The sequence below is a fragment of the Arthrobacter sp. ISL-48 genome (assembly GCF_018613805.1).
In the GTDB taxonomy this organism is placed as follows: Bacteria; Actinomycetota; Actinomycetes; order Actinomycetales; family Micrococcaceae; genus Arthrobacter.
Genome location: NZ_JAGGPL010000013.1, coordinates 55,646 through 112,150 on the forward strand (window position 1 = coordinate 55,646; position 56,505 = coordinate 112,150).

Sequence of the window (56,505 nt, forward strand, 5' to 3'; positions counted from 1 at the left end):
CGGATGGTCCATTCGCGGAGTCGAAGGAGACGCTGGGCGGCTACTTCCTCATCGAGGCAGCCGACCTCGACGAGGCACTCGAGATCGCCAAGGAGGTTCCGGCCGGCGTCGGGGTGGAGGTCCGGCCCGTGCGATTGGTCAGCTGATGCCACCGGCCGCCAGCGCGGAGGTCGCTGCCGCCGTTGCGGAGGCGCATCGGCGGGAGTGGGCGTTCGTGCTGGCGGCCACGGTGCGAGTTACCGGTGATATCGACACAGCCGAAGAAGCCGTCCAGGACGCGTACGCCAGCGCATTGGCGACCTGGGGTCCGCGTGGCATTCCGAAGAACCCTGGCGCATGGCTCACCGTGACCGCGCGGCGACGGGCCCTGGATATGCACCGACGCGCCGCCACGGAGCAGCGGGCCCTCCCGAAGCTTCTCGACCGGGGCGAGTATTTACTCGATGACCCGGACCTAAGCGTTGAGCATGTGGCAGATGATCGGCTGCGGCTGATATTCACCTGCTGCCACCCCGCCCTCTCCCCTGACGCCCAGGTCGCCCTGACGCTACGGCTCCTCTGCGGGCTCTCCACGGCTGATGTGGCGCGGGCATTCCTCGTGCCGGAAGCGACAATAGCCGCGCGGATTACCCGGGCGAAAAAGAAGATCGCGGCCGCCCACATCCCTTACCGCGTTCCAGCAGCGTCGGAGCTTGCGGAGCGTCTCGACGGCGTCCTGTCCGTCGTTTACCTGGTGTATACGACCGGACACACCGCCCCATCGGGAGAAAATTTGATGCGCCGGGATCTTGCGGAACGGGGCCATGAGCTCGCGAGGATGCTGCGCGTCCTGCTGCCCGACAACGGTGACGTCGCCGGGCTTCTTGCACTCGTATTACTCACCCATGCGCGCAGCGGAGCCAGGTTGGACGAGCACCGTGAACTCGTGCTGATGGAAAACCAGGATCGATCGAAATGGGACCGATCGGCCATAACCGAAGGGGTGGCTCTCGTGCGCGAGGCCTTGAACCTCAGGCCACCGGGCCGCTTCGCCCTTATGGCGGCAATCGCGGCCGTCCATGATGAGAGCAAATCGTGGTCCGACACGGACTGGCTGGAGATCCTCGGCCTTTACGACCTGCTGCTGGAGAAGTGGCCTTCTCCCGTCGTCAGGCTCAACCGGGCAATCGCCCTCGGCTTCGCGGTGGGCCACGCGGAAGGTTTGGCTGAGCTGGATGCACTCGGGGCCGAACCCCAGCTGGCCCGCTACCCGTATCTTGCTGCCGCACGGGCCGACTTCTTGACCCGGTTGGGCCGTTTCAACGATGCCCGGGTCGCCTTCGAGGAGGCGCTAATCCTGACAGAAAACGACACCGAACGGCGCTACCTCCAGACCCGGCTGAGCGAATTGACGGGCTGAACACGGAGCGAACACGCCCGCCGCGCTCAGGCAGGCAGTCTTCGAATGCAGCTAATAGGACAGTCTTTCCATGCCCGCCTGCGCTGCCCGCGAGGGTGTAGCCGCACGCCCCCAAGAAAAGGATCTGCGCATCTAAGATAGGGCATGGACTTCGCGGATATGCTCTGGACGGTCTCGGGGGCCGGGCTGATTCTGCTGATGCTCTCCGACGTCTTTCGCACGCTCCTTTATCCGCATGGTTCGGGCCCTGTAAGCCGGGCGATCATGCGGGGACTCTGGCTGCTCACGAGAAGGCTAAGAGGCCGGGCCTCCACTATGGCCGCACCTTTGGCAATGGCTGCTGTCATCGGCGCCTGGGCAGGGCTGGCAGCCATCGGTTGGGCTCTGCTGTACCTGCCACACCGACGGATGGCTTCGTCTACGGCGACGGAGTACCACTGCACGCCGACTTCGCTGAAGCGCTCTACATCTCGATGGTCACTCTTTCCACCGCGGGGTACGGCGACATTGTGGCGGCGCATCCGGTGCTCCGACTGGTCGTGGCCTTCCAGGCTGTCACCGGTTTCGGTTTGCTCACCGCTACGGTCTCCTGGATCCTGCAAATGTACCCGGCTCTCAGCCGCCGACGCGCACTTGCCCACGAGCTAAACCTGTTCGGGGAAGCCGCAGGTCCAGAGGGTGTGGCCTCGCTGGATCCGCAGCACGCTGCCGGGCTGCTCGAATCGCTGGCCAGAAACGTGGCATCTGTCAGCATAGATCTGCTGTCGCTGCATGAGACCTATTACTTCCATGAAGTGGAACTGAGGGGTTCCCTGCCGGCCACAGTCGCCTACGCCCATCGGCTGGCTTCAGATGCTCAAGGCAGCGAAAACCCCGACCTCCGGTTTGCCGGGCGGATGCTCCAAGCCTCTTTGGATCATCTCGCTGAAGTCCTCCGCGGGAATTTCGGCCATCCGGGGTCGACGTCGTCGGCGGTGTTTGACAGCTACGCGCTGCACCACAAGCACAGACAGCAGCGGGAAACCGGACACGGAATAGGGTAACTACTCGCACCCGGGGATGCGGGTCCCGCCCGCCTCGCCGCTGTCCCCTCCGCTGGGCCGCTCGTTAGTACCGGATGTCCGCCTGTACCGCATAGTGGTCCGACGGGTACAGGCCGTGGACCGGGCTGGTGCCAAGGATGGCCGCCCTGAGAGGGTGCCCGGCCCCGCCACGGCGGGGTGCGGCTGTGAAGACGTAGTCGATCCGCCTCTCTGGCCACAAGAGCTGAGTGGCCCAGGCGTTTTCGTTGGACCAAGTGCAACCCCTGGTACCGTCTCCAGCTACTTCCCAAGCGTCGTAGAAGGAGAGCCCGGGGGCCGGAGCAGCCGCCCGGCCAGTCATCATTCGGATCTCGTCACTGTCCGGATCGGCGTTGAAGTCCCCGCACAGGACGAGCGGGATCCGATCGTCCTGGGCAGCGTGCACGTGAGCGAGCAGGCCTCGGACCGCCTCCTGGCGCGCCCGGCTCTCATCCAACCACCAGGCGTCCATCACCACGCCGTACATCTGGATAGGCCCGCGCGGGCCGTCTATCTCGGCGTACTGCACCCGAAGGGCGCCGAAGGTGCTGATGGAGGTGGTGCTGATCGGCCAGCGGGACATCACCCCGACGCCGGAGAGCGCAGACTCATCCTCCTGCGCCTTCACCCCGCTGAAGGCGTGGTGTGGCATCTTGAGCGGCCCCGCCAACCTTGCGCACTGCCCCTCCCCGGCTTTGGCCCAGGACTCGGCCAGCACGACGATATCAGGAGCGGCACCTGCCAAGGTGGTGGCGATAGCCGCTTCACGCTCCCGCCAGGGGCCGTACAGCCCCCAGACGTTCCACGTGACAATGCGTGCGGTGGTCTCAATCAGCGGACCATACGAGTGCGGCGGTATGTCCAGGTCGCGCGCCATGTACCCATGCTGACAGGGCCCACGGAGCCGCGCCAGTCTCACCTGAAGGCCGGAAGCAACCGGCCGGCGGCCACCGCCTACGTTCCGGCAGGGTTCGCTCCCCTGCACAGTTCATGGAACAGGCCCTTTGGACTAGCTGCAGGGCATTTTCGGGCTCGTAGACGAGCCCCGGTTTACGATATAGCCTTTGAAATTTGGAGTCGGCGGCAGTCGGAGGAAGAGATCGTGCCGGATCAGCGAACAAGGCAACGGGCGACCGGCGGCGTCACGCAGGGCTCCCGCACCGCCCTCATCCGCTACGTTCTGGCGGCGACGGCCGCCAGAACGGCCGACGCCGGAGCGCCAGTCGCCTTTGTTCTCCTGGCTATTTCGCCGGCCTCGGGGATGGGCAACCCTGGACTGGCAGCAGGGATATTGGCGGCCTGCCTCACGGCGCCCCACCTGCTCGGACCCCTGCTCGGCAGGCGCCTCGATTTGGCACGGGACGGCCGAAAAGTCATTGCCGTCGCCTGCCTGCTGTATGGCCTTGCCGTTGCCGCCTCGGCGGTGTTCACCGTGCGCCAGGCCCCCTTGTGGGTGGTCGGGGCGTTTTTGGTTCTGGCCGGCACCATGGGTCCTCTGCTCACTGGAGGACTCAGCAGCCGCCTTGCGGCCATAGTCCGGTCCGGCCAAAGAAGCCAACGACGCGCCCAAGGTTGGGACGCCAGCACGTACGGGCTCGCCGGAGCCGTCGGCCCCGCAGCAGTCGCAGCATTGTCAGCGGCGGCATCACCGCTTGTTTCGGCCCTGGCTCTTGCCGGTGCAGCGCTGCTGGCCTCGATCCTGACGATGACATTCCCGACGGCGCCATCATCAGTGGATGAACAGGAACCGGCAGTCCCAAGGATTGGCCAGATCCTTCGGATCATCGCGGCCACAGGGCCATTGCGCCGTACTGCCTACGTCAGCATGGCGGTCGCCATGCCGGGGGCCATGATCTCCATCAGCGCGCTGGGCCTGACCTCAGACCGGGGTGACTCGGCCGTTCTCATTGCCGCATTTGGACTGGGAAGCCTGGCCGGCTCCTTGGCCGTGGTCATCTTTCCGCTCAAGGGGCAGGCGGAGAATCTTGTCATTGGCCTCGCGGCCGCGGCCGGGGCCGGCTTCGTCGCATCGGCCCTGTTTCCGGCATCTGCGTACGGCGTTGCTGTCTTCGGCATCGCAGGGGTGCTGAACTCGCTGCTTTTGACAGCGACCCTTGCCTCGCGTACCGACTATGCGCCGAAGAACGCGGCGGCCCAAGTATTTATCTGGATGGCCGCCCTCAAAGTGGCCATCGCATCCCTGGGTACGGCGACAGCCGGATTCATGGTTAGCACCGATGCCAGGCTCCCACTGTTGGCAGGCGGTGCCCTCGCTATAGGTGCGGCATTGGTGGCCGCCGCGGAGCGCAGACATGGCCAAAGACGGCAGGACCCATCAGGAAAGACTTAATCGGACCGGCGTCGAGTCGTCTACTTCTTCGTTCGCCGTTCGAGAATACAATCCGGCAGTCTGCAACCTAATTGCTTGGAGGTGGCGCTAGCTCTCGCAGGCAATCCCGTCTGAATCCCGGTCCAACCCGGCGCGGTAGCCTGGCTGGCCGATCCGCAGCGGTGCGGCGCCGGCAGCCTTGGCCGCGGTGCAGTTGGCGTAGTAGACAGCAGCCGGTGCCGCCGGAGCGGGGGCCGGGGCAACCGGCGCGGGAGCCACCGGTGCGGGAGCCACCGGAGCGGGGGCTGCGGGAGCAGGGGCAGGTGCCGCAGGCGCAGGTGCCGGAGCCACCGGGGCCTGCTGGTTTGTTGGCGCCAGCTGGCCGGAGCAGTCAACCAAAATGGTGGCCATCGCGTCGTGCTCCGCCTGGGTAACCCAAAGGCTGTACGTTGCCTTCACCGAGATCTGCCGGGCGACGTATTCGCACCGGAAGCCCTTGTTCGGTGGCAACCACGTGGCTGCGTCGCCGTCGCCCTTCTTGATGTTTGTGGGACCGTCCGTCGACTGGAGGTTCAGGGGGTCGTTGGCGAACGCCGTACGCTGCTCCGTGGTCAGCTGCTGTACGCCCTTCTGCCAGGCGTCGCTGAGGGCAACAACGTGGTCGATCTGGACGGCGCTGCTGGTCGCCGTCCCGCGGACGAAGCTGATACTGGAGCCTGTGTAGGGGTCTGCCAGCGTTCCCGACTGCACCTTGCAGGGGACGCTGTTGGTGTAGGTGATACCCGTCAGGTCGCGCTTAAGGATGTCGTTGCGGGTGTCGCAGCCGTTGCGGTCGACGTCGGCCCACGCCTGCCCGAACAGCGCCCGGTCATACCCAGTTTTCGGTGCCCGGCCCTTGACGGGAAGGGTCGCCAGCAGCTCGACCGCCTTGGTGGCGAACGCAGGTTGCGCGTTGGGTGCTGTAATGCTGACGCTTTGTGCCAGAAGGTAAGGGGTCTCGGGATCCAACGGGGCGCCCGTCTCCTGGGCGGTTGGAGCGGACGACGGTGTCGCTGTGGCTGTGGTGCTGATGCTGGCCTCAGCGGAGGACGGCGAGGCATTTCTGTCCGAGGAGGCGGCCTGAAGATCCTCCGTGGCAGTCCGCGGCAGAACGGCGCCCGCAGCGATGAAGAGGGCAAACGAGGTCGCAAGCGCGACGGCGCCGGCCTTGCGTTTGGCGGGAAGCATCGCCCAGGACCGTCGCCCCGTGGCCAGTACATAGAGGCCGGTGAGGGCAGCCGGGATGGCTAGGAAAACCAGGGCGCCCCCAAGACCTGCGCTGAACGCCCCGACGATCATGAACAAGGCCGTAATGCCCCCAACAATTAGCGTGGAAGCGCTCGGCTTGCGTGGCGGCCTCGGCGCCGGGGCAGATGGTGCTGGGCCCAGGAGGGTCTCATAGTTCGACATTTTTCCCCATTAATAAAGGCCCGGCAATTAGTCGGGCCTTTTGTATCTTCAACAATTGTTCCGGCGATAAGCCTATTTGTTCCTTGGCGAACGACCGTGCTGCTGCGCGGATCCTCGCGCAACTTTGATCGGTTCTTGCGCCGATCTTGAGGCTGCATGCGCGGACTAAAGCTTCTGGACTTAACATTTGCAATTAATGGCTGGTGTCAGGAATTATGCGATTGTTCCTTTTGTCTACCTACGGAAGGTAGAGTGACCCGCATGCAAATGCGCCTTGAGGTTGTACAGGTCCCGGTTTCGGACGTCGACAGATCCAAATCGTTTTACTCGGAGAACCTTGGCTTCGTCCTTGACCACGACGTTGAGCACATCCCCGGGATGAGGGTGGTACAGCTGACCCCTCCAGGTTCTGCGGTATCGATCGTCATAGGCACGGGAATGACCAGCATGCCGCCCGGCAGCCTGGAGGGACTGCAACTGGTGGTTCCCGACATCAGAGCCCTGCGCAGCGAACTCCTGGACCGCGGTGCGGACATCAGCGAGGTCCAGGACATGGGCGGAGTGCTGTTCGCCTACTTCGCCGATCCCGACGGCAACCGCTGGGTCATCCAGGGCGAAACGGCCCCCGACGTCCGTGCGGCACACCAGGCCTGAACGAAAAGTCCCTGTTACCGCTTCCCCGGCGCCGCCGTCGAGGCCCGCACCACCAGTTCGGTACCCAGCTCGATCCGCTGAGGCAATTCCTCATCGCCATCCAGGTGCCGGAGCAGGGCGCGCATGGCTGTCTCGGCCATCTGCACCACAGGCTGGCGGATGGTGGTCAGGCCGGGCTCGATCCACTCGGCCGCCGGGATGTCATCGAAGCCCACAATCGACAGGTCCTCAGGAATGCGGAGCCCGGCCGAGCGCGCCGCCCGGTAGGCGCCCATGGCCTGGTCGTCATTACCGGTGAAAATCGCCGTCGGCCGGTCATCCAGCTCGAGCAACTTGCGCGTGGCGGCCTCACCGGACTCGATGGAGAAGTCGCCCGGAACCATCAAGGCCCGGTCCATTGCGATGCCCGCCCTGCGCAGCGCCGAGATGTAGCCATCCTCGCGCGCGCTGCTGCACTGCAGGTCCTCCCGTCCGCCGATCATGCCGATCCGCCGGTGCCCCAGCCCCAGCAGATGCTCTGTGGCCGAGTGCGCGCCGTCCCAGTTGGCCGCCCCCACGGTCATCAGGTCCGGGCCCGGCTGGCCCACAGGATCAATCAGCACCACCGGGATTCCCAGCGACTTGATGCGCTGGATCTGCTTGGCGTCCAGCTGGTAGACCGCCATCAGCAGCCCGTCCGACTTCCGCTCCGCCAGGTTCGCCAGCCACGGACGGATCCGCGAGCCGTCCATGCTCAGGCTGCTCACCACGGTGCCGTACCCGGCGTCCTGCGCCACGCGCTCCACGCCCTCGATGATCTCCAGCGCCCACTCCGAGCCCAGGCCAGGGAACACCAGGTCCACCAAGCCGGCCTTCTGCCGTCGCTTCGCGGGCCGGCGTGAGTACTCGCGGCGGGCGATGATCTCTTCGACCCGCGCCCTCGTCTCGGCCGCCACATGGGCGTGCCCGTTCAGCACCTTGGAAACCGTGGGGACCGAGACGCCGGCCTCCCTCGCAATCTCACTGATCGTGGCGCGCCCGCTGTCATGCTTGCTCACCACGGAGGCCGCCTTTCAGCCGGGTCATACGCCCGACGCTAGTTATCGGAAAGCTCCCACGTTTGAATCCGCCCGCACATGCCGTAGATCCTGCGGCTTTCCCGTTTTCCCATCGTAGTGCTCGCCTTCGACAGATAGAAAGTTTCTGCCGCGTCCAGAGACTGCAATTGCTGACGAGTGGTCTCTGCTTGCTTGGCTGCACCCGCAGCCAAGAGCTCTGCCCAGGTTCCCGTCTTGGATGCCACTAGCGTCGCCGCCCTCGCATGGAACTCCGCCAGTGCTCCCGGCCCGAACTTCAAGACTGCCTCCTTCAGCGCGAAGTAGCCCTCCAGCGCCAAATCACGACGACGGCGGGCCGCCTCCTCCCCCGCCGCCAGTCCGGCGTCGGCGTCCTTGTGCTCCAAAGCAGCAGCCCGACGGTACGTTTCCGCGTCTCTGAGATGTTCTTTCGGGAATGTCATCACGGCGTCGCCGTGTTCCGGCAGCCCGGCGTTCTGCATCACCACCAGGACCTTGAGATCACCGGAATCATTGATGGCGCGGTGCACCGTGCCGGGCGTGAACCACAGCACCACTCCCGGCACCAGGGGCGAGGAAGTGAAGCCGCGCGAGTCCAGCGTCTCCATTCGGCCCGAGCCCTCCAGCACCACATACGCCTCCGTGGAAGCAGTGTGCATATGCGGGGATCCGCCGGCCGCACCGTCCGCGCCGGGCCAGTCGTAGATGCCCACCTCGGAGAGCCCCGTGGCTCCCGGAAACGTGGAAGCCACCGTCACGCCCAGCTTTCCAGCGCCGCCTGGGCCGCAGCCGCCAGGGCCTGGGCACGGGCGGCGTCCACACCGCCGTCGGCAATCACCACGGCGTACCGGTAGGTCAGTGGCGAGCCCTCGCGCAGCGATACCTCCTTACTGAAGAAGGGGGCGGCGCCCAGGCACGCGAACATCGAGGACCTGGCGAACCATTGGTTGGGCGCACCGGGATTGGCATTGTCCTCCACGAACGCGACGGTGGAGGACCTGCAGGTGACGTCATGCTTGCCTGTGAAAGTGATCCACTGCGAGCGGGTGCCCATGAACTCGTCGGAGCCGGTCCCCTCGGCGTTGCGGAACTCGCCGCCGGTGAAGGACCGCGGGCCACGCCAGAACAGTCCGCCGTAGCCGGCGTTGTCGCGGCCTTCGGTGGTGGGGCTGCCGATGGCGATGACCTCGCTGGAGATGTTGCTCATCTCGGTTTCGAAGAGAATGGCGTAGGCGCCCTCGGTTCCGGCGCCTTCAGGGACCGCGCTTTCCGCTGCCTCCAGCAGTTGGATGCTGAACCGGCGGTTCTCCGCGATGACCGGTTCGCCGTCCTGCGAGATCCAAGTAAGGGATTCCGACGCCGTGATCCCGGCTCTGGTCTCGGCGATCGAGGCGAAGGACTGGTGGGTCATGGCGCCGTTGTTGTCCAGGTTGGCGTACGCGGTGGCACGGGTGTAGGTGGCGCCGCCCCAGAAGTTGTCCTTGCCCACGTTGGGCAGCGCCCAGGACAGGCCCTTGTGCCACACATGGTCCCAGGGACGGGAGATGGTTACCTCGTCGCCGCCCAGCGTCGTGAGCGGGTGGAAGAACGGGCGCGGGCTTTCGTACTGGTCATCGCCGGGCCGGTAGTTGTAGGTGGCAATAGCCCGGCCGTTCGCGCTGAAGGTGAGGGCGGCGCCGTCGTCCGAGTAGCCCAGCTGGCAGGTGGTGGTGGCTGCGGGAGTGGTCATTGGTAGTCTCCTTGGAAAGTTTGGGTTGGTCAGACGCGGCTGGCCAGGGCTGTTGCATCGAGCGCCCTGGTGCCCATGCCCTCGCCATCCATGCCGCCATAGAAGGGGTGCCCGGGGACGATCTCGCCCCGGCGGACCGCGGTGCCGGTGAATGCGGACGCGTAAATGGCGGCGGCGAGCTCCAGCGTCTGCCGCGCGGAGTCAGCACCGGCTGGTAGCGGGCGGCCGGCGTCGAGCGCGTCATACATGGCCAGGAACTGGGCCGAGTGCCCGCTGCCGCGCTCCAGCGCCTGGCCGGCCCACGCTCCGGTGACCTGTTCCTCGTGGCCTGGCGCGCCGGTGATGGTCCAGTTGTCCGTGCTGTAGCCGTACAGGTGGCTCAGTTCCACGGTGGCGAACTCGCAGTCAATCCGGATGTCCGAGGTTTCCCGGGGTGAAAGCAGCGAGTTGACGATGGTAGCCACAACGCCATTCCCGAACCGGACCAGCGCGGCGGACAGGTCCTCGGTGGAGGTGGCCCGGTCCTGCCGGCTGGCGATGGCAGTCGCTTCCTCCCATGGGCCTAGCAGGTGCAGGAGCAGATCGAACTGATGGATGCCGTGGCCCATGGTGGGTCCGCCGCCCTCGGCGGTCCAGGTGCCGCGCCAGGGGAGGTCCCAGTAGCTGTCCGGACGGTACCAGAGCGTGTCGCAGCGGGCCACCAGCGGACGGCCGAACTCGGCCCCGCCGATCAGGTGCTGGGCCGCGGCGGAGGCGTCACCGAACCGGTGCTGGAAGACGCAGGAGAACTGCGCCCCGCCCTTGGTCTGCGCCTCGCCCAGCCGGTCGAAGTCCGCCAGGCTCAGCGCTGGCGGCTTCTCCGACAGGACATGGACGCCGGCTTCGAGGCATTCGATGGCTTGTTCGATGTGCATCATGGGCGGGGTGCACAGGTGCACGATGTCCGGCTTAGCTTCTTTGAGAAGCTCGGTCAGGGTGAGGTGCTTGCCGGCGATGCCGTGCTGTTGGGCGAAGGCGTCCAGCCTGCCCTGGTCCACGTCGCACGCGGCCACGAGTTCCGCCCGCCCGCCTGTCCGGGCCAGGTTGTCCGCGTGCACCGCCGCGATCCCGCCGGTCCCCACGATGGCCACTCTGTACGTCCGCATGTTCTCTCCGTCGTTGCAGTGAAATGTTGTTGCGATGATGCCGAGGCGCTTTGGGCTCTTCTCGAAACTTTCCAAGGTGACTTTGAAGTTTCGGATGCCGCTGGCCGCATAATTCCCGACTTGACCTCCACGTTATGGAGGTTCCGATGCGCAAGTCAAGGTTTCTACCCTAGAAACTAAACACAATTTTCTGATACTTTCTTAGAATCACTTCACGATCTTAGGAGAAGCGCGTGACCAGCGGTGCCGCCGAGAAACAAGCCCTTCCTCAAGCCCACCCCATAGCCGTTGTCCTCGATAACGAGAAGCGCGAAGCCGTCGAACGCCTCATCCGGGAGATGACGCTGGAGGAGAAGCTGGCGCAGCTGGTCGGGGTATGGGTGAACGCGTCCACCGACGGCGACTCCGTGGCACCTCTGCAGAACGAGATGGCCGGCGATGGCCGCTCCTGGGATGACGTCATCTCCCACGGCCTGGGCCAGATCACCCGCATGTACGGCACCGTCCCGGTGGAACCGCTTGAGGGCGCGCGCCGGTTGGCTGCCGCACAGGAGCAAATCATGGCCGCCTCCCGCTTCGGCATTCCCGCCCAGGTGCACGAGGAATGCCTGGCCGGGCTCGCCGCATGGAAAGCCACTGCCTTCCCGGTGCCGCTGGCCTGGGGCGCCAGCTTCAACCCGGTCCTGGTGCGGCGGATGGCAGGGAGGATCGGGGGGCAGATGAGCGCGCTCGGTGTCCATCAGGGACTGGCGCCTGTACTGGATGTGGTGCGCGACCTGCGCTGGGGCCGGGTAGAGGAAACCATCGGCGAGGACCCGTATCTGGTGGGTACGGTCGCCAGCGCCTACGTCCAGGGGCTGGAGGAGGCCGGAATCGTGGCCACGCTGAAGCACTTTGTGGGCTACTCCGCCTCCCGCGCTGGCCGCAACCATGCGCCCGTGTCTATGGGCCCGCGGGAACTGGCGGACGTCATGCTGCCCCCGTTCGAGCTGGCCATCAGGCACGGCGGCGCGCGCTCTGTGATGCACGCCTACACCGATATCGACGGCGTTCCGGCCGCCGCGAACCGGGCGCTGCTTACGTCCCTGCTGCGGGATGAGTGGGGTTTTGCCGGCACGGTGGTGGCTGACTACTTCGGCGTTGCCTTCCTGAACGTCACCCACGGAATCGCGGCCGATTCCGGTGACGCCGCCGTCCTGGCCTTAACGGCCGGTGTGGACGTGGAGCTGCCCACGGTGAACTGTTATGGCAAACCGCTGCTGGAGCGGATCCTGTCGGGCGCGGTTCCCGAGGCGCTGGTGGACATTGCGCTGCGGCGCGTGCTTACGCAGAAGCAGGAGGCTGGGCTGCTCTCCCCGGACTACCGTCCCGCTCCCCCGGCACTTGCCGCCGGCTCCATTGACTTGGATCCCGCATTGAACCGTGCGTTGGCCCGGGAGATCGCGGGCCAGTCGCTGGTGCTGCTGACCAACAGGACGTACGACGGCGGCCCGGCACTGCCGCTTTTGCCCTCGGCTTTAGAGTCACTCGGCGTGGTGGGCCCGCTGGCGCACGATCCCTTCGCGATGCTCGGCTGCTACTCCTTTGACGCACATGTGGGTGCATCCCATCCTGAGGTTCCGATGGGCATTCGGGTGCCGACGGTGGCTGCGGCTGCCGCTGCCAGGTTTGGTTCGATCCCCAGTTCTGTCACCGGCACGTGCGAGGCCATCTCTGAGGAACAGATTCTTGAGGCGTGCGGCATTGCATCCACCGTGGACACCTGCGTGATCGTTGTGGGCGACAATGCCGGCCTCTTCGGCCGCGGCACCTCCGGCGAGGGCAACGACGCGCCCGACCTGAAATTGCCAGGGGACCAGCACCGCATGCTGGACCGCGTGCTGGCCGCGGCGGAGGCTGCAGGGACGCGTGGCATCGTGGTGGTTCTTAGCGGGCGCCCATATGCCCTGGGTGATTTCGTTGACCGGGCCGCTGCCATCGTCCAGGGCTTCTTCCCAGGCGAGGAAGGGGCAGACGCGCTTTGGGACGTACTGACCGGCGTGGTGAATCCTTCCGGTAAGCTGCCCGTGTCCGTCCCGCCGGCCCCCGGCGGGCAGCCCGGCACGTACCTGCGCAGCCGACTGGCCGGCCCCTCCGGTGTCAGTGCACTGGACCCGTCTGCTCTGTTCGGCTTCGGCCACGGGCTTTCCTACACCACCTTCGGGTTCTCGGACCATACGGCCACTGCGCCAACCATGTCGACGTCGGAGGCGGTCACCGTGGGCTGCACGGTCACCAACACCGGCGCTCTTGACGGCGCCGAGGTGGTGCAGCTTTATCTGGAAGATCCGGTGGGTGAGGTAGTCCGCCCGGTGCGCGAGCTGATCGGCTACGCGCGGGTGGAGCTTACCGCAGGGGCTTCGGCCACGGTGGAATTCACGGTGCATGCGGACCGGACGTCCTTCACCGGCGTGGACCTGAAGCGCGTGGTGGCGCCGGGACTGGTGAAGCTGCATGTGACCACGTCCAGCACGGACGATGTCCACACGCACGAGGTGATCCTGCACGGCGAACGCCGGGTGGTGGGCTTCGAAAGGGAGATGCTGACGCCAGTCACGGTGACCCCGGAATTGTTTGCTTCAGGCGCATGAGCCCTAGTCGGAGCGACTGGCGTGGGCCAGGGTGAACTTCCTCTCCACATGCTTCAGCAGCGGCCGGGAGCTCAGGCCGACGAAGTACACCACTGCCCCGGCGATGACAGGCAACAGGAAGGCTGTGGTCGTCAGCAGCAGGAACACAGTCACGAACAGGATTCCGGCGTTGCCCAGCGAGACCCGCTTCTGCGCCACGAAACTGTAAAGGGACAGCCAATAGATGTCCCGAACCCGGAACGCAAACCGGGACAACAGCAACAGCGCGTTCAACGCTGCGGTGCCCACAAGAAGCCCCAGAACCAGCAGTGCCAGCCGGATTAGTGGCTCTGCCTCATAGATCGAGCCCAAGCCCGCCAGGCTGAAGGCGATCACGACCAGGAGCAGCAGGTACGGGAGCCAGACCATCACGGCCTGGCCGAAGTTCATCCGGTACCCGCGGACGAAATCCCGGAGGACCCCGGTATCGCGCCCCGATAGCAGCCGGTTGAACGCGTACATGGCCGCCACCAGTGACGGGCCAACCGGGACGCATGCCAGCAGGAAGAGCAGCCCTCCGGCGCCGAAGCCCGGGCCTGATCGAGCCACCTGCATCGTGCCGGAAGTCATCGTGCCGGAAGTCGGCATTCCCGGCGAGAGGCTCACGAAAACAGCCGCCACCACCAGCAGCACGTTGGCCAGGACCAGCAGGGCGGAGCCCATCATCACGCCGGAGACGGTGCCGGCCGCCCTGAACAGGGGGCCAGCACCGTATTCCGTCTTTTTCTGAACCACAACTGCCTTTCGGTTGGTGCCGGAGCCAGCTGCCGCCGTCGGACGTGCTACTTCTTCTTCTCGGTGTTGGCCTGGTAGGACTTGTAAGCCTTGTTGGCCAACTCTACGTACTTGGACATTCCCTTGGCGTCCAGTTCCTTGACGTAGGCATCGAACTCGCCCAGGTTCCGCTGGCCAGTGATGAACTTCAGGGTGTTCTGCTTGACGTGGTCCTTCAACGGGGTAAGCACCAGGGTGGCCTGCTCGCGGTCTACGTCGCTGAACGGCACGGGCGGGGCAACAGCCTTGGCGGTCTTGCTCTGCATGGCCTTCTGGAACGCAAGCTCCTCCTCGTTGAAAGTGGACTGAAGCAGGTCTGTGGTGCCACCGTACGCGAAGTTGCCGCCGGAAAAACCGTAGTCCATGCGCAGGTCCTTGGTCCCGCGCGGGTTCAGGCCCTGGAAGTTGATGTCCGCCGCGAGCTTCCGCTTGCTGCCCTCCTTGGTGAAGGTGGTTCCTTCCACGCCCCACTTGGCGAACTCCTGCCCATCGTCACTGTAGAAAAGCCAGTCGATGTACTGCATCAGCGCCACGAAGCTGTCCTTGTCCTTGACGGACGCGTTGAGCATGATGCCGTTCTCCAGCCGGGAGCCCCCGATGATGTCGCCGGCCGGACCACCGGGCACGGTGGTCTTGCGGACGGCGAAGTTGCCCTTGCCCAGCGACTGCTCCATGGAGGTGCGGTACGTGATGATGTTCTGCGAGTTGGCGCTGATCACGAATGACTTGCCGGACGTGAACTTCTGGATGGCCGAATCGTCAGTCTGGGTGAAGCTCTCCGGATCCATCAGGCCCTCGGACACCAGCGAGTTGAAGTAGGTCACCAATTCCTTGAACTGCCGAGTCCCGGCGCCGAAGGTGAACTCCTTTTTGGACTCGTCGAAGTTGAGCCCGTCCACCAGCCCCCAGCCGGCCACTGTCCCGAACGCGCTGCCGGCGATGTTGAGGACGCTGTTGCCGTTGAAGCGATCAGAGAAGGGCATGACGTCGGGATGCGCCTTCTTTAGCTTGCGCAGCACATCGCGGAACTCGTCCCAGGTCTTGGGCTCGGCGATGCCCTCCTTCTGCAGGACGTCGGTGCGGAACGCGAGCGTGTAGTCCGGCCACAGTTCCTCATGCAGGCCGGGCAGGACGTAGTATTTGCCGTCCTCCTGGGTGAGGCCCTCAATCTCCGCTTCCAGCTTCCACTTCTTAACCTTGTCCTTGAAGTGCGGCATGAGATCCACGTAGTCACTGACCGGCAGGACGGCCCCGGAAGACACGTACGCGCTTTCCTGGCCGGGGTACGTCTTGGCGATGATCTCCGGCGCGTTGCCGGAGCTGATGAGGAGGCTGCGCTTCTGCTCATAGTCGCTGCTGGGGACGATGGTGGGTTCCAGCGTGACGTTGTTGTCGCTGGCCATCTTGGTGAACAGCAGCCAGTCCTTCTTGTACGGATAGGTTGGTTGGTCGCTGAAGAGGAACGTGAAGCTCAGTGGCGCCGTCGCCTTGAACGTGTCCCCCACTGCGAAGCTGTCCATGGCGCCGGTGCGGGCCTTGGAGGTATCAATCTTGCTGCCGGAATCGGAGTCACAGCCTGCTGCCACCAGGCCGAAGGCTGCGAGCGCGGAGAGTCCGAGGAAGTCTCGCCTGCGGATCATGGGTTTTCCTTTCATAAGGGGTTATTCCTTGACGGAACCGAGCATGACGCCCGAGAAGAAGTACTTCTGGACGAAGGGGTAGACGCACAGGATGGGGATGACCGTGAGGACGATGGTGACGGACTGGATGTTCGCGGCAATTTGGCCCACGTTCTCCGCGGTGCCGCCGGCCGAGCCCGCGGTGGTAACCCCGGCGATCATGTTGCGCAGGTAGATAGTCACCGGGAACAGGTCCGGGTTGTCCAGGTAGAGGAAGGCCTGGAACCAGGAGTTCCAATTGGCCACGGCGTAGAACAGCACCATGGTGGCCACGATCGCCTTGCTCAGGGGAAGGACCACCCTGAACAGGACGCCGTACTGGGTGAGGCCGTCGATGGCGGCGGCTTCCTCCAGCTCCCGCGGCATGTTTTCGAAGAAGGACTTCATGATCAAGAGGTTGAAGACGCTGATGGCGTTGGGCAGCACCACGGCCCACAACGTGTCCCGCATACCCAGTGAGCTGATGAGCACGTAGTTGGGGATGAGGCCGCCATTGAAGAACATGGTAAACACTGCAATGCCGATGAACAGGCCGCGGCCCTTCAGGTCCTTCTTGGCGATGGCGTAGGCGAAGCTCGTGGTCAGCACCATGGAGATGGCCGTGGCCACCACCGTGTACAGGAGCGTGTTGCCGTAGTTCCCCCAGAACGTGGAATCGGCCAGGATCAGCTTGTACGTCTCGGTGTTGAAGCCCCGCGGGAACAGGTTGACCTGGCCGGCGTTGATGAAGCCCTCACTGGAAAAGCTCTGGGCGATGATGTTCAGGAACGGGTACAACGTCAGGAACACCACCACCACCAGGAACACCAGGTTCAGCAGCCGGAACACGCGCATGCCGGCCGAGACCTTCATGTCCTTGATCAGGACGCCGGTGTCTTTCATGATTGCCCCTTTCACCACAGGCTCGTTCCCGCGAGCCGCTTGGACACGGCGTTCGCGGAGAGGATCAGCGTCAGTCCAATGACGGATTCGAACATTCCGATGGCGGTCGCGTAACTGAAGTTGCTGGACTCCAGGCCCACCCGGTAGAGGTAGGTGGAGATGACGTCAGAGGTTTCATAGTTCAGCGGGTTGTAGATCAGCAGGATCTTCTCGAAGCCCACGGCCATGAACGTGCCGATGTTCAGGATCAGCAGCGTGATGATGGTGGGCCGGATGGCCGGCAGCGTCACGTGCCAGGTCTGCTGCCAGCGGTTGGCTCCGTCGATCCGCGCCGCTTCATACAGCGACTCGTCCACCCGGGTCAGCGCCGCGAGGTACAGGATGGCACCCCACCCCATGGTCTGCCAGACCTCCGAGCTGATGTACATGGGCCGGAACCAGCCGGCGTCCTGTGTGAAGTTCACCGTGGTGCCGAACAGCGTGTTGGCGATCTGGTTGACCGTGCCGGTCACGGAGAAGTTCTGCAGGATCATGCCGGCTATGATCACCACGGACATGAAGTGCGGCAGGTACGCCACGGTCTGGACGAACTTCTTGAACTTCTGCGAGCGCAGTTCGTTCAGCATCAGCGCGAAAATGATGGGCATGGGGAAGCAGAACAGCAGCGTCAGGACGCCCAGGACGATAGTGTTCTGGAACGCCTGCCAGAAGCTGGGATCGTTGATGAACAGGGTGACGTACTTCAGGCCCACCCATTTCTCGCCGAAGATGCTCCCACCGGGCTGGAACTGCCGGAACGCTATCACGTTGCCAGCCATCGGCAGGTAGCGGAACACCGCGAAGTAGGCCAGCGGTAGCAGTACCAGCGTGTACAGCCGCCAGTCGCGTTTGATCGCCAGCTTCCAGCGGCCGGGCTTGTTCCGGCTGTTCTGGCGATGGTCCGGCTGGTTCGCGGTCACCGCCTCGGGAGGTACTTCCAATCGTATGGCCATGGGGCTGCCTCCTATCGGGCGTTCTCTGCGGGAGGGTATTCCTCGAGCGTTTCTTCGATCACTAGGACGCCGTTGGCGGCCAACTCCACCGTTCCGCTGACTGCAGCGCCGCTGAGCCGGTCGGTGCCGCCCGCCGCTACGTCCACCCAGGCGGGGGCGTCGTTGTGGTTGAGTACCAGCAAATAGCTGCGTCCGTTACCCGTACGACGACGGACCTGCACTCCCAGCGGTGCGTCCAGTTCCGGAACGATCCCTGCTGCCTCGCGCTCGTCCGCGAGAAGTCGCTCCAGAAACGTGCTGTCCACCCGGGCGGACAGATAGACGGCCGTGCCGCCGCCGAAGGCGTTGCGGGTCACGGCGGGCGAGCCGGAGAGCCGACCGGACGCGTAGCTGGCGAGGGCGTCCGCCGTCGTGGTGTGCAGGTGCTCAGTCCAGTAATCCGCTGAGGCCGTGTTGCCGTCGGCCGTTAGAAGCTTCACTTCCTCGCCCTCTTCGGCGAGCGGGTGCATCTCCTCGCTCCAGGCGCCGAGCACGTTCCGGAGGGCGCCGGGGTAGCCCCCAAGGCGAATGGTGTTGTCTGGGTCTACGATTCCGGAGAGGTAGCTGGCCACCAGTCGGCCGCCCCCGGACACGTAGTCCTCCACGCGCTGAGCGGCGTCGTCCGTCAGGAGGTACGTGGCGGGCAGGACCACCAGGCTGTACTGGCCCAGGTCGCTCTTGGTGTCCACGAAGTCCACGGTGATGTTCGCGTCAAAGAAGGGCCGGTAGAGGCGGAGGACTTCCTGCGCGTAGTTTAGATCCGAGCGCGGCGAGTTGCCCAGCTCGAGGGCCCACCGGCAGTCCCAGTCGAAAACGAGCGCCACCTTGGCAGTGGAGCGTGTGCCGGTGAGGCCGGCGAGGCCTTTCAGTTCCTGACCGAGCTCACAGACTTCGCGGAAGACGCGGGTGTTGGCTCCGGCATGGTTGACCATCCCTGAGTGGTAGCGCTCCGTGCCGCCCTTGGCCTGGCGCCATTGGAAGAAGAGGATGGAGTCTGCGCCCTGGGCGATGGCCTGGTAGGAGCCGATCCGCATTTTGCCGGGAAGTTTGGAGACGTTTACCGACCATTGGCTGACGGCGCCCGTGGCCTGTTCCATCACCAGCCAAGGTTGACCCTTCCGCAGCGAACGCATCAAGTCGAAGTTGAGGGCGGCGGCGACGTGAGCGTCCGCTTCACGCGGGTCCGGGTAGATGTCCAAGGCTGCGGCGTCTTCCTCGGCGGCCCAGGCCCAGTAGTCGTTGTTCTTGTAGAAGCGCATGAAGTTGGTGACGATGGGCAGATCCGGGGTGTGCCGGCGCAGGACGTCCCGCTCGGCCTTGTAGTGCTCCAGCATGCTGTCCGACGTGAACCGCTGGTAGTCCAGGCGGCGGGACGGGTTGGACCACGTGCGGGGCTGGGCTGGGGCGCCGACCTGGGTCCAGTCCGAGTAGACCTGCCCCCACACATCGGTGCTCCAGGCCCGGTTGAGGTGGTCCAGTCCGCTGTACTTCGTTTGGAGCCATGCGCGGAAGGCGTGGTCCGCGTGCGGACCGTAGGAGACCGGGCCGTACTCGTTATTGACATGCCACATGCACAGGGCCGGGTGGTTTGCGTAGTGCTCGCCCATCTTCTCGGCCATGGCCAGGGACTTTTCCCGGTAGCCAGGGTGGGAGACGTCGAAGTGCTGGCGGGATCCGAAGCCGAAGGTGCTGCCGTCGGCAAGGACCGGGAGGATATCCGGGTGCTGGGCGATGAGCCAGGCAGGCGGGACTGCGTCCGGGGTGGCCAGGTCCACGCCGATGCCGTTGGCGTGCAGCAGGTCCATGATGTCATCGAGCCAGCCAAAGTCGTAGATGCCGTCTGCTGTTTCGAGCCGGCTCCAGGAGAAGACGGCCAAGGTGACCAGGTTGACACCGGCCTCCTTCATGAGGCGGACGTCCTCCTGCCAGACCTCGCGGGGCCACTGCTCCGGGTTGTAGTCACCGCCGTAGGCAATGCCGCCCACGCGTTCATGCAGGCGTTTGAGTCGGTGTTCAGAGGTGCTGGTGTGCGGCTCGCTGGTCATCATTGTCCTTTGGTTGGCAGGTTGGCCGCGGGCTCCCCGCCGTTGCGACCTGCATCACACGTAGAAACTATCGTAGAGTTTCAGCAATAACAACAACTCCAAACGAGGTTGGAGCACGCTTTCTGCCATGCTCGTCGCGTGATGCGCCGGCTGACAGCACTTTGGGCACCCCAGAGCCAGAGAACTGTCAGGAAGTCAACGCGGACCTTGAGGGTGTCCGTCTGAAGCACGAAACTATCGGAGCGGCGCTTCAACCGACGGCTTCGAAAACGCCCTGCCTGGTGCTGCCAGCAGCCACAGTTGCTGCGCGGCAACAGCAGGAGCATAATGGTTAGCAAAGCTAATTAGCAGTGCTAAGCATTATTGCCAGGAGGCGCACCCGCACCCATGACCACGGAAGTCACGAAACAGCCAAGCACAGACCCCACCACCCCAGACACTCTGGCCATCGACCTCCGGACCGCCGTGATGCGCACGTCCCGCCGGCTCCGCGTCGAGGCAACCGGCGACGTAATCACGCCCGGGCAGTACACGGTGCTGGCCCAACTGAACGGCAGCGGTCCCAGCACCCTCCGCGAACTGGCCGAACGCGAGCACGTGCAGGCACCATCCATGACCCGCATCGTCAATGCCCTCGCCGAGCAGGGCTTCGTCTCCAGGTCCGCCCACCCCGAGGACGGGCGCCAGGTCCGGGTGGACATCACCGACGCCGGCGAAGCCGTCCTCGCACAGGCCCGCAGCCAGCGGACCGCCTGGCTGGCCCAGCGGGTCGCAGGCCTCAGCGCGGAAGACCGCCGCATCCTCAGCCGCGCCGCGCACATCATGCAGGAGATGAGCGGCAAATGAGTGCCATGTTCCGGGCACTGGAAAACCCCAACTACCGGATCTGGGCCGGCGGCGCACTGGTGTCCAACGTTGGCACCTGGATGCAGCGGATCGCCCAGGACTGGCTGGTCCTGACAGTCCTCACCGACCACTCGGGTGCCGCCGTCGGCATCACCACCAGCTTGCAGTTCCTCCCCATGCTGCTGCTCGGCCCCTACGGCGGCGTGCTGGCGGACCGCTACCGCAAGCGGTTGATCCTGCTGTGGACCCAGCTGGCCATGGGCCTGACCGGACTGGTCCTTGGACTTCTGGTGGTGACCGGCTCCGCCCAGCTCTGGCACGCCTACCTGGCCGCCCTCTGCCTCGGGTTCGCCAGCGCCATCGACGCACCAGCGCGCCAGGCCTTCGTCTCCGAGCTGGTGGGGCAGGACAACATTGCCAATGCGGTAGCGCTGAACTCCGCCTCCTTCAACACCGCCCGGCTCACCGGCCCCGCGATCGCCGGCGTCCTCATCGCCTGGGTGGGCACCGGACCGGTCTTCCTGCTCAACGCTGCCAGCTTCGCCGCCGTCATCATCTCGTTGTTCCGGATCCGGACCCCAGAACCTTCCCCGGCCGTGAAGACAGGGCGCGGCAAGCACCAGGTGGCCGAAGGCGTGAACTACGTGCGCCGCCGCCCTGACCTGGTGCTGATCATGGTCCTGGTGGGCATCCTCGGCGCCTTCGGCATGAACTTCCCCATCACCAACGCGCTCATGGCCACCACCGAATTCGGCGTAGGGCCGGGCGAGTTCGGCCTCCTCGGCTCCATCATGGCGGTGGGTACACTTGCAGGCGCGCTGCTCGCCGCACGCAGGGCCAGGCCGCGGCTGCGCTTCCTGCTCGCCGGGGCGCTCGGGCTTGGGTTCTTCACGCTCCTTGGCAGCGTATCGCCGTCGTTCTGGCTGTACGCCGCCATCCTGATCCCCGTCGGCCTGGCGTCCATCACCTTCCTGAACAGCTGCAACACCAGCATCCAACTCTCGGTGGAACCGCAGTTCCGGGGCCGCGTGCTGGCCCTGTACCTGGCAATCCTTCAGGGCGGGACCGCCCTGGGAGCGCCGCTGATGGGGTGGATCGGCAGTGAATTCGGGGCGCGCTGGTCCGTGGCGGCGGGCGGCATCGTCGTCCTGCTGACGGGTCTGACCGCGGTGATCGTCGTCAGCCGGAGGAGCGAGCTGACCTTCCGGGACACCCTGCGGGCCGGGTTCAGCGGCAAGCGCGAGCCCGCCGTCTAAGGAAACGCACGACGGCGGCGCCAGGCAGCCGCTGCCCTGTCCCCTCTGAGAAGCGAGGGGGCTCGGGCGGCGGGTGCCGGCGTCGTACGCTTCTTCTTTTCGGCTTTATGCCTGCCTTATGCGCGCTGCGCTAGGTTGAGAATGTTGCCTTCGCTGTCCAGGAACCATGCGGACTTCCCCCAACTGCTGGTGGCGATTCCGTTCTCTGTTTTCAGGCCGGGAAAGTCGTAGTCTTCAAAGACGACGCCGCGGCCCCGCAGTTCCTCCATATCGCGTTCGAGGTTGTCAGTTTCCCAGCCCATCTGGGTGTTCTTGGCCGTCCCTGCATTCTCTGTCTGGTAAATCATGAAGCCAGTTCCGTTGCCGCCGCGGTACATCAGGCTGTCCTCCTCCATGGAACCGGACGGTTCAAGTCCCAGCTTGTCCCGGTAGTAATCCTTCGCCCTGTTGATGTCCTTTGCAGGGAGGACAGCCATAATGTTCGAATCGTTGAGCATGATGATTCCTTTGTGCCTAGTTTTCGCGTTCGTGGCGGTACTCTTCCCGATAACGACCCGGGAAGCCTCACACCCGAGCCGCGTCGCCGCCTCTCCGCCGACTTGCCGGGGCGGCCACCTGGGACACTTCCACGCCCCGACAGCCATTCATAGGCGTGAGGATCCCCGACACTTTATGAGGCCATTATGGAACCGAAACTCCGGCTTTGAAATAGGCGTGGGTTTGTTTGCATTTCTTTGAGTGTGCGGAGAGGCTTACGGCATGGAAATGCATGCCGGGCAGCACAGCGTGGACGTTGCGCTGGTCCAGTGTTTACTTCTGGAGCAGTTTCCCTCCTGGTCCCGGCTTCCGATTGAGCCCGTCGTTGGCTCGGGAACAGTCAACGCCATTTTCCGAATCGGAACAGCGCTGGCAGCGCGGTTTCCGCTCGTAGGGTCGGACCCGATTCAGAGCCGGGCGGAGCTCGAAGCAGAATCGGCGGCGAGCATTGAAATGGCCTCAGTGATTTCCTACCCCACCAACACCACTCTCTATTGGCGCCCCCGGAGCGGGCTATCCACTGGCTTGGGCGGTGCAGAGCTGGCTACCGGGGAACGTTGCAACCCCAAAGTCTCCCGGTAATGACTCTGCATTTGCCGGGGATCTGGTGGCCCTGATCAAGGGTCTCCGATCAGCAGACACAAAGGGGGGTGGCTTCTCCGGTTCAGGCCGTGGGGGCCGGCTAAGCAGCCATGATGCCTGGATGGAGAAGTGCTTCCGCGAAAGTGAAAGTCTCCTCGATGCGCCTCGGCTCCGGGCAATGTGGTCGCGCCTCAGAGAGCTGCCATCCGCCGGTCCGGATGTGATGTCCCACAAGGATCTAACTCCTGCCAACCTTCTAGTGCGAGGAGGCCGACTCGCCGGAGTACTGGACGGAGGCGGCTACGGACCGGCCGACCCCGCCCTGGACCTCGTGGCCGCCTGGCATCTCCTTGACGAAAAACCAAGGCATATCCTGCGGCATTCATTGGGCTGCACCGACATCGAGTGGGCCCGCGGTACGGCGTGGGCACTGGAGCAGTCCATGAGGCTGGTCTGGTATTACCGGGAGACAAACCCGAAGATGAGCGAACTAGGACGCAGCACGCTCCAGCGCATCCTGGATTCCTGACCCTACGGGGACTCAGCCTTATACTAAGCCTTGTTGCCTGGAGGCAGCACTTGTGGGGGTGCGGCCACGGCCGCCTGTTTGAAAGGCGGCGGCGTGCTTCGCACCGCATCATTACGTTTCTTTGCCTGTGTGACCTCTGTCCTCGTGGCAACAATGACTTTCGGGCCTGCAGCGGCCACAGCCGACGACTATAACCCCGTCAGCTATGTGGAGGGCGTAGTCACGGCTCCGGCCGGTACTCAGTTGGACCAGCTGAAGGTCCACCTGACACCGGTACAAGGCGCGCTGTGGCCAGAAGCTTCTGTTTCTGCTGATGGCCGGTTCCGGGTCCCCTACAGCTGGCTGAACTTGGCCAATCTGGTGGTCAGCGCGGGTGATACCGGCCTTGCCGACACCTGGTACGGCAACGTCTCCAGGCAGGAGGAAGCAACCACCATTGCACTCGGTGGCCGTTCCCTGAAAGCCCTTGATGTCACGATGTCCCGGGGCTCAACCATCTCGGGTCGGATCTCCTTGCCGCTCAACACGGACGCAACCCAGTTGACCGTCGTGGCCGAGAGCCTTTTCACCGCACCTTGGAGCCCCGGAAGGACTGCTACCAAGCGAACGGGGACTGTTAGCGCTAACGGATCATACAGTGTCTCCGGTTTGGGGGCCAACAACTACACCGTCCGAGTGCAGCCGGGGGCCAGCGGACTGCTGGAGACGTGGTATGGCGGCGGCGTGGATAAGAAAGCGGCAAAATCCCTGGAAGTAGGACTGGGCAGCTCCATCACTGGAGTGGACATCCAGCTGACAAAACCCGCGAGCCTGAGCGGAAGGGCAATCTTTCCTGAAGGATCTGTTGCTGAACCGGGCTACGTTGCAATGTATTCGGAAGCCGGCAACAAGGTGGCGGGTGGCAGTTTTGGTGCAGATGGGGTCTTCAGCCTCCCGCAAGTACCCTCAGGCTCCTCCAAAATCAGCTTTGGCGTCAATTCCGCAAACGGCCCTTTCGCCACTCTGTGGTATCCCCAGGCAGGAGCCTTTCCCTCAGCAGAACCGCTGATCCTGGGGCCAGGTGAGTCGAAAACGGGACTCAATTTGTCTATGGCGCCTGCCGGTTCGGTCTCCGGCAATGTAACCGGTACAGGAGGCTCCGCGGTAAGCGTATGGCTCCTCGATTCTCTCGGGCGCCGCGTCAGCTCCGCCAGCACGGATGCCGCCGGCAACTACGTAGTCAGCAAAGTCGGACCTGGAACATTCAAAGTCCGCTTCAGCCAACCTCCGGCGGCTCTGCAGTCATCCATAATGACCCAGTTTTATCCGGGTGTATCCGAGAGCGCTGGGTACCAGGCGGGTGCCGACGTGACTGTTGCGCTCGGCCAAGCCACAGCGGGAATTAATGCAAATATGACCCCGGGCGGGACAATCACCGGCATCATTCAGGAGGCGGCAGGCAAGCCACTGGAGTCCCACACGTTAAGAACTCTGTCCTCGGACGGCTCTGTCGCCGAACGCCGCGCCCATACCGACCGGTCCGGAAGGTTTGTAATCGCCGGCCTGGCCGACGGCGACTACGTCCTGGAAACAAACGTGGACCCTTACGCTGACTACCTCATTCCCCTCGGGCACATCTACTCAGGCAATGTCCGCGACCGGGACAAGGCGCAGACCATTTCCATTCGAAACGGACAAACAGTGGATGCCGGCACACTTTCGTACGACACGGCAGGTAAGACCGCCTCTTCAGCAGCGGGCAAATTCGTGCCCATCCCGCCCACACGGATTCTAGACACCCGTACACTTGCAGACCCACTGCCGTATAACACCAACCAGGTGGTCCAAATCAGCGGGAAAGCGGGAATCCCTGCAGACGCAAGCGCAGTTGCCCTGAATCTGACGGTTACTGAACCCACGTCATATGGAAACGTTGCTGCCTTCCCGTTCGGCCAACTGACTCCGAACACCTCGAACGTCAACTTCGTCGCGCATCAAACAGTCCCGAACTACGTCGTGGTGCCCATAAAGGACGGCAGGATCACCCTCGCCAATGCAGGGTACGACGGCACCACGCATCTGATCGCCGACGTCGCGGGCTACTTTACGGGAGGACTGCCTGCGGACAGCGGAGCGTACCAACCGGTGACACCCTACCGTGCAGCCGACAGCCGAGGTACCGGAGCCACTGCCGGCGGGCAGGTGTTCGACATCCAAATGGTGGGCTTGGCGCCGTTGCCCCCGGAAGTAGGCGCCGTAGTGGTCAACATTACCGCCGCCCGCGTTTGGACTGCAGGTTCAGAGACGAGCTACGGGCACCTGACCGCCTACGGCAGCGGAACCAGCCTTCCGTCTACCTCCAATGTGAACTACGAATCGACCAGAGGGGACGTCCCCAACCTCGCCGTGGTCCCTGTCGGGGCAGACGGAAAGATCAATATTGCCAACACGTCCCCCGGCTCGGTAGGCATTGTTGTGGATGTGATGGGCTACTTCCTGAAAGGAACAGCCTCCACAGCGGGATCGTTCCAATCCCTACCGCCCAAACGCCTCATCGATACTCGGACCAACTCGTTGCCAGTCGGCGCCGGAAAAGACATCACTGTGGCCGTGGGCGGTGTCAACGGCGTGCCCGCAGGTGCCAAGGCAGCCATGATTAACCTGACCGTGACCGAGCCGAAGTCCTACGGCCATCTGACCGCTTACCCCGCCGGGCAACCGCTGCCGGCCACCTCGAACGTCAATTACTCCGCTGGCCAAACCGTCGCCAACTTTGCCATGGTACCCATCGGCGCCGACGGGAAAATCACAGTCCGCAACACATCCTCCGACAGCTCCCACGTGATCGTGGACATCGTGGGCTACATCAACGGCTAGCTCTGGGCGGTTCCGGCCCCAAGTCACTGGCCGGAACCGTGCTCCACCCTGGTTGCGTGCGCTCCTGCCCAGTTGCCTCGGCTCGCCTCCTCGGTCCGGGTACGGTAATCCGCGCAGATCGGGACCGGTAGGGTCCAGTGCCCGCGGCGGGAACGGACGAACTGGGCCCGAATGCACGCACCGGCTGACCCGCCGTAGCGGTGACGGGAGACTCTTGACATGTGACTAAATGGTCACCTATTCTGGCTCCATGGACGCCGTCTTCAAGGCCCTCGCAGACGCCACCCGCAGGGAGCTGCTGGACGAGCTGTTCCGCGAAGACGGGCAGTCCCTGAGCGCGCTTGAGGGCCGCTTCGAAATGACCCGGTTCGGGATCGCGAAGCACCTCAAGCTGCTGGAGGATGCCGGACTGGTGGTGACCCGCCGTCGGGGTCGCGAAAAGCTGCATTTCCTGAACCCGGTGCCCATCAGGCTCGTCCACGACCGGTGGGTCAGCAAGTACGCAGAACCATGGGCCGCTGCCCTCAGCGACCTCAAAACCAGATTGGAAAGTCCCATGGAAAAGATCTTCGAAATCTACATCAAGACCACTCCGGAGCGGCTCTGGGAAGCCATCACGGACAGCGAGATCCGCGGAAAATACCAGTTCGGGAACACCATCAACTCGGACTGGTCCGCTGGCGGCCGTTTCGAAATGGGCAACCCCAAGGCCGGCGGTCTCTTGGGCGAAGGCGAGAACGTCGAGCTGGATCCGCCACGGAAGCTCGTCCAGACCATGCGCGCGCTCTGGGGCGAGGACGTCAAGGCTGAGGGGACTTCCCGCATCACGTGGGAGATCGAACCGGTAGGCGATTCCTGCCACCTCACCGTCACCCACGACCAGCTCCGCGAAGGCGCTAACGAAGAGCTCTACGGCGGCTGGCCCATGATCCTCTCCGGACTGAAGACTTGGCTGGAAACGGGCGAGCTCCTCACCACGCCCGGCTCCCTGATGTACACCTGACGCAATCACCGCACCCAAGCCGTAGGCCACCGTCGTACTTCCCCCTACATCGGCAGCTGCACCAATCTGTCGGTCTTGACCGCCGTGAAGAGCACTGCCGAGTCCTCTTCGGCTTCGAGGCTATGGAGCCCATCGGGCACGATGAGCAGGTCACCCGCCTTGCCCTGCCACGACTCGCCGCCAGCCTTTAGCCAGACACTTCCCTTCAGGACGAAGACCGTAGCTTCCCCCGGGTTGTGGTGTTCGCTCAGCTGGGTTCCGGCCCGAAAGGCCATCACGGTTTGGCGGAGGGCCTTTTCGTGTCCGCCGAAAGCGGTGTCGGCGGCGCGTCCGCTGGGTGCCGCCACAGCGGACTTGATCTGTTGACGAGCCAGGGCATCGATCGATATTTTCTGCATGAGGCCACCGTACTCAGGTTTACCTGCTCTGCCGAGGGCGTGGCTTGCCCGCCGACGAATAAAGCATAGCCAAGACGAGGAGCTCCTACCCGCGCGCTTCCGGGAACGGGAAGACAGCGTCCACGATAGTCTCTGTCAGTTCGTGGATCATCTCGATTCGGGCGTCCAAATCTGTACTATCGGCGCCTTCGGTGTAGATCACCAGTACATAGGCCGTTTCCCGGACGCTGAGCAGCGCGACGTCGTGGAGGCTTCCATCAATCTGCCCATATTTGTGGTGGACCGTAGTATTCGGCCCGGAGGCGGCGGGGATAAGACCTTCAACGTTGGTGTTCTGCATGTAACTGAGCAGCTGCCCGGTGTCCTCCGGGTTGAGGAGATCCCCTAGGCACAGCTGCCTGAGGAAGAGTGCCATTTCCTTGGGCGTGAGGAGGTTTTGTTGCGGGTCGTAGGTGATGCCGATGGAGGCGGCGTACTGAATGAGGTCCGGGTACCCGACGGCGGCCATCAACAGAAGCCACGAGTCGTTGTTGCTCGTATTGATCATGGCTTCAAGCTGAAAGGCAGCGCTGTAGTCCCCGACCTGTTGTTCGAGGGTGGCTTCACCCACTTCAACAAGGTGATAGTAGGCCGCAGCCGTGATGAGCTTCGCCGTGCTTGCCGCCACGAATGCCGACTCATCTCCATAAGTACGTGTATCTCCGCCGGCAACCGGAGACAGTGCGACGCCGACGCGATAGCCCTCCGCGCCCCTGAGAATATGGTCGATGCTGTTCTGCAGGCCCTCAGGGATGGTTGCCGTCACCATGCCTCTTGGTTCTGCAGCCAAGCCAGCCGTGGCGCCCGTGGCCACGGGCGTGCCCAGGGTAGCCGAGGTGCCCGCGGCAGCCGGAGAGTCAGACCAGGACGGGAGTCCAGAAGGATCCGTTGTGAATGCGACATCGGCCAGGATAACCAGCGCGAGGACTCCCCACGAGAGAGCCAGACCTCTCGCCCAGCCCAGCGGTGATCGGTAATGGCGGCCCACCTGGCGTACAGGCGAATCCAGGGGCATGAGGATCTCCTGTCTCGATCACAGATCGAAGCAGCATCAGCATCCCCAGCGTCCACCAATACCAAGTATGCTTATTAAAACATGTAAATTGGCTCATCGCGGTATTGACATTTCGAATCACGCATTTGGTGATGTGCTGATCCCCCGCTAGGTATTTCACTTTGCAGAAACCCGGAACTCACGCTCCAGGCGGGAAAGAGCGTCGGTTTGCAGCACCGTGATCGCCCCTCTTACGGGTCTTAATAGTGGTCTATTTTCTGTGTTTCGTCTTGAGTCAACATGCCCCTTCTGCGCTGTGGTGGCCGTAGTCGGCCTTGGCCAATGAGGATGGCGGTGATTACGACGGTTCCGCCGACGATCTGGTTCCACTGGATTGTCTCGCCGAGAACCATGACGCCGAGGATAACGCCGCCGATCGGCGTAAGGTACGTGACGGTTGAGGCCATGGTCGAACCCCATGCGGTGATGACGTTTGTGTACCAGATGTAGGCAATCCCGGTTCCAACGCCGCCAAGGGTCAGGATGCTTGCGACGATGCCAGGATTCAAGATGACCGGTCCGGCGCCAACGAAGGGTGTGAGCAGCAGGATGATTATTGCTGCGGCGCCAATCTGGGAGGCGGAGACCGTAATGGCGTCGTATTCGTGTCCTCGGAGGAAACGCCGGGTGTAGGAGAAGCCGATCCCGTAGGCGGTGGTTCCGCCAAGACAAGCCAGCTGCGCCCAGAAGAACATGCCGTTGCCCGTATCTGCCACCGCGGCCCATGGTGCGGCGACGAGGACCACGCCAGCGGCGGCGACCAAGATACCCGCAGTCTTGAATTTTGTGAGCCGCTCGTCGGGAAGGATTGCCAATGCGACAAGCATGGTGGCGATCGGCGTTGTCGCGTTGTAGATGCTGGATAGCCCGGCGGGAAGATATTGGGCGGCCCAGGAGAACAAAAGGAACGGGACGACGCACATCAGGGCCCCAATTGCCGCGAGGTGACCCCACACGCGCAGGCCGCGTGGCCACCTTCGACGGGTGGCCAGCATGATGATGGCGAGAACCAGTGCGCCGAAGAATAGCCGCCCAAGGACAACCTGCGCCGGCGAAAGCCCTCCGACGGCAACCTTGATGAAAAGGAAGCTTGCACCCCACACCGCGGCCGCGCCCAGGTACTGGGCGGCCACACCCATGCCATGTCCGTCTCGCTGTACCGATTGATTTGACATGCGCATCTACCCTTTCTTTCGTTCCAGTCTCATCTAGACTCGACTCATGCAGCAAATGAATCATGTACATGGCGATATGCAGAAAATCGATGCAGGACCATTGTCCTTGCGTCAACTTGACGTTTTCGTCGCAGTGATCGACGAGGGTGGTTTCAGTGCCGCCGCTGATCACCTTGGGATGAGTCAGTCTGCCGTCTCCCATGCCCTCGCCGCGCTGGAGCGTGCGTTCGGTGCACCTCTCATCGTCCGCACACCCCCGATCGCGGCGACAGCCCTGGGCGATGCAATCCTGCCTCATGCCCGCAGCGTCCTGGCCAGCGTGCGCGCCCTGCGAGCTACCGTCGATGTCCAGCGCGAAGGCCTTGCGAAAGGTATGGTGCGCCTCGCGGCGGCACCGACCGCCTCGCACCGACTTGTCCCAGGACTCCTAAATCGTTGGCGGGCAGAACTACCCGGGCTGGACATCCGCCTGTTCGAGGGCAGCGATGATGAACTGGAAGTCTGGTTAGCCAGCGGCGCGGTCGATGCTGCCGTTCTCATTGACCCGGACCCGATTCCCCCGGGCTCCATCGTGCTGGCCAGGGACGACTTCCGGGCAGTGGTCCGCTCTGACCACCCGCTTGCCGACATGAAGGGCATCAGCCTCGCCGAGCTCCTCGAGGACCCGCTGCTGGCCTCCTCCAGCGGCTGTGAGCCCCAGATCACCGCAATACACGCAAAGGCCGGAATTCCTTATGCGCCAGCCCAGAGGGTTCATGAAACCAGCACCTTGCTCGGCATGGTCGACGCTGGACTGGGCGTCGCGATATTGCCCTCCCTTGCCTGCTCGATGCTCGCAAACACCCTCGTGATGATCGAGCTCGAACCGCGCGTCGAACGTTCCCTCGTCTTCGCCGGCCCCTCAGGGCGCCCATGGCATCCGGGCGTCAAGAAAATGCGCGACATAGCCGAAATTTCGTCGAAAAATGGCCATATTGAGGACATCCGGTAAACGAATATCCCGACGGGATTGACGGGGACTCCGAGCCCGGCGCGGAGGACCAGGTCGATCAGGCCCGACCACAACCGGCTAGGCTCACACCATGAAGCGTCGGGGGATAATTCTGCTTGTTCTGGCGGTGCTTGCCGCCACATTGCTGGCACTTACGCTCCTACTCGGCCGCATGACCGGAGTACCCACGGTATGCCCTGCAATTGGGTACGGGTACACGGGCAAGGTGGAGCTGGCGTTTTCCACCGAGCCGCAGTCAGTTGGGGCCTGCTTCGGGGACGAATGCACTGCTACGCCCGTCGCGAAGGATGCGGACGGAAGGTGGCTGGTGCCACAGTCCTCCCCGTATCTGACACAGCCTGTCAGCGTGACGTCCGTTTACGTGGAAGTGGTGACGGCTTCCGGCGCCAGCATAGCCCGGGTCCTGCCAATCGAAACGGAATCAACCGGGGAGCACCCCTTCGGCCCCGGATGCGGCGGCCCTTTCAGGTTCAAGCCAGTGCTGGTGCCCCTCGGCTGAAACCCCGCCGGAGTCACCGGCCTAGCATCAGCCTCAGGATACGGCGAACAGAGCCAGTGCAAGGCCTGCGGCCACCAGCGCCTCCCGGGCCGCGGTCAGGCCAGGCACCGGCCTGGGGCCCGAGTCCGCGCGGAGCGTGAAGGTGGCCAGCAGCCATCCGGCCGATGCGAAGACCATCACCACGGCCACCAGCAGGTCAACGAGCAGGACGCCGAGTTCATGGCCCGGATGCCCGGTGCCTGAACTCGCATTGCGGGCCGCCTCGAACAGGACCCAGCCTCCCAACCCGGCCAGGACGGCGTGATAGACAGCTGGCGCGGGTCCATCTCCGGTGCCAGGCGACGACGTCGTCAGCTGAAATACTGTGCGCCCGGCGAACCAGAGGAACACCGCCGCGAGGACAACTGCCAAAGGCAGCTGTCCGGCGGGCGCCCAGCCCAGTCCCACCGCCGCGACAGCCCCGGCGATGAGGGCAGAACCCGCCGCGTCCGCCCTGCCCACCGGGGATTTGGCACGGAGGAGTCCGGCGACGCTGCACACAACAGCGGCAGCCAGGGCCACCACGAGTGCGGTCACCACAAGGGTGCTGCGGAACATAGGGAATTCCTTCCGGGTGCTGATCCGTTATCCGTTGGCTGTCTTACTGATTAAGTTGGTAAACGGTGGACGCTCCGACCGTCGTGGAAGGGAATGTCGCCTCAACCCATTGGGTGATTGCTGAAGATGATCCGTTTCCGCCTGCGCGTCCCTGGCCGGCAGCTCCGCCGAAACCGCCTGGGCCGCCGAACCCGCCGAAAGCATTGCCCGGCACGAAGTAGGTGATCTGTCCCTCCGCGACCATTTGCTTGAACTGGTCCAGTGTCGGAAACGGATCGGAGCCGCTGAACCCGCCGATGGCCATCACGGAGGTATTGGAACCGAGCTCCAGCGCAGCAGCACTGTTCGCCCCGACCGTGGCGGCGGCCCATTTCGTGTGGGTTTGCTGCAGCAGCGCATTCAATGTCGGATTGACCGGAGTTTCCCCGAAGCCTTGGGCTGCCGCGGCTGCCTGGGGATTGTCCGTGTCTCGGGAACCCGTGAACCGGCCCGATGCTCCGCCGCGGGAAGATGCACCGGCCTGGTTGCTGCCGGCCAGTCCCATGGTCCGGTTGTTTGTCTCGGGAGCCGGGCCGGACGCAGGTGAGCCGCCTGTGTGGCCTGTTGCCGCCGTCGCAACCGTCCAGGCGCCGGTGCCCAGGCCTGCCGAGAGCAGCACCGAAACCGCCACCGCCGCTCCTGCCCGGCCGGTCCTGGCCGGGCCGGCCGCAATCAGCGCCGCGCCCACGACGCCGAGGACAAGGACCGCCCAACGGAGCCAAGGCAGCCAGTCGGGCACGCTGGAGAGCAGGACGAAAGACCAGATTGCCGTGAGGAGGACGGCGGAGACCAGGACAACACGGACGGCCCGGCTGGACCGGCGGTTCCAAAGCTGGACCCCGGCCATGCCAATCACCGCCGCCACCGCAGGAGCGAGTTCGATGGTGTAGTAAGCGTGGATGGTGCCGCTCATGAAGGAAAAGACAGCGGCGGTGGTAAGCATCCAGATGCCCCATAAAATCAGGGACGCGCGGACCATATCCGTTCTGGCCGCCCGGCGGGTGAACCACAGTGCGGCCGCGAGAAGGACAAACGCGGTGGGAAGCAGCCATGCCACCTCAGCACTGAACTCGCCCCCGAACAGGCGGAGGATGCCGGGAGGTCCTCCCATTGAAAATCCGACACCTCCTCCCCCGGCGCCGGGGAAGGAGCCGTCGTTTCCGGCAAAGTCGGGGAAATCCTGCCCCGCACGTCCACCGGGATTTCCAGCGTTACGGCCGAGGATGCGGCTGAGCCCGTTGTAGCCGAAGACGAGTTCCCAGAGGGAATTCGTCTGGGAACCGGCCATGTACGGCCGGTTGCCTACCGGGGTGAGCTGGAACACCAGGGAGTAAGCCCCGGCCACGAGCGTGATGCCTCCCGCGGCGGCCAGCAGGTGCAGGAGACGCTTCTTGAACGAAACAGGTGCCGCGATCAGGTAGGCCAGTCCGAGGGCCGGGACGGTCATGAATCCTTGCAGCATCTTGCTCAGGAAGGCCATGCCCACCAGGGTTCCTGCCCAGAAGAGCCAGGAGGGACTGGCTTTCCGGGTGGCGGTCACGGTCATCCAGGCGGCCGCTATGAGACAGAAGACCATCATCGCGTCGGGGTTATTGAACCGGAACATGAGTGCCGCCACCGGTGTGGCTGCAAGGGCTGCTCCTGCGATGAGCCCTGCCGCAGGTCCGGCGACCTGCCTGACGGCCAGGTAGAGCAACCCGACGGACGCGACGCCCATAACGGCTTCGGGCAGGAGCATTGTGAGGGAACTGAATCCGAACACGCGGCCCAACAGTGCCGGGATCCAGAAAGCTGCCGGCGGCTTGTCGACGGTGATGGCGTTGGATGGGTCCAGGGACGCGAAAAGCAGCGCTGTCCAGTTCTTTGTCCCCGATTGGACGGCCGCGGCGTAGAAGGCATTCCCGTAGCCCGAGTTCGTCAGGTTCCACAGATACGTCAGGCCCGTAACGAGGAGCAGGGCTGCGGCCGACGGCCGGACCCACCGCGGTTGCCGATCGCCGTATGCCAGGCGCTGCCAGCGGGGTGCGGAAGGCACCCGCCTGAGGGCGTGGGCGATCCCGCGGGCGGGAGCGTCGATGATGGATTCGGTACTCATGGTGTCTCTCACTTTGTTGCGGCCGCGCCGGGGTGGCCGGTTGACGACGGCGGCGGCGCGGGAATGTTTCGGCCCGGACGTTTGAAGACCCAAGCCCGGAACAGGATGAACTTCAGCAGTGTGGCTAAGAGGTTTGCGCCGACGACGGCGGCCACTTCCACGCCTCTTGACGGTTCGGTGCCGGAATGCAGCCACAACAGGACGCCGGACGTCAACGCGAGTCCCAGTGCGAAAATGACGAGGCCCTGGAACTGCTGCCTTACCGCACCAGCGCGCCCGGAAACCCCGAACGTGAACAGCCTGTTTGCCGCTGTGTTCGCAACTGCCGTGAGCAGCAGTGCCACAAAGTTCGCGGTCTGGGCGCCTGTGACCCTGCGCATGAACACAAACAGTGCCAGGTAGGCCAGGGTGGAGACGGCGCCGATAACGCCGAAGCGGACCATCTGGCCCAGGAGGGCCCCGCTGCTTTCAGGGGCCTTGCGGCCAAGCGCGTTGCGCAGCTCGACGACGGGGATGCGTCCGGTCATCATGTCCCGGCCGATCCGCACGATTCCTTTCAGATCATCGATGGAAGTGCGCACGACGTCGACGGAGGAATCCGGGTCATCCGTCCAGTCCACCGGTACTTCAGCCACCCTCAGTCCAGCCCGGTCGGCGATGACAAGCAGCTCCGTGTCGAAAAACCAGGAGTCGTCGACGGTGCACGGCAGGACGGCGCGCGCGATGTCGGAACGGATGGCTTTGAAGCCGCACTGGGCGTCTGAAAACCGGGCGCCCAGAGAGCCACGGAGGATCAGGTTGTAGCTTCGGGAGATGAATTCGCGCCTGGCCCCCCGAATGACGCGCGAGTTTCGGTTCAGCCGGGTTCCGACGGCCAAATCGGAATGCCCGGACATCAGCGGGGCGATCAGCGGCAAGAGCGCCGCCAGATCGGTGGAGAGATCGACGTCCATGTAGGCAACCACGGCAGCCTCTGATGCAAGCCAGACCGTGCGGAGCGCCAGTCCACGCCCCTTCCGGTCCAGGTGCGTGACGCGCACTTCGTCCAGTTCACGGCTGAGGTTGCGGGCAATGTCCAGGCTCGAGTCCGTGCTGGCGTTGTCCGCGATCGTAATCACAAACGGGTGAGGGAAGCTGGCCTTGAGGTAGGAATGCAGGCGCCGGACTGCCGTCTCCAGAGCGGCTTCTTCGTTATACACGGGTATCGCAACGTCGAGAACCACGGTGCCGCTGGAGGTGTCGACTGGGGCACGCTCCGGCCGGATGGCAGCGAAATGCTCAATGGGTCCTTGACCTGCCAGGCCATGGCTCCCGGGCGGCCCGGGCTGCGGCCGCCCCGGGTCTGTTGTTGTACTGGACATAGTTTGAAGGTAAGCAATGAAGGTTGGTGCTTCCCCCACAGATGCTGGACGTCCGCCCTAAACCGCTCCTTCTCAACAGACAGGGACAAGCCGCACTTGATGCAGCACAATGCCTTTCTGGTGGATGACGACCTCTTCGACCGGGCACACTCGCGGCTAGTGGATTGGGAGGTGACGCATTGGGCCGACCCGCAGATGACCCGGCCGGGCGAGACCAACACTGAACACGGAGGACGAGGCGTGTATTTCAAAGACCCCGCCGGGCACGCGATCGAACTCATCACCCGGCCCTACCTATGAGCGCCGCGGGCGGGTTGGGAAAACCGTCCGGCGGGTGCCGGGCAGGTCTTACACTCCGGCGGGCAAGCGATCCAGGATGGTCTCCACATCCCGGTGTTGGCTCCTGCTGAGCGGTCCGTGATCGAGCGCGCCGGCATTCTCGGCGACCTGAGCAGGGTTGCGGAAGCCGGGTAGCGGGACCGTCTGGGGGTGGTGTGCCCAGATCCACGCCAGCGCACCCTGCGCCGGGGTCCGCCCGTCTGCAGTAAGGATGTGCCGGACAGCCTCGAGGCGTTCCAGGAAGTCCGGGGCGGGGCTTCCGTCAATGAACCAGCGCAGCCATTCCGGTTGGCGGCCTCGGATGTCGTCGGCTGGGAGCCGGCTGGTTGACGTGTACTGTCCCCCGAGTAGCCCCATGGCCAGCGGCGAGCGGCAGAGCGCGGCGAGGTCGTGCCGCTCGCACACCGCGAGCATTTCGGGGTTCTCGTCCAGGACATTGAGTTGCAGTTGAACAGCGGTGCACCGCGGGCCGGCGGCAAATATTTCTGCCCGGCCCGGGTCGTCGGTGCTGATGCCGTACCAGCGGATCAGCCCTTCTGTGGCCAGTTCTTCCAAGGTGTTTACCAGCTCAGCGGCACGTGCGTCGTCGACGTCGGGGGTGTGCAGCTGGTAGAGGTCGATGCGGTCGCGACCGAGTCTGCGTAGAGACGCATGCAGAGCCTGACGGACATAGGCTGGGGATGTGTCGATACCTGTGAGCTGCCGGGTGGATTCGTCGATGGTGTTGCCGAACTTGGTGGCCACCAGGACGTCGGGGTGATCGGCCAGTACGGTGCCCAGGAGTCGCTCGCTGTGCCCGGCGCCGTACGCGTCAGCGGTGTCAAACAGGGTGATACCAAGTTCGACGGCGCGGTGCAGGCCCTGCACAGCCAGGTCGTCGTCGACACCGGCGTAGCCAAGCTGTTGGTCACCCGCGGCCATTGCTCCGCCGATGGCCCAGCAGCCGAGGCCAAGAGCGCTGACCTGCAGGTCTGAGCGGCCCAGCCGCCGGGTCATAACGGTCATGCGGTCATCTCCTTGTGGGTGGCATTTTGGGATGCGACGACGAAAAATCGCTCGTGGAAAACGACTTCACACCCAACGCGCGCTCCAAGTCAACCCTCCGAAGGAATCCAGGGACGTCTCATCCGCCTCCGTGGTCGATCGCGGAACGCCCGGGTCGCTAAGCGGGTGGGAAGCCGGGTCGGGGGATCCGCGGTCCGCTGAAGCTCTGTCCCGGACCGGCACCAGGTGAGCCCGGAGCACCAAAACCGCCAAAGACCGGGTTGTCGAAGCCGGCGCCGCTGCCCAGCAGACTCCGCGTAAGAGCCTCGCCGTCGGCCATCAGCCCGTCGACTGCAAGGCCAAGGTGACTGTCGTCAACGGAAGCCCCTTCCTGTGCGGCAGCAACCACGGCCCGCCGGATGAGTTCGCGTGCAAAGGAGGCGGTGGTTCCTTCGGTGCGGGATGCCGCATCTTGAACGGCCTCAGCGCTAAAGGGGATCCCGCGGGAGTAGAGATTCATCAGGTCAATGCGCTCCGTCAGGGCCGGGAGGGGGATCTCCACGGCCAAATCCACGCGGCCCGGACGCTGCGCCAAGGCACGTTCCAGCATGTCCACGCGGTTGGTGGTGAGGACGAACGCCACGTCGGCGTCCCTGTCCAGGCCGTCCATGGCGTCCAGCACTTCGAACAGCAACGGCTGCGGTCCGTGGCCGAAGCTCCGGTCCTCGGCAATCAGGTCGCAGTCTTCAAGAACGACGATGGACGGCTGCAGTGCCCGGGCCATGGTGGCGGCCTCTGAGATTCTGGCCAGCGATCCGCCCGACAGGAGGATGGCGGTAGTTCCTGCGCTTTGGCTAAGGAGATAGCGCACAGTATGGGTTTTGCCCGTTCCCGGATTGCCGTAGAGCAGGATGCCCCGCTTGAGGTGCTGCCCGTATTCGCTGAGCGTCTCCCGGTGTTCGGCGATGCCGAGCGCATGACCAGACACCTTCTGCAGTAGTCCCTCGGGGAGAATGACCTCGGAGGCCGCCAGCGTAGGCCTGGCATGGAAAGTGACTCCCGAAGCGCTGGGGCCGTACTCCCCCATAACCAGTGAAATGATCTGGCCCTTCAGGACGCTTCGGTGCTGCATTCGCAGACGGAAGTCAGCGAGGAATTCCGCCGCACTGCCCGTGTCACTTGCGAGGACCTCGAGGGAGGCTGAGGGCCGCCCAAACCGTGGGTTCGCGTCACGCTGCCACACCGCCACCGGACTGCCTTTGTGCCGGAATAGCCATAGGCCCATGGCGACGGCCTGGCGCTGGTCATCGGGCCCCACGGCGAGGTTCCTGTAATCGGGTTGTGACAGAGGGAACTGCGGGAAGAACTGGGACTGCTGCAGCATGTCACTCAGCGACTGGTGGTGTCGCTGGTCCCCGCCGCCGATGCCGAGCAGCCGGAAGTCCCCGCTCTCGGCCGCAAGTTCGGCCATCTGGATGTCAGCGTCCACGAACCGGTGCGGGGGTATCTCCTCCACCACCACTGAGAGCGTTTCCGCAGGCAGTCCCAGATGTTCAGTGAGCGCGGTCAGGAGCTGCGTTCCCGCCCGCATCCTGTGCTGGCCGGACTGCGCCAGCTGCACCAGTTGAGCAAAATCGTCGATGAACTTCCCCAGGTTTTCATCCATGCGCAGACCCTACCAGCACCCGCTGGGCGGATTCAGGGTCAACGTGACAGGAGCAACGCTTCGCCCTGGCCGCCGCCGCCGCACAGTGCTACGGCGGCCTTGCCGCTGCCGCGGCGCTGGAGCTCGTAAACGGCGGTGACCACAACCCGCGCACCGGAGGCGCCAATGGGATGGCCGAGGGCGATCGCTCCACCGTTGACGTTGACTCTGTCCATGCCGATGCCGAGTTGTGCCGCCGAGTGCAGGGCCACCGAGGCAAACGCCTCATTGATCTCCACGAAGTCCAAATCCTCCACGCTCCAGCCGGCGGTTCCAATGGCCTTATAGATGGCGCGGGCCGGTTTGTCCGGCAACGAGGTGTCCGGGCCGGCTGTCTGTCCCGGGGCGCCAAGCACCGCCAGGATTTCGAGGCCGTGGGCGTCGGCGTAACCGCGGGTGGTCAGGACGACGGCGGCCGCGCCGTCGTTGAGCGGTGAGGCATTTCCGGCGGTAACCGTACCGTTTGGGGAGAACGCCGGCCAGAGCCTGCCGAGCGACTCCTCGGTGCTGTCCGGACGCACACCCTCGTCGCCGACTGCCAGCACGTCCTCCCCGCGGCGCCGCGGCACCTTGACCGGGACGATCTCAGCGTCAAAAAGTCCGGTTGCCTGGGCGGCCGCTGCCCGCCGGTGCGAACCAGCAGCGGCCTTGTCCTGCTCGGTGCGGGGAATGCCCAAGGCGTCATTGGCACGGTCCGTGGCGAAGCCCATGGCGACGTGGTCGAAGGCATCGGTGAGTCCGTCGTGGGCCGCCGAGTCGATCAGGGCCGCGTCACCGTAGAGGTGGCCGGCGCGCGAACCCGGCAGCAGGTGCGGGGCATTGCTCATTGATTCCTGTCCGCCGGCGACCACCACCGCGGCTTCTCCCAGCCGCAGCAGCCGGCTCGCGTCGATGATGGCGCTCAGTCCGGACAGGCACACCTTATTAACTGTGTGGGCGTGGGCGCTGAGCGGAATACCCCCGGCGATGGCTGCCTGCCGGGCGGGATTTTGTCCTGCCCCGGCCTGGAGTACGTGTCCCATGATGACGGCGTCCACTGCATCGGCGTTGATGTTGGCCCGGTCGAGGGCCGCCGCGATCGCGGCACCGCCGAGCTCGACGGCGGTGAGCGGGGCGAGCTGGCCCATCAGCCTGCCTTGGGGCGTGCGGGCGGCACCGACGATGACGACATCTGTGCTGTTCATTTTTTCTCCTTGGACGTGGCGAGGGACGGAGGGCCGTCCTGTTGGCATGGGGCAGCCTGGATTCGGAGCCTGCTACCCGACGGCGGGGACGGGAACGCGCAGCTCCGGATGGAAGGCGGTGCCTGCTTCCCGGTCCAGGAGCGGGGTCAGGCCGCCTGTGTGGAAGGGGAAATTCGCGCCGAGGATCATGCACAGGTCGACCTGCTCAGGTCCAGCCACCACCGACTCGTCCAGCAATAACGTGACTTCCTCGGCCAGCGCGGCCAGGATTCTGGCGCGGACTGCGCCGGCATCGGCCGGTTTCGAAGCCGGCAGCAGGGCAGCGGCGTCGGCGGCGATTCCGCCGTCGTGGTCCAGGTAGCCGGGGAGCCCCGCGGCCACGAGAGCCGCCAGGCTGCGGCTCACGCCAAAGCGCTGAGGATACGCCCGGTGCATGGTCTCGCAGATATGCAGCTGCACGGCCGGGCCGATGAATTGCAGCAGCTGCAGCGGCGTCATGGGCAGGCCCAGCGGATCCAGGGCATGGTTCACGACGGCGGGATCGCCGCCGTCGTCAAGCAGGGACAGGACCTCGTCAAACAGCCGCGTCAGCACGCGGTTCACCACGAAGCCGGCCGTATCGGTGCTGAGTACGGCCGTCTTGCGCAGCCGCCGGGCCAGCTCGAACGCCGTCGCAAGCGTGGCCTCATCCGTTTTCGGCGCGGTGATGATTTCCACGAGCGGCAGCACGGCCACGGGGTTGAAAAAGTGGAAGCCCACCACCCGCTCCGGCCGGGCGAGCGCGGCACCTATGGCCTCTATCGACAATGAGGAGGTGTTGGTCAGCAGCAGGGCATCCGGCCGCAGCAGCGGTTCGAGCTCGGCGAACACGGCGCGCTTGACCTCCAGGTCCTCAAAAACGGCCTCGATGACCACGTCGCAGTCCGCAAATGCTGCCTTGTCGGTGCCTCCGGTGACCAGGGCGCGGACCGCCTCGGCGTCGATAATCTGCAGGCGTCCTTTGCCCACGAGTTTGTCCAACTGCCCGCTGATCCAGCCCAGCGACCCCTCGATACGCTCTTGCGACAGGTCCGTGATCCGCACCGGAACGCGCAGCAGCTGCGCGAACGTGAGGGCGAGCTGGCTGGCCATCAGCCCTGCACCGACGACGCCCACCGAGCGCACCGGCATCGGTTCGGCGGCCGGCCTGCCCTCGGGCTTTTTCACCAGGGACTGAGTGAGGTGGAAGGCGTAAATGCTGGCACGGGCTTCATCAGAGAGCAGCAGCTCGCCAAAGGCCCGGACCTCCGCCGCCGTCTGTTGCGCTGTGCCGGCGGGAGGCCTGGCTGCGGCCGCTTCGGCGATCAGCTCCAGGGCGCGGTACGGTGCGGGGGCGGCGCCATGCAGCCGGGCGTCGAGCTGCATCCGGACGGCCTCCAAGGCTGCCGCGGATCCGACGACGGCGGCAGACGGGCCCTGCTCCGCGAGGCCGGGACGGGACGGCGCAGCGGCCGCGCCCGGGCCCGTCTCAGTGAGGATGCCAGCGGCGAAATTCAGGGATGCCACCAGGAATCCGTCTTCCGGCACTATGGCATCCACCAGGCCAAGATCCGCCGCGGACCGGGCCGAAAGGTTCTTTCCCGCGAGCGAATCCATGACCACCAGACGTGCTGTTTGTGCAGAGCCGAGTAGCGCCACGGTGCGCGGGATGCCGCCCCAGCCAGGCACCAGGCCCAGGCGGACCTCCGGAAAGCCGAGGGCCCGCACAGAATCTGCGGCCGTGCGGTAGTCCGCGTGCAAAGCGAGTTCCAGCCCGCCTCCGAGCGCGATCCCGTTGATGAACGCGAAAGTGGGCACCGGAAGCGCCGCGAACCGGTCCAGCGCCTCCAGTCCCCGACGCGCCACAGCCTCTGCCTGCTGCGGTGTGGCAGCCTCCGTCATCGGCTTCAGGTCCGCACCGGCACAGAAAACCGGGCCTTGGCCCGTCACAGCCACCGCATCCACCCCTGCCAGGTCAGGATCGCCCACAGCGGCCTGAAACCCGGCCAGCGATGCCGGACCCAGCGTCACAGGGCGGTGGCCGGAGTTCTCCAGGGTCAGGAGAGCAAAGCGGAAACCGCCGTGGTCCACGTAGGTGGTCCGGGTTTCGGTAACGGTTTCTGACACAGGAGTTTCCTTCAGATAGACAAACAGGACAGCAGGACCTGGGCCCGAGGAGGCCGGGGCTGCGGATTAGCAACGGCTACGAGAAGCTCGGGATGCCGGTGATCGCACGCCCCATGATCAGCGCATGGATCTCGTCGGTCCCCTCGTACGTACGCACGCTCTCGAGGTTGTTGGCGTGCCGCAGCGGCGAGTACTCAAGAGTGATCCCGTTTCCGCCGAGGATAGTCCGGGCCGATCGGCAGATCTCGATTGCCTGGCGGACGTTATTGAGCTTGCCAAAGGATATCTGTTCGGGACGCAGGCGCCCGGCATCCTTGAGCCGCCCGGTCTGGAGGGCCACGAGTGTTCCCTTCTGGATCTCCAGGACCATGTCCACGAGCTTCTGCTGGGTGAGCTGAAACGAGGCGATCGGTTTGCCAAACTGGGTGCGGTCAACGGCGTACGCCAGGGCGGCCTGGTAGGCGTCACGGGCGGCGCCCATGGCGCCCCACAGGATGCCGTACCTCGCTTCGTTGAGGCAGGAGAAAGGACCGCGGAGGCCGACGACGCCGGGTAGCACGGCGCTGTCCGGCAGCACGATGTCGTCAAGGGTGATGTCGCACTGGATGGAGGCGCGCATCGACAGCTTTTCGGAGATCGGGGTAGCCAGGAAGCCCTGGGTGTCGGTAGGGACAACGAAGCCACGGACGCCTTCGTCGGTGCCCGCCCAGATGATCGCAACGTCGGCGATGGAGGCCAGGCCGATCCAGCGTTTGGCTCCGTTCAGCACCCAGCCTGAGCCTTGTCGCTCGGCACGGGTGAGCATGTTGGCGGGGTCGCTGCCTGCGGTGGGCTCGGTGAGGCCGAAGCAGCCGATCAGTTCACCCGCTGCCATGCCAGGCAACCACTGCTGCTTCTGCTCCTCGGAACCGAACTTTGAGATCGCGCTCATGGCCAGCGATCCCTGCACGGATACGAAAGTACGGATGCCGGAGTCCCCGGCCTCCAGCTCCATGGCGGCAATCCCGTACTCGACGGCGGTCCGCCCGCCGCAGCCGTACCCCTTCAGGTGCATGCCCAGCAGGCCGAGGCTCCCCATCTCCTTGACCAGGTCCTGGGGAAAGACTGCCTCCTCGTACCAGGAGTTGATGTTGGGCCGGATCCGGTCATCGACGAACTGGCGGACCTGGCTGCGCAGGTCAATCTCCTGCTCGGTGAGCAGAAAGTCGATGTCGAGGTAATCGGTGGCGAGGTCGGTCACTGGTGTGCTCCCATTGGCTGCTTGTTACTGCTACTGCTGTGGTCTTGGTAAGGGGGTTCGGTGGTGTTCGGGCTGCGAAGCCATTCGCGCACCTCTTCGGCATGCTGCCCGAGCCGTGGTGGCCTCCGAACGTACGTGACAGGCGTGTCGGACAGCGTTATCGGGTTGGCGGCCAGGTCCACACTGTCCTGGCCTTCGCCCACGGTGACGCGGGCATCCAGCCCCAGCTCGCCGGCCATCACGAAGGCACCGGCGATGTCGTTGACCGGGCCACAGGGGATTCCGCGCGCCGACAGGACCCGGTACCAGTGATCGGCGGTCTGCTCGCTGGTCAGCTCCGTGATGGCCTGATCAAGCTCCTCGACGTGGGCGACCCGGGCCCGGTTGGTTGCGAAACGGGGATCGGTCGCCGCCTCGGGGATTCCCAGTGCCGCACACAGCTGCTGGAACTGCCGGTCGGTGCCGACAGCGATGACAACCGGCCGGTCTGCAGCCGGGAACAGCTGGTAGGGCGCGATTGAAGGGTGGCGATTCCCCAGGATGCCCGGGATGGCGCCTGCGGCGGTGTAGCCAACACTTTGATTGACCATGCTCGACAGCAGGGTACTGAGCAGGTTCACTTCGACCAACTGGCCCCGGCCGCTGCCCTCCCGTGCACGAAGGGCCGCCAGCACGCCGATCGCGGCATGCAGTCCGGTCAGCACGTCGACCAGGGCGACGCCGGCCTTGACTGGCTCGCCCGGGCCGGGGCCGGTCACACTCATCAGTCCCCCGACGGCCTGTACCAGCAGGTCGTAGCCGGGCAGTGCCGCCGCCGCCTCCTCTGAGCCGAAGCCGGTGATCGAGCAATACACGAGCCGCGGGTTGATCGCGGCGACCTGATCGTAGGACAACCCGTGACGAGCCATCGTGCCCGGACGGAAGTTCTCAATCAGCACGTCAGCACGTCGAATCAGCTCGACCAGGTCAGCCTTGTCGTCCGCGGCGGACATATCGGCCGTGAAGGATCGCTTGTTGCGGTTCACCGACAGGAAATATGTCGCCTCATGGTCATCGGTGAACGGAGGCCCCCACTGGCGCGTGTCGTCACCGGTACCCGGACGCTCGATCTTGATCACGTCGGCGCCAAGGTCGCCGAACAGCATCGTCGCGTAGGGCGCGGCCAGCACCCGGCTGAAATCGGCAACGACGATTCCGGCCAGCGCGCCGACGGGCAGGCCTTGCGAACCTACGTCATTCATTTGGCTTTCCTTCCGAGGTGATCACGATGTGATCAGTGAGCGGCGGCGGGGACCGCATTGTTGAATAGTGTCGGCCGCACGATCAGCATGATCGCGGCAGCCAGCAGCGGCAGCAGCGTCACCTGCAGCAGGCCGGCTCCCTGCCAGCCCAGCGCGGGCACCAGCGCCGCAAACAGCAGCCCAGAGAAGGCGGCGGAACCGTAGTAGCACGTGACGAACAGGCCGGCGGCCCGCCCGACCTGGTACGGACGGACCGCCCGCTGGATAGCGCTGTTGGTGTTGGGGAAGAAGACGCCGGTACCGAATACGCCCATCATGCAAGCGAAGACACACTGCCAGACGAACGATGCCTGCACGACGTAGATCAGCACACCGACCACCGCCATGACGACCAGAGAAACTATCAGCAGGGTCCGCTGGTTGATCCTGTCGCCGATCCAGCCGCCAAACAACCCGGCCACGCCTCCGATGCCCACGAAACTGAGAGCCAGCGCGGCCTCCCCTGTCGACACGTGAAGCTGAGTGGTCAGGAACGTCGGGTACAAACCCAGGAACCCATACAGGGCGAGGGCACCGCAGCCGGAGGCGGCCGCGATCGCCAAGGAGTTGCGGTTGTAGGCCTTGGCTGGCATGTAATCGTAGGAGCCCTCGATGCCGGTCATGCTGATGGCCCGCTCGGTGAACTTGGGGCTGACGACGAACATAGCTACGACAGCGATCACCAGGCCGAGCAGCCCGAAGATGGTGAACGGAGCCCTCCAGGATCCAAAGTTGGCGGTGAACATAACACCCAAGGGCGGGCCGAAGGTAGCACCCAGACCGAAAGCGAAGCCCAGGACGCCGAGGGCAAGGCCGCGACGGTTGTGGAAGAAAGCGCCCACTGCGGCGAACAACGCTGCGGCTTGCATCCCTTCACCCAGCCCGGAGATGATCCGGTACAGGGCCATATCGCCCCAGGAGGAGGCCAGCGGTGTAGCCAGCGTACCCAGGGAGTAGATCACGATACTGAATATCAAGACCGTCTTGCGCGAAAAGCGCTCGACCAGGAACCCGGCAGGGATGCCTGCGATGGCCATCCCCAACGTGAATATTGTGGCCAGCAGTCCGCCCGCCTGCAGATTGAACCCGTATTCCTTGCTGATGGTGCCCAGCAAAGGCGGAAAGACCTGCCGGTCCATCGCATTAAGCATGAAGGTCAAGGCCAGCACCGCGAGCGAAACGCCAGCGACGACCTTGGAGGGCATGCCCTCCGGGTTGTTCTTTACACGCGATGGTGCCGGGCTGGCAGGGATCGCGTCCATGGAAATCGCATCCATGGGCTCGGGGTACGTGGGTACGGCGTGCCCTACGGTGGAACCAGCTGCACCGGGGGCCGGGCTGGCGCCGGAAGGGGTTTGGTGGGACATCATTGTCTCCTAGTCGGGAGGGGCTTGCTTTCGTACGGGGATGTGAGGCGTGCTCTGAAGAGATGCGGAGTGCGGCAGGGCGGTCCGGTTCCGGTCATACCTGGAAGGGGGCCGGCTGAGGATCTGCACTGGGCATCTGAACCAAGCTGATGCTGACCCGTCCTGCCAACACGAGGTCTAGAACAATGCTAACGATAGCACTCCGCCGCAATGAGTCAAGGACGGAATTTATTTCAGCGTGGTTGCCCGCGGCTCTTGACCCACGCGGGGCCTGTGCTATCGTTAGCATGTGGCTGCAGCGTAAAGCCGCCACTCCCAGCATATGATGGTCCACTACAGCATTGCGTCAGGAGGCACGATGGTCACGACGAAGGATATCGCTGCACATCTGCAGCTGTCAGTCTCCACCGTCGGCCGGGCGCTGGCCAATGACACCCGCATCAGTGAAGAGACCAAAGCCCGAGTCCGCCAGGCGGCGTCGGAACTGGGCTACGTGGGCAACCATGCGGCCAGGATGATGCGGGGAGCCCCGAGCAACGTGGTGGGGCTCGTCATTCCCGACATCCGCAACAGCTTCTACTTCACCATCGCCCACGAATTGTCAGCGATCATGGCCGCTGAGGACTACCAGCTGATGCTGGCAGAGACGTTCGACGATCGCCTCATCGAGCGCCGTCACCTTCGCGAACTGTCCGCCAGCCGTGCAGCTGGCGTAGTGATCGCTCCGACGCCGAGCCCGCACAATGACTCCGTCAGCTTGCTGCGCGGTATGCCGCACGTCCAGTTGCTGCGCAGGCACGCGTCACTGGGTGCGCAGTGGTTCGGCCTGGATGACCAGCGGGCGCTGCAGGATTCCACGACGCACTTGCTGGATCTCGGCCATACCCGGATCGCTTACATCGGTGCGCCTGCTGACCTACCCACCGGCCGGGAACGACTCGAGGGCTACCACCAGGCCCTTCGCGACCGGGGCGTCCCGATCCTGCCCAACCTGGTCGAACTAGGTCCCCCAGCGTCGCCGGAGCATGCCCGCGAGGCTGTGCGCCGGCTCCTGAACCGGCCAACCCCGCCCACCGCCGTCGTGCTTGGGTCTGTCCTGCACACCGTAGGAGTGCTGGACGGCTTGCTGGAGATGGACGTCGACGTCCCCTCGGAGCTGTCCGTAGTCGGCTTCGGCGATCAGAGCGGGTTCTCCTGGTGGGGCCCCGGCCTCACCACTATCAGTCTCCCCATCGGCGACGTCGCCACCTCCTGCGGGCTCTGGTTCATCCGCCGGCTTAACAATCCGCCGGCCGGAAACGATCCGTACGAGTCGGCATCTGTGGGCTGGCTGGTGCCGCGTGGCAGCACTGCTGCACCGCCCGCGGTGGCGCGCGAGCGCTCCGCTTAAAGACCGCAACATCCAACAAAAGAGGCGCGCGTGCGCGCCTTCCAAATGTAGGTGCTAACGATAGCACCCACCTGTACCCCATTGGAGAGGACAGCATGCTGCCACCGGTCGACTTGCGCCCCCCGTTCAACATCACCCGAACCAGCCACCTGCGCCTGAATGTAGCTGACCTGGCCGCGAGCCGTGATTTCTACACCACGGTCCTCGGCCTGGTGGTGACCGAGGAGGACGACTCCACGGTCTATCTGCGCGGCCTCGCGGAGGCCTGTCACCACAGCCTTGTGTTGGAGAGGAGCACCGACGGCGGCACGGCCCGTCGGATAGGGTTCCGGGTTTTCTTCGAGGAAGACCTGGACGAGGCCTACCGCTACTTCCGTGACCGGGATCTCCCGGCCGAGTGGGTAGACATGCCACACCAGGGGCGTACCCTGCACGTTGCAGACCCGGTCGGGACGCCGCTGGAGCTGTGCGCAACCATGGAGACCCGGTCCAGGCTGCACATCAACTTTGAGCAGTACAAAGGCGCGCACGCCCAGCGACTGGACCACTTCCAGCTGCTCACGCCCGACGTCTACGAGTTGTGCGCGTTCTACAGCGAACTGGGGTTCCGCAACTCGGAATACCTCGAGTACGGCGACGAACTCGTAGGCGCCTTCATGTACCGCAAGGGCACCTGCCTTGACTTGGCAATGGTGCCCGGCGACGGTCCAAGCCTGCACCACTTCGCTTACACCGTCTCCGAGAGCCATGACATCTTCACCGCCTGCGACTTCGCCGGCATCCTGGGCTACGGCGACCAGGTGGAACGCGGCCCCGGCCGGCATGGACCGGGAGGCATGCTCTTCGCGTACCTCCGCGACCCGGACGGCCACCGCGTTGAGGTCTTCAACAGCCACTACCAGACCATCGATCTTGAGACCGAGGCGGTGCGCTGGGATGCCGCATCGGTGAGCACCAACGCACGCTGGGGACTGCCCGCCCTGGAGCAGTGGTACTTCGAAGCCTCGCCATTCGTCGGGGCACCGCTGAAGTCCCCGGCTGTCCGTCCTGCCCCCATGACGCTGGAGAAGTTCCTGGCCAGCCCCCAGCCCCGCTAATCACCAGCCCCGCTGCCCCCCAACCGTCTGGAGCACCACATCATGTCCCGAGTTCCGTCCCTGTCCCGCGATGACGCCGCCTCGGTCCACCAGCAGCCGCTGTGGGACCGCATCGAAGCGGAGCGCAAAATGCCCACCGCCAATATCTTCCGCTCACTGGCGAATGCCCCTGTCCTGCTCGATGCTTTCCTGTCGTATGCCAACGCCATGCGTGACAGCTCCCTCCTGAGCCCCAAGCTGCGGGAGCTGGCCATACTGTCAGTGGGCCATGCCGCCGGCTCTGAATATGAGATCGCCCACCACCAGTCACATGGCCGCAGAGCCGGCCTCACGGACGAGCAGCTTGCCGCAGTCGCCGACGGCGACAGCGCCGAGCTTTTCAACAACGCCGAACGCGCCGTGATAGCCCTGGCACGCGAATCCACCATCAACGTGAACGTATCCGAGGCCACCTGGGCGGCCGCGGCCAGGCAACTCGACGACCAGCAGATGGTGGAGCTCACGCTGACCATCGCGTGGTACAACTCAGGCGTACGGGTAATGGGTCTGCTCGGCATTGAACTCGAGGACAGCTACCGCAAGTAACTGGCCACCAACCCACTCCCCAGAATCACCACCCTTTTCGTTCCCTAGAAGGAGCCGTCAATGGCGACGATGCGCGCAGCACGACTGCATCAGATCGGCGAACCCATGTCGATCGACACCATCGAAGTACCCATGCCCCGACCCACCGACGTACTGGTCAGGGTCAAGGCGGTCGGCATTGTGCCGAACATGGCCAACGTGATCAACAACTGGCCCACCTGGTTCCCGCACCAACCCATCCCGGCCTTCCCTGCGATCTTCGGCCTTGATCCCACCGGAGTGGTGGAGGAGGTCGGAGAATCCGTCATCAACGTCAAGCCCGGTGACCGGGTATACGTGAGCCCGCTGCGTTCCTGCGGCAGCTGCTACGCGTGCTCCGGCGGCACCCCCAGCCGCTGTCGGTACTACACCCTCAACGGGTACTTCAGCACCTCACGCGACGGCCAGCGGATTTTTGATCTTTACCCCTATGGCGGGTTCAGTGAGTTCATGACCGCCCCGCAGCAGGCTCTGGTCAAAATCCCGGACAACCTTCCGTTCGAGCTCGCCGCCCGTTTCGGCTACATCGGCACGGCCTATGGAGCGCTCCGCCTGGCCGACGCCGGACCAGGCAGCGTAGGCCTGATCGACGGCATCACGGGCACTCTGGGCGTAGCCGCGACTGTGCTCTGCCTGAGTATGGGGGTGGCCAAGATCCTCGGCACCGGGCGCAACCAGGGGCTCTTGGACCGAGTGAAAGCCCTTTCGCCCGGTCGGATCGAGGTCATGAACCTCGGTGAGCAGTCGTCCGGCGAGTGGGCCAAGGCCAAGACACGTGGCGACGGGGCCCACTTCGTGATCAGCGCGCTCGGGGCCCGGGCTGACGCGGCCACCATGGTCGATTCGATGCAGGGGGTCCGGCGGGGTGGCCGGGTAGTGAACGTTGGCGGGGTCTCCGAAGAAGTCCCTGTCGACATGAAGTGGCTGATGGACGAGCAGGTTCAGATCATGGGCTCAAACTGGTTTACTGCCGCCCAGGGGCAGGAGATGGCCGACATGATCGAGACCGGCACCCTGGACCTCACTTACCTGGAGACCGAGGCGTTCCCATTGTCCGATGTGAACACGGCAATTTCCGGACGACTGAAAGATCCGCGCGGCGGTTTCAGCAACTACGTGGTCATTCCCTGACCACGTGATCGGGCCGGTCGTCCGCCGCATGGACGGCCGGCCGTCGTGGGCAGCACCCCTGCGGTGGATCGATTTCGCGGGTTCACTACTTGAAAGGATGAGCACATGATCACCGAGAGGATTCACCAAATGCTGGTCGGCTCCGACGCTTCGGGCACCTCGTCAGGCGCGCACCGCGTGGAAAGGTTCCCCAAAGGCCGGATCACATCCTCCCCCTGGGAAGGATGGTGGCACGAGGAACCCAGGCCGAGGGCCGCGAAGCACAACCCGGCGGACCGGCTTCGTGAGCGGCGGAGAGTGAACCCGAACGGAGAAGTCAGTGAACTCCACAGCAACGATAAGAATCGATGAGTGGGCCAAGCTCACAGGTGTAGACGTTGAAATCTGGCAGCGAAACCGGATGATCCGACGAGGCCGCGTTGAGATGGCAAGCAGCGATTCACGCCTGGCCTGGATCATGGCAGACGGCATCGAAACAAGGACCCTGGTCGAAAAGTCGCAAGGTCATGTCATCCGGATATCCATCAGGAACACCGAGATGTTCAGCCAGGGTGTGAAAGAACATCCGGGGAAGATAGACGTGGTCCTTTACATGGGGGGCTAGCATGCTTCCAGTCCTCCCGCACTCAGGCGCTGGCGCCGGTGAGCACAAACGCCACCGTCGCCGGCGCCTGTGTTTTGTTGCGCCAGGCATGCCGCGCGGCGACCTGCACGACGGTATCGCCCTGCGTCAGGCAGACCTCCGCGCCGTCGTCCAGCCCGAGCCACACCTCCCCTTCGAGCACTACCCCATAGTCCACGCTGGGTGTGCGGTGCATCCCGTCCGGCTCGAAGACCTTGGCCAGATCCGGTGCGTAGGCAGCAAGTTCCTGACCGGCCGCGGCGGGATCGAAATCGGGACTCATGACCACTGAATCGGGGGCATAGCGGACGATCACAAAGCTTGCACCGCCGGGGCCAGGGACGACAGGGCCGTGATTGTCGGTGGGCTCGGCGTTGGGCGGCGTGCTCGAGGGCACCCCGGGCGTGAACCAGATCCGGATCTGAGCCTGTCCCGGCATCGTCTCAAAGTCGTGGCTGTGAGGTACCGCTCCGTCGGAGACTAAGACGGACTTCCCAGTGCCGTCCGTACCGGTAACCACTCTACGTACTGTCACTTTAAGTTCCCATCGTCAGTCGCGTGCCATCGATAGCACTATGCTCAATTATTCCAGCCATGTCAACACCTCCATCTTTGGCGGCACACTGCTGCCAGCCAGCGCGCTGGTGGCGTCACATGGCGGAAGTCGCTCAGGGGTGGCACTATGCAGAGGTTGTGCTATCGTTAGCATATGTTCGAAGATGACAACCGAAACGCCGACATTTCCCCCGCGGGGGTGGTGCTGGCCCAGGCGGGCCTGCACGGGAACCCGGCCGAGGTCTGGCTAGTGCACCGCGACCATGCCCTTCCGCTGCTTGACTGGGCGGAAGACTGGCCGTGCGCTAGGTTCACGTCCGTCACTGACCTGATCCGTGAGTGGGGCACCAATCATGCTGAGCTTCGCCGGTTGACCGAGCTGCCCCGGACCGCGGAGGCGATCGCCGGGGACGGGCTGCCTGTCGATTCGTTGCGGCTGGAGGCTCCGCTGCGGCCCGAGCAGCTGTTCTGCACCATCGGCAATTACCGGCGGCAGGTCATCGAAGCCACCGTCGACGGTGGTGAGCCGGCCGACGCCGATCGGCTGCGCGCCGCCAGCACGCAGGCTCTGAAGCAGCGACGCCTCGACGGCAGCCCCTACGTCGCCCTGACCAGCATCGACCGGATCGGCAGCCCTCTAAGCGAGCTGGTTCTGAATCCGGACGTGGACACCCTGGACTGGGAGGTCGAGATCGGTGCCGTCATCGGAGGGTCCGGCTTGCGACTGACGCCGTCCGAGGCGCACACGGCTATCGCCGGTTACTGCGTGGTCAATGACCTGACCATCCGGTCCCGCGTTGTCCGGCCAGACCTGCCCGGGCTGGGCAGCGACTGGCTTCAGTGCAAGGGCATGCAGGGATCGCTCCCGGTAGGACCGTGGTTCGTTCCCGCCTGGCAGGTCCCCGACCCCTCCCATCTACGGCTTCAGCTGTCGCTGAACGACACGCTCATGCAGGACGACACTGCCGACGACATGGTGTTCAGCATTCCCGAGCAGCTGTCGTACCTTTCCCAGCACACCCGTCTCCGCCCCGGCGACTTGCTCTGCACCGGCTCCCCCGCCGGGTTCGGCCTCCACCACGGCCGTTTTCTCTGCGCCGGAGACATCGTCAGGGCTTCGGTGACCGGGCTGGGCGAGCAGATCACCCGGTGCGTAGACCCGACATTCCATCCACGCTGATCCCCACCCAAACCCGGCCGCTCCAGGCCGGACCACGAAGAAGGAGCACCAGTCATGACCCCGCAGCAAACAGTACTGCTGACAGACCGGGCCTGGCCTGACGACAGCATCGAACGAAGCATCATCGAAGATGCCGGCTTCGCTCTCGTCGCCGGCCCGGCCGACCCAGCGCGGGTTGAGATCATCGACGCCCTGATCGCCGAACACCAACCCGCCGCGATCCTCACCTGCTGGGCAACGGTGTCCGCCGCAGCGATCGCGTCCTCGGCCCCGCTTCGCGTCGTTGCCCGGATGGGGGTGGGCCTGGATAACATCGCCGTGTCCGCCGCCACTGATTCCCGTGTGCAGGTCACCAACGTCCCGGACTACTGCGTCGCGGAGGTCTCAGACCACGCCGTCGGGCTGGCCCTGGCCTGGACCCGCGGCCTGGTCGCTGCCGACCGCGAGGTCCGCGCCAGCAGCTGGAACCCGGCCGGGGCCCGGCTTCGCCGCCTGTCCAACCTGACCTGCGGCGTCATCGGTTACGGCCGGATCGGCAGGGCCACCGCAGCCAAGCTGCGGGCGCTTGGAGCGCGCGTCGTGATCAGCGACCCGCATCCTCCGGCCGACACCGGCGGGATCGAAGTGATGCCCCTCGACGGCCTGCTCGCCGCCAGCGATATTGTCGTCCTGCACGCACCCCTGGTTCCGCACACCCATCACCTGATCGGCGAACGGGAGCTTGGGCTGCTGCCGCAGGACGCGTTCGTGATCAACGTCAGCCGGGGCGGACTGATCGACACCACCGCCCTGATCGCCTTCTTGGAGAATGGGCATATCGGCGGAGCAGGGTTGGACGTCCTGGAGGAGGAGCCGGCGGTTCCAGCCGAGCTGCTGGCCCACCCCGGAGTGATCGTCACGCCCCACATTGCCTTCTCCTCCGACGCATCGGTGATCGACCTGCGCCGCAACGCCGCCGAGGAAGTCGTGCGCGTCCTGCGCGGCGAACCGGCCCGCTACCCCTGCAACAACATCCCGTCCGCCCTCTCCACTGGAGTGTCGTCTTGAGTACCATCCGAACCATCCACGGCCGCCAGATCTTCGACTCCCGCGGCCGCCCGACCGTCGAGGTTGACGTCGTGCTCGACACCGGCGCCGTGGCCCGAGCCTCAGTGCCCTCCGGGGCGTCCACCGGCACCCACGAGGCCCACGAGCTGCGCGACGGCGACAAGTCAGTGTTCGACGGCCTCGGCGTCACCGCCGCCGTCGAGCACGTGAACGGCCAGATCGCCGCAGCCCTGCGCGGCCACGACGTCGACGACCAGCGCGGCATCGACGATCGGCTGCGGGACCTTGACGGAACGCCCGCGCTGTCCAGGCTCGGCGCCAACGCCGTCCTGGGCACGTCGCTGGCAGTCTGCCGCGCCTCCGCCGTGGCCAGCGGGCAACCGCTATATCGACGGATCGCCCAGCTCGCCGGCGTCGACGAGCCGGTGCTGCCGATGCCGATGGTTAATATCCTCTCCGGCGGCCTCCACGCCGGCCGCGGCATGGACGTCCAGGACTTCCTGGCCGTGCCGGTCTCGGCAACCTCCGCACTCGAAGCGATCCAGCTCACGTCCCGCGTCCGGGCCGCTGCGGCCACCCTCTGCGCCGAGCGGGGGCTGCCCACCCTGCTGGCCGACGAGGGCGGACTGAGCCCGGGCTGCCGCACGGGCGAGGAGGCCCTGGAGCTGATCACCCAGTCCATCGAGGCCGCTGGCCTGCAGCCCGGGACGGACATCGCCATCGCCATCGATGTCGCTGCGGCCTCCCTGTACGACCGCGACGCCGGTGACTACCACCTGCGCCGGCAGGAACGCCATGTCAACACTGCCGAGATGATCGACATGATGTCGTCCTGGGTCGACCGCTTCGCGATCGTCTCGATCGAGGACGGGTTGGATGAGGATGACTGGGCCGGCTGGCAGACGCTGACCAAGCGCCTTGGTCAGCGGATCAGGTTGATCGGCGACGATCTGTTCACCACCAACAGCCAAAGACTCGCCGAGGGCGTTGCCCGCGGCGTCGCCAACGGGGTCCTGGTCAAGGTCAACCAGAACGGCACGCTGACTGGCACCCTCGACGTGGTAGCCCAGGCGCGGGATGCCGGCTACGCCCCGGTTGTCTCCGCACGATCCGGGGAGACCGAGGACGACTTCCTCGCCGACCTCGCTGTCGGGACCGCGGCCGGACAGATTAAGATCGGGTCCGTGCGGAACTCCGAGCGAATGGCCAAATACAACCAGCTGGTGCGCATTGCCGAGGACTCCAGCCTGGGCTTCAAGAATCTGCCCGCGCTGGCACCCACTCCGGCGGTTGTAAGGTGAGCGGCGCCGGTCCCGAGGCCAGGGTGCAGGAGTTCCTGCAGCGCCAAGGACTGATGCAACCGGCTGAGGCGGCGGTACTGACCCCCCTCACCGGTGGCGTGAGCTCGGACCTGTGGCGGGTGGACCTGCCCGGCCGCACCCTGTGCGTGAAAGGAGCTTTAGCCCGGTTGAAGGTTGCGCAGGAGTGGCTGGCGCCGATCTCCCGCAACCGGGTCGAGTACCAGTGGCTGCAGCTCGCGGGTGCCGTTGCTCCGAAGCAGATTCCGCAGGTGCTCGCCTACGACGGGGAGGCCGGGCTGTTCGCGATGCAGTTCCTTCCGCCTGAAGATTACCCGGTGTGGAAGGATGAGCTCCTCGCCGGGAAGGTCGACCCTGCTGCCGCATACGCAGTCGGCGATCTTGTGGGCCGGCTGCACAGAGCCAGCACCAAGCTTCAATGGGCCGCGGACACGTTCGCTACGGACGATAACTTCAACGCCTTACGCATCGAGCCCTACTTTCGGGTCACCGCCCGCGCCAACCCCGACCTCGACGACCGGATTGACTGGCTCGCCGCGGTGACCACCGGCACACACCTGGCGGTGGTGCACGGCGACGTCAGTCCCAAGAACATCCTTCTCGGGCCGCATGGTCCGGTGCTGCTCGACGCTGAGTGCGGCTGGTTCGGTGACCCAGCATTTGACGTCGCATTCTGCCTGAACCACCTGCTGCTCAAGGCGATCGTCCTGCCCGACCACATCGAGCAACTGCATCGCTCCGCCCAACAGCTGTTGGACGGCTACATCCAGCACGTTGACTGGGAATCGACGGCAGACCTGAGGGGCCGTGTGGCGGCTCTCCTGCCGCTGCTCGCCCTGGCCCGCGTCGACGGCGCCTCCCCCGCGGAGTACCTGTCACCGCCTCAACGCGCCCAGGTGCGCGACCTTGCCCGGTCCCTGATGTCCCGGCCCATCGGTACCATCGACTCGATCGTCAGTGACTGGATGATGGCGGCGGCTACTGACGGCCTGACTCCTGTCAGCACTGCACACATAAGCACTGCACACATAAGCACTGCACACGCCAAGGAGCAGACCCAGTGACGTTCTCCCTGTCCACCGTCCGGATCGGTGGAACGCCCACCCCCGTGCTGAGGCTCGCTGATGGCCGCCTGTTCAGGGTCGCGGACCTCGTCCCCGAGCTGATGGCAACCAATCCGGCGTCCGGGCTGATGACCGTCTTCACCAACTGGGAGACCGCCGAGCCCCAGCTGGTCGCCGCCGTCGACGCCCTTCCAAACGGTGCCGTCGAGCCGGTCGCCGAGCCGGATGTGCTTGAGGACTGGTTAACGCCCCTGCAGTACCCGAATAAGGTCATCTGCGCCGGCGCCAACTACTACGACCACGTCCTGAACGACGGCGGTCACACGGGCTTCTCCAAAGATGACAACATTCCTGTCTTCTTCCTCAAACCGCCCAGCACCACCCTCGTCGGGCAGGGCCAGTCGGTCCACTACCCCACCCAGACAGAGAAGTTCGATTACGAGCTCGAGCTGG

52 protein-coding genes (2 of these 52 only partly in view) are annotated in these 56,505 nt (G+C 64.7%); 26 read left to right on the forward strand and 26 right to left on the reverse strand.

Translation table 11 applies throughout. The features are described 5' to 3' along the window. The 3 genes from J7E83_RS12695 to J7E83_RS12705 all read left to right on the forward strand — a co-directional run. Positions 1 to 146, forward strand: the end of a protein-coding gene (locus tag J7E83_RS12695) for a YciI family protein (RefSeq protein ID WP_214962603.1). Its footprint begins 190 nt before the window's first position; only the last 146 of its 336 coding nucleotides appear in the window; its start codon lies beyond the left edge, outside the window; it ends in the stop codon at positions 144 to 146. Then, the gene (locus tag J7E83_RS12700) at positions 146 to 1,399 is read left to right on the forward strand and encodes an RNA polymerase sigma factor (protein ID WP_214962604.1); all 1,254 of its coding nucleotides are present in this window, start codon (positions 146 to 148) and stop codon (positions 1,397 to 1,399) included. The genes J7E83_RS12695 and J7E83_RS12700 overlap by 1 nt, the downstream gene beginning before the upstream one ends. Before the next feature lie 377 nt (positions 1,400 to 1,776). Further along, entirely contained in the window at positions 1,777 to 2,442 is a 666-nt protein-coding gene (locus tag J7E83_RS12705; protein WP_251043827.1) for a potassium channel family protein, read from the forward strand. A gap of 64 nt (positions 2,443 to 2,506) precedes the next feature. Here J7E83_RS12705 and J7E83_RS12710 read toward each other — a convergent pair whose 3' ends face one another. Then, entirely contained in the window at positions 2,507 to 3,337 is an 831-nt protein-coding gene (locus tag J7E83_RS12710) for an endonuclease/exonuclease/phosphatase family protein (protein WP_214962605.1), read from the reverse strand. A gap of 225 nt (positions 3,338 to 3,562) precedes the next feature. On the opposite strand from J7E83_RS12710, the gene J7E83_RS12715 reads away from it, so the two are divergent. Then, entirely contained in the window at positions 3,563 to 4,810 is a 1,248-nt protein-coding gene (locus J7E83_RS12715) for an MFS transporter (RefSeq protein WP_214962606.1), read from the forward strand. A gap of 87 nt (positions 4,811 to 4,897) precedes the next feature. Here the strand turns inward: J7E83_RS12715 and J7E83_RS12720 are convergent, their stop codons facing one another. Continuing rightward, positions 4,898 to 6,127 carry a DUF1524 domain-containing protein gene (locus tag J7E83_RS12720; protein WP_251043828.1) on the reverse strand — a complete coding sequence of 410 codons (1,230 nt, stop codon included), beginning with the start codon at positions 6,125 to 6,127 and terminating at the stop codon, positions 4,898 to 4,900. Between the two features lie 372 nt (positions 6,128 to 6,499). On the opposite strand from J7E83_RS12720, the gene J7E83_RS12725 reads away from it, so the two are divergent. Then, positions 6,500 to 6,892 (forward strand): VOC family protein, encoded by a 393-nt coding sequence (locus J7E83_RS12725; RefSeq protein ID WP_214962608.1) that lies wholly within the window; start codon positions 6,500 to 6,502, stop codon positions 6,890 to 6,892. Positions 6,893 to 6,906: 14 nt separating this feature from the next. Here the strand turns inward: J7E83_RS12725 and J7E83_RS12730 are convergent, their stop codons facing one another. Genes J7E83_RS12730 through J7E83_RS12745 form a run of 4 tightly spaced genes read right to left on the reverse strand, consistent with a single transcriptional unit; the run spans position 6,907 to position 10,821 of the window. Further along, the gene (locus tag J7E83_RS12730) at positions 6,907 to 7,932 is read right to left on the reverse strand and encodes a LacI family DNA-binding transcriptional regulator (protein WP_214962609.1); all 1,026 of its coding nucleotides are present in this window, start codon (positions 7,930 to 7,932) and stop codon (positions 6,907 to 6,909) included. Between the two features lie 35 nt (positions 7,933 to 7,967). Next, on the reverse strand, positions 7,968 to 8,699 hold the full coding sequence (locus tag J7E83_RS12735) for a cupin domain-containing protein (protein ID WP_214962611.1): 732 nt from the start codon (positions 8,697 to 8,699) through the stop codon (positions 7,968 to 7,970). A gap of 2 nt (positions 8,700 to 8,701) precedes the next feature. Beyond that, positions 8,702 to 9,676 (reverse strand): PmoA family protein, encoded by a 975-nt coding sequence (locus J7E83_RS12740; protein ID WP_214962613.1) that lies wholly within the window; start codon positions 9,674 to 9,676, stop codon positions 8,702 to 8,704. A 29-nt stretch (positions 9,677 to 9,705) separates the two neighbouring features. After that, positions 9,706 to 10,821 carry a Gfo/Idh/MocA family protein gene (locus J7E83_RS12745; protein WP_214962615.1) on the reverse strand — a complete coding sequence of 372 codons (1,116 nt, stop codon included), beginning with the start codon at positions 10,819 to 10,821 and terminating at the stop codon, positions 9,706 to 9,708. A 233-nt stretch (positions 10,822 to 11,054) separates the two neighbouring features. Between J7E83_RS12745 and J7E83_RS12750 the strand changes: the two genes are divergently transcribed. Further along, positions 11,055 to 13,451 carry a glycoside hydrolase family 3 N-terminal domain-containing protein gene (locus tag J7E83_RS12750; RefSeq protein ID WP_396020542.1) on the forward strand — a complete coding sequence of 799 codons (2,397 nt, stop codon included), beginning with the start codon at positions 11,055 to 11,057 and terminating at the stop codon, positions 13,449 to 13,451. Positions 13,452 to 13,454: 3 nt separating this feature from the next. On the opposite strand, the gene J7E83_RS12755 is transcribed toward J7E83_RS12750, so the two are convergent. Genes J7E83_RS12755 through J7E83_RS12775 form a run of 5 tightly spaced genes read right to left on the reverse strand, consistent with a single transcriptional unit; the run spans position 13,455 to position 19,901 of the window. Next, positions 13,455 to 14,225 (reverse strand): YesL family protein, encoded by a 771-nt coding sequence (locus J7E83_RS12755; RefSeq protein WP_214962617.1) that lies wholly within the window; start codon positions 14,223 to 14,225, stop codon positions 13,455 to 13,457. A gap of 47 nt (positions 14,226 to 14,272) precedes the next feature. Beyond that, the gene (locus J7E83_RS12760; RefSeq protein WP_214962619.1) at positions 14,273 to 15,919 is read right to left on the reverse strand and encodes an extracellular solute-binding protein; all 1,647 of its coding nucleotides are present in this window, start codon (positions 15,917 to 15,919) and stop codon (positions 14,273 to 14,275) included. A gap of 6 nt (positions 15,920 to 15,925) precedes the next feature. Further along, on the reverse strand, positions 15,926 to 16,825 hold the full coding sequence (locus J7E83_RS12765) for a carbohydrate ABC transporter permease (protein WP_251043830.1): 900 nt from the start codon (positions 16,823 to 16,825) through the stop codon (positions 15,926 to 15,928). A gap of 11 nt (positions 16,826 to 16,836) precedes the next feature. Further along, positions 16,837 to 17,817 (reverse strand): sugar ABC transporter permease, encoded by a 981-nt coding sequence (locus tag J7E83_RS12770; RefSeq protein ID WP_214962621.1) that lies wholly within the window; start codon positions 17,815 to 17,817, stop codon positions 16,837 to 16,839. Positions 17,818 to 17,828: 11 nt separating this feature from the next. Beyond that, complete coding sequence (locus tag J7E83_RS12775) at positions 17,829 to 19,901, reverse strand: beta-galactosidase (RefSeq protein WP_214962623.1); 2,073 nt, start codon at positions 19,899 to 19,901, stop codon at positions 17,829 to 17,831. A 387-nt stretch (positions 19,902 to 20,288) separates the two neighbouring features. Between J7E83_RS12775 and J7E83_RS12780 the strand changes: the two genes are divergently transcribed. Both J7E83_RS12780 and J7E83_RS12785 read left to right on the forward strand, forming a co-directional pair. Further along, the gene (locus J7E83_RS12780) at positions 20,289 to 20,747 is read left to right on the forward strand and encodes a MarR family winged helix-turn-helix transcriptional regulator (protein ID WP_214962625.1); all 459 of its coding nucleotides are present in this window, start codon (positions 20,289 to 20,291) and stop codon (positions 20,745 to 20,747) included. Then, the gene (locus J7E83_RS12785; protein ID WP_214962627.1) at positions 20,744 to 22,003 is read left to right on the forward strand and encodes an MFS transporter; all 1,260 of its coding nucleotides are present in this window, start codon (positions 20,744 to 20,746) and stop codon (positions 22,001 to 22,003) included. The genes J7E83_RS12780 and J7E83_RS12785 overlap by 4 nt, the downstream gene beginning before the upstream one ends. 116 nt (positions 22,004 to 22,119) lie before the next feature. Here J7E83_RS12785 and J7E83_RS12790 read toward each other — a convergent pair whose 3' ends face one another. Further along, positions 22,120 to 22,500, reverse strand: a complete 381-nt coding sequence (locus tag J7E83_RS12790) for a VOC family protein (protein WP_214962629.1) — start codon at positions 22,498 to 22,500, stop codon at positions 22,120 to 22,122. A gap of 262 nt (positions 22,501 to 22,762) precedes the next feature. Here J7E83_RS12790 and J7E83_RS12795 point away from each other — a divergent pair, with 262 nt between their 5' ends. The 4 genes from J7E83_RS12795 (at position 22,763) to J7E83_RS12810 (ending at position 27,510) form a co-directional block, all read left to right on the forward strand. Then, the gene (locus tag J7E83_RS12795) at positions 22,763 to 23,122 is read left to right on the forward strand and encodes a hypothetical protein (protein ID WP_214962631.1); all 360 of its coding nucleotides are present in this window, start codon (positions 22,763 to 22,765) and stop codon (positions 23,120 to 23,122) included. Then, positions 23,073 to 23,651 carry a phosphotransferase gene (locus tag J7E83_RS12800; protein WP_311379665.1) on the forward strand — a complete coding sequence of 193 codons (579 nt, stop codon included), beginning with the start codon at positions 23,073 to 23,075 and terminating at the stop codon, positions 23,649 to 23,651. The genes J7E83_RS12795 and J7E83_RS12800 overlap by 50 nt, the downstream gene beginning before the upstream one ends. A 144-nt stretch (positions 23,652 to 23,795) precedes the next feature. Beyond that, a complete protein-coding gene (locus tag J7E83_RS12805; protein WP_214962633.1) occupies positions 23,796 to 26,507 on the forward strand; it encodes a collagen binding domain-containing protein in 2,712 nt (903 codons plus the stop codon). Positions 26,508 to 26,757: 250 nt separating this feature from the next. Then, positions 26,758 to 27,510: a metalloregulator ArsR/SmtB family transcription factor gene (locus J7E83_RS12810; RefSeq protein WP_214963009.1), complete on the forward strand. Its 753-nt coding sequence runs from the start codon at positions 26,758 to 26,760 to the stop codon at positions 27,508 to 27,510. Positions 27,511 to 27,554: 44 nt separating this feature from the next. Here J7E83_RS12810 and J7E83_RS12815 read toward each other — a convergent pair whose 3' ends face one another. The 3 genes from J7E83_RS12815 to J7E83_RS12825 form a co-directional block, all read right to left on the reverse strand. Further along, positions 27,555 to 27,908, reverse strand: coding sequence for a cupin domain-containing protein (locus J7E83_RS12815; RefSeq protein WP_214962635.1), 354 nt, complete (start codon positions 27,906 to 27,908; stop codon positions 27,555 to 27,557). An 85-nt stretch (positions 27,909 to 27,993) separates the two neighbouring features. After that, positions 27,994 to 28,962: a serine hydrolase gene (locus tag J7E83_RS12820; RefSeq protein WP_251043831.1), complete on the reverse strand. Its 969-nt coding sequence runs from the start codon at positions 28,960 to 28,962 to the stop codon at positions 27,994 to 27,996. Between the two features lie 239 nt (positions 28,963 to 29,201). Next, the gene (locus J7E83_RS12825) at positions 29,202 to 30,176 is read right to left on the reverse strand and encodes a DMT family transporter (RefSeq protein ID WP_251043832.1); all 975 of its coding nucleotides are present in this window, start codon (positions 30,174 to 30,176) and stop codon (positions 29,202 to 29,204) included. 46 nt (positions 30,177 to 30,222) lie between these two features. Here J7E83_RS12825 and J7E83_RS12830 point away from each other — a divergent pair, with 46 nt between their 5' ends. Further along, positions 30,223 to 31,167, forward strand: coding sequence for a LysR family transcriptional regulator (locus tag J7E83_RS12830; protein ID WP_251043833.1), 945 nt, complete (start codon positions 30,223 to 30,225; stop codon positions 31,165 to 31,167). 91 nt (positions 31,168 to 31,258) lie between these two features. Continuing rightward, positions 31,259 to 31,687 (forward strand): hypothetical protein, encoded by a 429-nt coding sequence (locus J7E83_RS12835; RefSeq protein WP_214962637.1) that lies wholly within the window; start codon positions 31,259 to 31,261, stop codon positions 31,685 to 31,687. Between the two features lie 33 nt (positions 31,688 to 31,720). On the opposite strand, the gene J7E83_RS12840 is transcribed toward J7E83_RS12835, so the two are convergent. The 3 genes from J7E83_RS12840 to J7E83_RS12850 are packed head-to-tail and all read right to left on the reverse strand — an operon-like array spanning position 31,721 to position 35,779. Continuing rightward, the gene (locus J7E83_RS12840; RefSeq protein ID WP_214962639.1) at positions 31,721 to 32,284 is read right to left on the reverse strand and encodes a hypothetical protein; all 564 of its coding nucleotides are present in this window, start codon (positions 32,282 to 32,284) and stop codon (positions 31,721 to 31,723) included. A 43-nt stretch (positions 32,285 to 32,327) separates the two neighbouring features. Beyond that, positions 32,328 to 34,418 carry a glycosyltransferase family 39 protein gene (locus tag J7E83_RS12845; RefSeq protein ID WP_214962640.1) on the reverse strand — a complete coding sequence of 697 codons (2,091 nt, stop codon included), beginning with the start codon at positions 34,416 to 34,418 and terminating at the stop codon, positions 32,328 to 32,330. An 8-nt stretch (positions 34,419 to 34,426) separates the two neighbouring features. Further along, positions 34,427 to 35,779 (reverse strand): bifunctional glycosyltransferase family 2/GtrA family protein, encoded by a 1,353-nt coding sequence (locus J7E83_RS12850; protein ID WP_214962642.1) that lies wholly within the window; start codon positions 35,777 to 35,779, stop codon positions 34,427 to 34,429. 96 nt (positions 35,780 to 35,875) lie between these two features. Here J7E83_RS12850 and J7E83_RS12855 point away from each other — a divergent pair, with 96 nt between their 5' ends. Next, positions 35,876 to 36,079 carry a hypothetical protein gene (locus J7E83_RS12855; protein WP_251043834.1) on the forward strand — a complete coding sequence of 68 codons (204 nt, stop codon included), beginning with the start codon at positions 35,876 to 35,878 and terminating at the stop codon, positions 36,077 to 36,079. A 48-nt stretch (positions 36,080 to 36,127) separates the two neighbouring features. Here the strand turns inward: J7E83_RS12855 and J7E83_RS12860 are convergent, their stop codons facing one another. From J7E83_RS12860 to J7E83_RS12890, 7 genes are all read right to left on the reverse strand, one after another. Continuing rightward, positions 36,128 to 37,123 (reverse strand): aldo/keto reductase, encoded by a 996-nt coding sequence (locus J7E83_RS12860; protein ID WP_214962644.1) that lies wholly within the window; start codon positions 37,121 to 37,123, stop codon positions 36,128 to 36,130. Between the two features lie 157 nt (positions 37,124 to 37,280). After that, complete coding sequence (locus J7E83_RS12865) at positions 37,281 to 38,768, reverse strand: ATP-binding protein (protein WP_214962646.1); 1,488 nt, start codon at positions 38,766 to 38,768, stop codon at positions 37,281 to 37,283. 38 nt (positions 38,769 to 38,806) lie between these two features. Beyond that, positions 38,807 to 39,991, reverse strand: coding sequence for an acetyl-CoA C-acetyltransferase (locus J7E83_RS12870; protein WP_214962648.1), 1,185 nt, complete (start codon positions 39,989 to 39,991; stop codon positions 38,807 to 38,809). Positions 39,992 to 40,063: 72 nt separating this feature from the next. Continuing rightward, positions 40,064 to 42,136, reverse strand: a complete 2,073-nt coding sequence (locus J7E83_RS12875; protein ID WP_214962650.1) for a 3-hydroxyacyl-CoA dehydrogenase NAD-binding domain-containing protein — start codon at positions 42,134 to 42,136, stop codon at positions 40,064 to 40,066. Positions 42,137 to 42,212: 76 nt separating this feature from the next. Further along, positions 42,213 to 43,376 (reverse strand): acyl-CoA dehydrogenase family protein, encoded by a 1,164-nt coding sequence (locus J7E83_RS12880; protein WP_214962652.1) that lies wholly within the window; start codon positions 43,374 to 43,376, stop codon positions 42,213 to 42,215. Continuing rightward, positions 43,373 to 44,617, reverse strand: coding sequence for a CaiB/BaiF CoA-transferase family protein (locus J7E83_RS12885; RefSeq protein ID WP_214962654.1), 1,245 nt, complete (start codon positions 44,615 to 44,617; stop codon positions 43,373 to 43,375). The genes J7E83_RS12880 and J7E83_RS12885 overlap by 4 nt, the downstream gene beginning before the upstream one ends. Before the next feature lie 32 nt (positions 44,618 to 44,649). Beyond that, entirely contained in the window at positions 44,650 to 46,023 is a 1,374-nt protein-coding gene (locus tag J7E83_RS12890; RefSeq protein ID WP_214962656.1) for an MFS transporter, read from the reverse strand. Between the two features lie 358 nt (positions 46,024 to 46,381). Between J7E83_RS12890 and J7E83_RS12895 the strand changes: the two genes are divergently transcribed. The 6 genes from J7E83_RS12895 to J7E83_RS12920 all read left to right on the forward strand — a co-directional run bounded on the left by J7E83_RS12895 (position 46,382) and on the right by J7E83_RS12920 (position 50,869). Continuing rightward, a complete protein-coding gene (locus J7E83_RS12895; protein WP_214962658.1) occupies positions 46,382 to 47,413 on the forward strand; it encodes a LacI family DNA-binding transcriptional regulator in 1,032 nt (343 codons plus the stop codon). A 95-nt stretch (positions 47,414 to 47,508) separates the two neighbouring features. Next, on the forward strand, positions 47,509 to 48,510 hold the full coding sequence (locus tag J7E83_RS12900; RefSeq protein ID WP_214962666.1) for a VOC family protein: 1,002 nt from the start codon (positions 47,509 to 47,511) through the stop codon (positions 48,508 to 48,510). Between the two features lie 42 nt (positions 48,511 to 48,552). Then, positions 48,553 to 49,095: a carboxymuconolactone decarboxylase family protein gene (locus tag J7E83_RS12905; protein WP_214962668.1), complete on the forward strand. Its 543-nt coding sequence runs from the start codon at positions 48,553 to 48,555 to the stop codon at positions 49,093 to 49,095. Between the two features lie 60 nt (positions 49,096 to 49,155). Continuing rightward, positions 49,156 to 50,265 carry an alcohol dehydrogenase catalytic domain-containing protein gene (locus J7E83_RS12910; RefSeq protein WP_214962674.1) on the forward strand — a complete coding sequence of 370 codons (1,110 nt, stop codon included), beginning with the start codon at positions 49,156 to 49,158 and terminating at the stop codon, positions 50,263 to 50,265. 105 nt (positions 50,266 to 50,370) lie between these two features. Further along, the gene (locus tag J7E83_RS12915) at positions 50,371 to 50,616 is read left to right on the forward strand and encodes a hypothetical protein (RefSeq protein ID WP_214962676.1); all 246 of its coding nucleotides are present in this window, start codon (positions 50,371 to 50,373) and stop codon (positions 50,614 to 50,616) included. Then, positions 50,585 to 50,869, forward strand: coding sequence for a hypothetical protein (locus J7E83_RS12920; RefSeq protein WP_214962678.1), 285 nt, complete (start codon positions 50,585 to 50,587; stop codon positions 50,867 to 50,869). Before J7E83_RS12915 ends, J7E83_RS12920 begins: the two co-directional genes overlap by 32 nt. Positions 50,870 to 50,891: 22 nt before the next feature. Here J7E83_RS12920 and J7E83_RS12925 read toward each other — a convergent pair whose 3' ends face one another. Further along, entirely contained in the window at positions 50,892 to 51,422 is a 531-nt protein-coding gene (locus tag J7E83_RS12925) for a cupin domain-containing protein (protein WP_214962680.1), read from the reverse strand. Positions 51,423 to 51,596: 174 nt separating this feature from the next. Between J7E83_RS12925 and J7E83_RS12930 the strand changes: the two genes are divergently transcribed. The 5 genes in view from J7E83_RS12930 to J7E83_RS12950 are tightly spaced (at most 54 nt apart) and all read left to right on the forward strand, a layout consistent with a single transcriptional unit that may run on beyond the window. Then, positions 51,597 to 52,622 (forward strand): fumarylacetoacetate hydrolase family protein, encoded by a 1,026-nt coding sequence (locus J7E83_RS12930; protein WP_214962682.1) that lies wholly within the window; start codon positions 51,597 to 51,599, stop codon positions 52,620 to 52,622. 54 nt (positions 52,623 to 52,676) lie between these two features. After that, entirely contained in the window at positions 52,677 to 53,669 is a 993-nt protein-coding gene (locus J7E83_RS12935) for a C-terminal binding protein (protein ID WP_214962684.1), read from the forward strand. Further along, on the forward strand, positions 53,666 to 54,970 hold the full coding sequence (eno, locus tag J7E83_RS12940) for a phosphopyruvate hydratase (RefSeq protein WP_214962686.1): 1,305 nt from the start codon (positions 53,666 to 53,668) through the stop codon (positions 54,968 to 54,970). The genes J7E83_RS12935 and eno overlap by 4 nt, the downstream gene beginning before the upstream one ends. 53 nt (positions 54,971 to 55,023) lie before the next feature. Continuing rightward, positions 55,024 to 56,052 carry a phosphotransferase family protein gene (locus J7E83_RS12945; protein ID WP_214962688.1) on the forward strand — a complete coding sequence of 343 codons (1,029 nt, stop codon included), beginning with the start codon at positions 55,024 to 55,026 and terminating at the stop codon, positions 56,050 to 56,052. After that, positions 56,049 to 56,505, forward strand: partial view of a fumarylacetoacetate hydrolase family protein gene (locus J7E83_RS12950; RefSeq protein ID WP_214962690.1) — the start only. 482 nt of this gene lie beyond the right edge of the window; only the first 457 of its 939 coding nucleotides appear in the window; the start codon lies at positions 56,049 to 56,051; the stop codon falls past the right edge of the window. Before J7E83_RS12945 ends, J7E83_RS12950 begins: the two co-directional genes overlap by 4 nt.

What these genes read in the sequence shown, in the direction of transcription:
- J7E83_RS12700 (WP_214962604.1), top strand. Translation starts at nt 146, where the DNA reads ATGCCACCGGCCGCCAGCGCGGAGGTCGCTGCCGCCGTTGCGGAGGCG.
- J7E83_RS12710 (WP_214962605.1), bottom strand. Translation starts at nt 3,337, where the DNA reads ATGGCGCGCGACCTGGACATACCGCCGCACTCGTATGGTCCGCTGATT.
- J7E83_RS12720 (WP_251043828.1), bottom strand. Translation starts at nt 6,127, where the DNA reads ATGATCGTCGGGGCGTTCAGCGCAGGTCTTGGGGGCGCCCTGGTTTTC.
- J7E83_RS12725 (WP_214962608.1), top strand. Translation starts at nt 6,500, where the DNA reads ATGCAAATGCGCCTTGAGGTTGTACAGGTCCCGGTTTCGGACGTCGAC.
- J7E83_RS12740 (WP_214962613.1), bottom strand. Translation starts at nt 9,676, where the DNA reads ATGACCACTCCCGCAGCCACCACCACCTGCCAGCTGGGCTACTCGGAC.
- J7E83_RS12745 (WP_214962615.1), bottom strand. Translation starts at nt 10,821, where the DNA reads ATGCGGACGTACAGAGTGGCCATCGTGGGGACCGGCGGGATCGCGGCG.
- J7E83_RS12760 (WP_214962619.1), bottom strand. Translation starts at nt 15,919, where the DNA reads ATGAAAGGAAAACCCATGATCCGCAGGCGAGACTTCCTCGGACTCTCC.
- J7E83_RS12765 (WP_251043830.1), bottom strand. Translation starts at nt 16,825, where the DNA reads ATGAAAGACACCGGCGTCCTGATCAAGGACATGAAGGTCTCGGCCGGC.
- J7E83_RS12770 (WP_214962621.1), bottom strand. Translation starts at nt 17,817, where the DNA reads ATGGCCATACGATTGGAAGTACCTCCCGAGGCGGTGACCGCGAACCAG.
- J7E83_RS12775 (WP_214962623.1), bottom strand. Translation starts at nt 19,901, where the DNA reads ATGACCAGCGAGCCGCACACCAGCACCTCTGAACACCGACTCAAACGC.
- J7E83_RS12780 (WP_214962625.1), top strand. Translation starts at nt 20,289, where the DNA reads ATGACCACGGAAGTCACGAAACAGCCAAGCACAGACCCCACCACCCCA.
- J7E83_RS12785 (WP_214962627.1), top strand. Translation starts at nt 20,744, where the DNA reads ATGAGTGCCATGTTCCGGGCACTGGAAAACCCCAACTACCGGATCTGG.
- J7E83_RS12790 (WP_214962629.1), bottom strand. Translation starts at nt 22,500, where the DNA reads ATGCTCAACGATTCGAACATTATGGCTGTCCTCCCTGCAAAGGACATC.
- J7E83_RS12795 (WP_214962631.1), top strand. Translation starts at nt 22,763, where the DNA reads ATGGAAATGCATGCCGGGCAGCACAGCGTGGACGTTGCGCTGGTCCAG.
- J7E83_RS12810 (WP_214963009.1), top strand. Translation starts at nt 26,758, where the DNA reads ATGGACGCCGTCTTCAAGGCCCTCGCAGACGCCACCCGCAGGGAGCTG.
- J7E83_RS12815 (WP_214962635.1), bottom strand. Translation starts at nt 27,908, where the DNA reads ATGCAGAAAATATCGATCGATGCCCTGGCTCGTCAACAGATCAAGTCC.
- J7E83_RS12820 (WP_251043831.1), bottom strand. Translation starts at nt 28,962, where the DNA reads ATGCCCCTGGATTCGCCTGTACGCCAGGTGGGCCGCCATTACCGATCA.
- J7E83_RS12825 (WP_251043832.1), bottom strand. Translation starts at nt 30,176, where the DNA reads ATGTCAAATCAATCGGTACAGCGAGACGGACATGGCATGGGTGTGGCC.
- J7E83_RS12830 (WP_251043833.1), top strand. Translation starts at nt 30,223, where the DNA reads ATGCAGCAAATGAATCATGTACATGGCGATATGCAGAAAATCGATGCA.
- J7E83_RS12835 (WP_214962637.1), top strand. Translation starts at nt 31,259, where the DNA reads ATGAAGCGTCGGGGGATAATTCTGCTTGTTCTGGCGGTGCTTGCCGCC.
- J7E83_RS12840 (WP_214962639.1), bottom strand. Translation starts at nt 32,284, where the DNA reads ATGTTCCGCAGCACCCTTGTGGTGACCGCACTCGTGGTGGCCCTGGCT.
- J7E83_RS12845 (WP_214962640.1), bottom strand. Translation starts at nt 34,418, where the DNA reads ATGAGTACCGAATCCATCATCGACGCTCCCGCCCGCGGGATCGCCCAC.
- J7E83_RS12850 (WP_214962642.1), bottom strand. Translation starts at nt 35,779, where the DNA reads ATGTCCAGTACAACAACAGACCCGGGGCGGCCGCAGCCCGGGCCGCCC.
- J7E83_RS12860 (WP_214962644.1), bottom strand. Translation starts at nt 37,123, where the DNA reads ATGACCGTTATGACCCGGCGGCTGGGCCGCTCAGACCTGCAGGTCAGC.
- J7E83_RS12865 (WP_214962646.1), bottom strand. Translation starts at nt 38,768, where the DNA reads ATGGATGAAAACCTGGGGAAGTTCATCGACGATTTTGCTCAACTGGTG.
- J7E83_RS12870 (WP_214962648.1), bottom strand. Translation starts at nt 39,991, where the DNA reads ATGAACAGCACAGATGTCGTCATCGTCGGTGCCGCCCGCACGCCCCAA.
- J7E83_RS12885 (WP_214962654.1), bottom strand. Translation starts at nt 44,617, where the DNA reads ATGAATGACGTAGGTTCGCAAGGCCTGCCCGTCGGCGCGCTGGCCGGA.
- J7E83_RS12890 (WP_214962656.1), bottom strand. Translation starts at nt 46,023, where the DNA reads ATGTCCCACCAAACCCCTTCCGGCGCCAGCCCGGCCCCCGGTGCAGCT.
- J7E83_RS12895 (WP_214962658.1), top strand. Translation starts at nt 46,382, where the DNA reads ATGGTCACGACGAAGGATATCGCTGCACATCTGCAGCTGTCAGTCTCC.
- J7E83_RS12900 (WP_214962666.1), top strand. Translation starts at nt 47,509, where the DNA reads ATGCTGCCACCGGTCGACTTGCGCCCCCCGTTCAACATCACCCGAACC.
- J7E83_RS12905 (WP_214962668.1), top strand. Translation starts at nt 48,553, where the DNA reads ATGTCCCGAGTTCCGTCCCTGTCCCGCGATGACGCCGCCTCGGTCCAC.
- J7E83_RS12910 (WP_214962674.1), top strand. Translation starts at nt 49,156, where the DNA reads ATGGCGACGATGCGCGCAGCACGACTGCATCAGATCGGCGAACCCATG.
- J7E83_RS12915 (WP_214962676.1), top strand. Translation starts at nt 50,371, where the DNA reads ATGATCACCGAGAGGATTCACCAAATGCTGGTCGGCTCCGACGCTTCG.
- J7E83_RS12930 (WP_214962682.1), top strand. Translation starts at nt 51,597, where the DNA reads ATGTTCGAAGATGACAACCGAAACGCCGACATTTCCCCCGCGGGGGTG.
- J7E83_RS12935 (WP_214962684.1), top strand. Translation starts at nt 52,677, where the DNA reads ATGACCCCGCAGCAAACAGTACTGCTGACAGACCGGGCCTGGCCTGAC.
- J7E83_RS12945 (WP_214962688.1), top strand. Translation starts at nt 55,024, where the DNA reads ATGCAACCGGCTGAGGCGGCGGTACTGACCCCCCTCACCGGTGGCGTG.